Raw genomic sequence first — 57,544 nt, forward strand, 5'->3', positions numbered from 1 at the left:
CGTCCGGGAAGCTGGCCCGGCTCAGCGTCGGCGCGGAGCATCTGCAGGTCGAAAGCGTCAGCGGCAAACATCTGAAGCCCGGGGCGGTGCACGGCGTCCATCTTCACAAAGGCACGATCTCCATCTCCCACCTCGCTCCCGATCTGCTGGATCTGGCCAAAAACGGCGAACGGCGCATCGACGCGGAGCGGCTGGAGCCGAATGCCGTCAGCTCCGTCCACATTAAAGAGCGGACGATTACGGAGGATAAGCTCGCCGACGGCTCGATCACGAACGCCAAGCTGGCGGACGGGAGCGTGTCGAAGGAGAAGCTGCTGCGCGGCGCGGTAACGTCCGACAAGCTGGGGAACGGCAGCGTCGGAACGGAGCAATTGGCCAAGGACTCGGTGACGGAGGACATTCTGGCGGCCGAGAGCGTAACGACCGACAAGCTGGCGGGAGGTTCGGTAACGGCCGACAAGCTGGCTTACGACAGCGTCGGCACGTCGCATTTGCTGCCCGATTCGGTCACTACGGAAATTTTGTCCGCCGGCTCGGTGGCGTCGGATCAACTGCTCGACGGCGCGGTGACGATGGAGAAGCTGGCCTACGGCAGTGTAAATACGGGGCAAATAGCCGTCGGCGCCATTAAGACGGAGCTTCTCGCCGACGGGAGCGTGACGGATCGGAAGCTGACGGACGGCGCGGTAACGGCCGATAAGCTGGCCTATGGCAGCGTAGGAACGAGCAAGCTGGCCGACGGCTCGGTCGTGTCGAATATTCTGGCCGACGGCGCGGTGGCGTCCGACAAGCTGGCCGCCGGATCGGTAACCGGGGAGAAGCTGGCCTATGGCAGCGTCGGCACCTGGCACATGGCCGCAGGCGCGGTCGTAACGGAGAGCTTGGCGGACGGCAGCATTACGACCGACAAGCTGCTCGACGGCATCGTGACGACCGATAAGCTGGCAGGAAGCAGCGTGGGCACCAGTCAGCTGGTGACGAACTCGGTGACGGAGGACGTTCTGGCCGCGGGCAGCGTATCGTCCGCCAAGCTGGCGGATGGCGCGGTAACCTGGAGCAAGCTGGCGTCGGGCAGCGTGGGATCGGAGCAGCTGGCAGCGGCAGCGGTGCGGACGGACGCGTTGGCGGATGAAGCGGTGGGAACCGCCAAGCTGGCGGACGGCGCGGTAACGTCGAGCAAGCTGGCGGAGGGCAGTGTAAGGACGGAGCAGTTGGCGGAGGGAGCGGTGCGGGCGGACGCGTTGGCGGACGAAGCGGTTGTAACCGTCAAGCTGGCGGATGGCGCGGTAACGTCGAGCAAGCTGGCGTCGGGCAGCGTGGGAACGGAGCAATTGGCTCCGGGAGCGGTGCGGACGGATGTGTTGGCGGACGGAGCGGTGGCAACTGCCAAGCTGGCGGATGGCGCGGTAACGTCGGGAAAGCTGGCTCCCGGCAGCGTGGCGTCCATTCATCTGGCAATAGACGCGGTAACGGAAAGCCGGCTGGCCGACGACAGCGTCACGACCGCCAAGCTGGCGGACGGCGCCGTGACGACGGATAAGCTTGCCGGGGGCAGCGTCGGAACCAGTCAATTGGTGGACGGAGCGGTGACGGCCGCGAAGCTGGCGAGAGGCTCGGTCTCCTCCGAGCAATTGGCGGACGGTTCGGTGATCTCGAGCAAGCTGGCTTCGGGCAGCATCGGGACGGAGCAATTGGCTCCGGGAGCGGTGCGGACGGATGTGTTGGCGGATGGCGCGGTGGAAACCGTCAAGCTGGCGGACGGCGCGGTGACGCCGGAGAAGCTGGCTATCGGCAGCGTAGGGACGGAGCAGTTGGCGGAAGGCGCGGTCACGACGCACAAGCTGGGCCGGGGAGCGGTCGGGGTGGAAAATCTCTCGGACCCGCTGTACCATTTCCTGAACTTCGCCGGGGCGGATATTACGGAGGAGCGGATTGCCGACGGCGCGGTAACGTCGAGCAAGCTGGCGGAAGGCGCGGTCGGAACGGAACAGCTCGCGGACGGGGCCGTCGCAAGCGAGAAGCTGCGGGACGGCTGCGTCGGAACGGAGCAGCTGGCTCCCGGAGCGGTCAACGGGGAGAAAATCGCGGTCAAGAGCGTAAGCTCCTCGCACATTATTCCGCGTTCCATTCTCGGTTACCATCTCGGAGAGCAGACGATCATCTCCAGCCACTTCAAGCCGCAATCCGTCACGGACGTTCAGCTGGCCGACGGCAGCGTCGGCGAATCGAAGCTCGCTCCCGAAGTGCGCGAACGGCTCTACGGATTGAAGCAGCCGGACGTTAGCCCGGTCGCGGAGCCGCCAACGCCGCAGGAGCCGGCGCCGGGCAGCGTGAAGGGCGAGCATCTGGCCGACGGCAGCATAAGCGGAGCGAAGCTGGAAGCAGGAGGCGTGAAGAGCGAGCATCTGGCCGACGGCAGCATAAGCGGAGCGAAGCTGGAAGCAGGAGGCGTGAAGAGCGAGCATCTGGCAGACGGCAGCGTAAGCGGAGCGAAGCTGGAAGCGGGAGGCGTAAGGAGCGAGCACCTGGCAGACGGCAGCATAAGCGGAGCGAAGCTGGAAACAGGAAGCGTGAAAGGCGAGCATCTGGCAGACGGCAGCGTAAGCGGAGCGAAGCTGGAAGCAGGAAGCGTGAAGAGCGAGCATCTGGCAGACGGCAGCATAAGCGGAGCGAAGCTGGAAGCAGGAAGCGTGAAAGGCGAGCATCTGGCAGACGGCAGCGTAAGCGGAGCGAAGCTGGAAGCAGGAAGCGTGAAGAGCGAGCATCTGGCGGACGGCAGCGTAAAAGAAGAGAAGCTGGCGTTCTCGCCTGTGGCAAGTCCTTGGCCAGGAGTGGGCGTACTGTTCGGCAATCAAACGTATGCTTTTGAAGGCGGGAATGAAACGATGAAATTAACGATATCGTTCCCGGGAGCTTTTTCCGACAATTCTTATACGTTGGTTGCGATGTCGGATCATCCCGCCTGCAGCTGCATTCTTGCCGAGAAACGTCCTCATGAAGCGGAATTGATCATATATAGAACGCGGTTGGGCCCCGACCCTCAGGGAGTTATTCAATGGATTGCGCTCGGCAGCAGAGCGAATTCATAGTATACGGTACGAAGTCGTTGCGTTTTCATGCATCTAGAGGCTGTCGCCTAAGCAATTCAAGTTGCTGTGAAAGATAATCGATCATAAAGGTGCATGGTGTATATACCTCCCTACGATGCTATACGCCCCTGAAATCTGAATGGGTAAACCCGTGATAGGGTAATTTCAAGAGCGTATGAGGCAGTCTCCGGGAGGGATATACACCTTCTTTATTTATCGATTATCTTCAGCAACTCGGCTTATGGGACAGTCTCTTCGTTTTTTTGTCAGCCGCAAATGTTAAGGAGCTTCGGCTGCCGGCAAAGTATGCTGTCCGCCGCGGCTTATCTGACTCCACTTGATGCGGTTTGCGGGCGACGGCGAAGCCGTTCTGACGAACTTTGTATTCCCCGAACCGTCCTCGTGCAGGATCGAGCTCTATGCGTCCGGGGACGGGAGCGCGGGGGGAAGCGTTCGCCGTCAGCCAGTCTCTTAAACGACCAAAATAAGCGAAAAAAATCGGCAATTTGGTTGCGGGCAATCTCCAAAAACCACGCCTTGATCGCTGCATTCCCCTGAAAGGAGCAACTCCTGCGGAGAACTGCTGCAATACGATACACCCGATGAGATTTATAATCGCCCGCTTAGTCGGAAGGTTGCAGAAATTGTCGGTCATCCTTCCGACGAAGAAATGGCCGAGGGAACGGCAACCGTTAACGGGACGGTCATGTCGATCGAATTGATAGGAAGAGGCGTGCTGCTGAAGGTGAGGGTGGACTCTCAGCATTCGTCATGATCGAGTTCATTGGTTCGATGCCTATTCGGGCCAACACTGGATATGAAAATCAATCTATCAAATAAAAGGTTGTTAGATACATAACGTGGGAGAGAAGCGAAGTTGGCGCTATACGGGGCGCGCATGGTTATTTGTTTCCCGCTCTTTTGATCATTACGGTGTTCTGTCTGTATCCGGTGATCAAGTCGGTTGATCTCGTTTTATATGTGCGCTATGACTATTATCGCAATATTGTTTATGAAAGAGGATTTGATAATTTCGGCTATGTGATCAACGATCCGGAATTTTGGCTGGAGGCGAAGAACACGTGCATTGTGGTCGTACCGGTCGTGCTCCTTTCTATGACTCTATCGCTTGGAATCGCTTATTTCCTGCATGCAGGCGGTGCGGAAGCCCGTGTTATTCAAACCGCGTTTTTTCTGCCGCTGGTCGCTTTATTCGGAGGGAGCCGCGCCGGACTCATGGACCGGGGACTGGCCATCGTCTGGAATTGCTTCTGCTTCAGCCTAAGTTTTATTCGTGATTGTATTTGTTCTAACGGCTATTCAATTAAGGATTAGCGACAAACGCAGCTTTTGGAAAGTGGGCCTTAACGTGCAAGGCAAAATGCTAAATGCGATACTTGTTTTAATCGGAATAGGCATGCTGTTTCCGACTCGATTGGAGCAACTATAGAATCGTTTGGGAAACCTTGCCTGTGGTTCGCTACTTTGGGAACAGCTTGTTAATTGTCGCCGTTAGTACGATCGTCGGAACAGGGATCACCATCTGCGCAGCGCTTGCGTTTTCAACTTTTCAATTCTATGGGAAAAATGTGCTGCTCTCCATTCTGCTAGCGTCGCTTGTGTTTCCTCAAGAGCTGCTGCTTACTTGAAGAATGCCGAGGGGATCGCTCTCGACAAGGCCGTGGTTTCCCCTTCATTCGCTGCCGGAACGGTTCTGACGGTGACGTCGGCAGCAACAATAAAAGTTGGTGATACCGTAACCTTCAAGGTGGATAAGCCCGAAACGGTCAAGAACTGACGATTTCTACGGACGGGCTCGAGGTCGGGAATTATTTATTGCTCGCCTGGATGCGTTCCGGGTCGAGGCTTTTCGCATGAATCGCTGAAGGTACATATGCCGTTGCGCATGGACACGTCACACATACTATGTCTTGTATACCCTTGCCCGAACCTGAGGGGGTGAATGGATTGGCGATTCGCAGCGGGAAACGCGGCTCCCGCGTTCGCAAACCGAAATTCGCGGGTAAAGGACGAAAACGGCCGATCCGGCATTCGGTATTGGAGCAAGCGCCGGCCGAGCATCGGGTTCAGGAGCCAATCGATTTCTGGCAGACGCCGATCGTCTCCGTCATCGTGCCGGTGATGAACGAGCGCAGGACGCTGCGCAGGGTGATCAGGGAAGCGTTCCGCGTTCATCCGCGTACGGAAGTGATCGTTGTCGCCAACGGCTCGACCGACGGATCGCTGGAAATCGCGAGAAAAAGCAGGGCCAGGGTGCTAGTCCACGACCGACCGCTCGGCCACGACGTCGGCCGATCGATCGGCGCGCGGGAAGCGGCGGGGGAAATTCTGTTGTTTATCGACGCGGATATGGTCATTCCCGCCGCGAAGCTTAGAGCATTCGTCGACGCGGTGGCCGGGGGAACGGATGTTGCGCTGAACGATTATTCGGGACCGGTCGATCTCCCCGTCGTTCACGGCGTCGTGCTGGCCAAACACGCCTTGAATACGCTGCTGGGCAGACCGGATCTGGCCGGGGCTTCGATGACGGCCATTCCTCATGCGATCAGCCGACACGCTTTAACGGCTTTAGGCAGCTCGGCACTGTCCGTGCCGCCTCTCGCGCATACGATGGCGATCCGCAAAGCGCTGAAGGTCGAACGAGTCCAACCGGTTAATGTGGGAAGGCTGAATCCGGTGCGTTCCCGAAGAGAACGCACCAACTCTCTGGAGCCGTTGATCGTAGGCGATCACCTGGAGGCGATCCACTGGTGGCTTAAGCAGACGGATTGCAGAGGCGGCTACGAAGACGGCTCCCGCCAACGAGGGAGGGTGAGATAGCGCGATGAAGAAAAAGCCCCGTACGACCAAACGGGCCGTCCGGCCGACCTCCCGAAGGAGACTGGCCCGCCCGTCCAGGCCGCGCAGCAGGAGATCTCGTCCCAAAATCGGCAGCGCAAAGCGGAGAGCCGCGCCCTTGCGTCCGAGCACGGGCGAGCGCGCGGATTACGCTGCAGGGATGAACGAGGGTGCGGCATGGCGCGGAAATCCGTCCGCAGCTCCGGAGAACCTTCGCGAAGCCGTCTTCGAAGGATGGAGACGAAGATTTCGGGAGCCCGGAGGAGGGAAAAGAACGGCGATCTGGCAGCGAACGCTACGGCGAGGCCGGCAATATGCGGAGGGGTTCATGCAAGGGGCCGGAATGCGCGCCGCGATCTGCCCGATCCCTTTGCGGAGGAAAGCGGCGGCCGTCGTGCGCGCGGGGGAGGACGAAGCCGCTCTGTTCCAAACGCTGTCGCGTCTCGAGGCTTTGCCGCTGCAGGAAATCGTGGTCGTGGCGAGTAGCCCGACGGAGCGTCTGTACGCCGCGGCGAGAGGGTTCACCAATGCGGTTGTCGTCGGCTTGCCGGACTCGTTGGACCCCGATATCGGACGGGCTCTGGGCGCAAAACTAACCGCGGCCGACATCATTCTGTTCGCCGACGGGGAGCGGCCGGCCGAATCCGAGCAGCTGGCGCGTTTTTTGTGGGAGTGCGACGGCAAGCTGGACGTCGTGCTGAACGACCTGGGCTCGCGGATGGGGACTTTCCGCCGCCGCGGAGGGATCGAGCGGCTGCAGGAATTTCTGAACGCAAGCTTGAGAAGAGAGGATCTGAAGACCAACTCGCTGTCCGTGCTGCCGTTCGCCTTATCCCGACAGGCGCTTGATGCGCTGGGCGCGAGCGCTCTCACCGTGCCGGTCAAGGCGCATGCCCAAGCGATACTGAAGGGGCTGCGGATCGGAACGGGCGGCTTCGTCAGAGCCGAGCTGCCGGCCAATCCTGCCGGTTCCGGATGGAGGAAGACGGCCGGCGATCATGCCGAGGCGTGGAGCGAAGCGATCGGCGTCAGAGGAAGCCGAATGCATTTTGCGGATTCGACGCGCAAACGGAGTTTATTGGGAGAGTGGGGGACATGACCAAAGCTTCCATCATCATTCCGACCTATAACGGACTGGACCTGCTGCAGAGATGCGTGCAGTCGATCCGTCGCCACACCGAACCGCTCCATGAAATCATCGTCGTGGATAACGGTTCCGGAGACGGAACGGCGTTGTGGTGCTTGCGGGAGAAGCTGACACTCGTGTCCCTGCCGCGCAACGAAGGTTTCCCCGCCGCCTGCAATCGGGGGCTGCTCTTGTCTTCCGGAGATACGATCGTGCTGCTGAACAATGATACGGTCGTTACGCCGAATTGGCTGGGCAACTTGTCTTCGGCGTTATACAGCGATTCGAATATCGGCATCGTCGGTCCCGTCACGAATTATGCCAGCGGCTCGCAGCAGGTTCATTATCCGTTCGAGGATCTGGAGGAGTTTCAAAGGATCGCGGAAGCGGTCAACGTATCGGATCGCGCGAAGTGGAAGCGGGTCGAACGGATCGTCGGACTGTGTTTCGTTTTCCGCAGGGAGCTGATGGAGAAAATCGGCTTGCTGGACGAAAGGTTCTCGCCCGGCCATTACGAGGACGACGACTATTGCCTGCGGGCCAGGCTTCACGGATTCGGCCTGCTTGTCTGCCACGATGCCTTGATCTACCACGAAGGAAGCGCCAGCTTCAAACGGGAAGGCTCCTTGCAGCAGTCGCTGCTCGTCGAAAGAAATTATCGGATGTTTATCGATAAATGGCAGCTTGATCCCCGGGCTTTTGTCTAAAAACGGGCTGTCTGTGCCCCTTATTACGAGGAGGTATTGCTTTTGAAGGCTGTCATCTTGGCGGGCGGCACGGGCACTCGCCTGAAGCCGCTCACCTATTGGACGAATAAACACCTGCTTCCTATCGGAACGTATCCCATGATCTGCCACGGCGTCACGAAGCTGAGAGAAGCCGGCATACGGGATATCGTCGTCGTGACGAACCGCTCCGCGCTCGGCAGCTTTGCGGACATTTTGGGCAGCGGCAGGGATTGGGGCGTGTCGATCGTGTACCGGGTCCAGGAGGAGGCCGGCGGGATCGCGCAGGCTCTGGAGCTGGCGCGGCCGGTGATGACCGGGAACGATAAATTCGCCGTGCTGTTGGGGGACAATTTGTTCGAGGAAAGCCTGCTTCCCTATTGCGAGCAGTATGAGAAACAATCCGAAGGAGCGATGGTGCTGCTGAAAAAAGTCGCGGACCCGCGCAGATACGGCGTTCCGCTGCTGGATGAGGAAAGCGGCCGAATCGTGACGATCGAAGAGAAGCCCGAACAGCCGAAATCGGATTATTGCGTGACCGGCCTTTATTTCTATGATACGGAAGTGTTCAAAATGGTGGACGGAGTCAAGCCTTCCCGGAGAGGCGAACTGGAAATCACCGACGTTAACAACGCCTATGCTTCGGCAGGCAAGCTGACCTATCGGGAGCTGACGGGCTGGTGGACGGATGCGGGGACGTTCGAGTCTTTGGAAGAGGCGGGAAGGAGACTGAAGGGGGCGATCATATGACGGAGCCCAGCTTGCGCAAGCCGGTTAAACTGGCAGCCGTTCCTTCCATTTCCCAAACGCGGAAAACCCGCGCGCCGGCCAAGGCGGCGGTTAAGCCGAAGGGCGTCAAGTCCGCCGCGCCTACGAAGCCGGGAAAGCCGCCGCTCAAGAAAGCTCCGCGCAAAGCTGCGGGAGGAAAAGGAAAGGGCAGAGCCTTCTCTCGAAGAAGGCGCGTCAATGGAAAGCGGAAAATGCCTGTTGCGATGCAGTCCCGCTCCGAGCCGCCGAACGACCTTCCGCAGGATCGCAGACGCAGCTACGAGCAAGGGTTTCAGGAAGGATTGATCGAAGGCGGCGAGCGATTGCTGCAGGAGCATCTGCCTTCGGATATGATTATTCCGGACATTACGGCGAGAGAAGCGATCGCCGCCGGAATCGAAACGCTCAAGGAGCGCGGCATTCCCTTGCTGGACAGCGCCGCGGTCTACGAGGAATTGGAGGCCGCGCTGCGGGAGAAGCGGTCGTACGCCTTTATTCGTCTGGGAGACGGAGAATTGCTGACCCTGGCCCAGGAAAAAGTTCTCTCTCTGGAGGAAGTGCGGCGCGCGGGACAATTTCTTCCTTATGCAGGCGTGACGATTCCGAATCCGGAGGCGCGCGACGAGCTGGCGGAGTGCATTAAGGTGGCTTCGCTGGTCGGGGTGCCGATGTCGCGCCATCCCTATTTTCAACCTTTGCTGTTCGCCGTCCTGCGCGCGCATGGCATCGATTACCGGGAGCTTCGGTATACGACGTCTACGATGAATTACACGATGGCTGAGCAGGGCCTGCTGCTCCGTTTGTTCCATGGACGCAAGATTTTAATCGTCGGGGACGTGGCCGAACAGCTGCGGCAGGCGCTGGCCGACAAAGGGCTGGAAGTGGTCGGAACGGTAACGCCGGTCAACGGCTATTACGACGTTGCGCGCGTCGTGGCCGAGGCGATGCAGTACGATTACGATATCGCTCTCGTTGCCGCGGGCATTCCGGCGATTCCGATCGCGGTTCATCTGGCGGGCATGGGCGGCAAGGTGACGTTCGATTTCGGACATCTGGCCGATCGAATGGCCGGGCTTGCGAGACCGGAAAGGCAATAAGAGGGGAGGTGGGGAAATGGCCGCGACGAGAACGAGGGTCAGGCGAGCAAGACGGCGCCGGGATTTACGCGGAAGGCTTCGGAGGCATCGCGAGGCGCTGCAAATTCGCTATCGCGACGGCTACGGGGACGGGTACAGGGAAGGCGTACAATCCGGACTGCAAAACTATCCGATACGATTCGAAGGAACGAGTATCGTCATTCCGACCTACAATCAGTTAAGCATGATTAAAATGTGCGTCGAAAGCATTTTCGAACATACGAATTTGCCTTACGAGATTATTGTGGTGGACAATGCGTCGACCGACGGCACGGAAGCTTATTTGCGGAAATTGGGCGGGCAGGTTCGTTACCGGGTGCTGGAAAAAAACCTCGGCTTCGCGGGAGCTATAAACGTCGGTATGATGATGGCCAGGGGCAGTACGATTATGCTTCTGAACAACGATACGCTGGCGACGGAACGCTGGCTCGATAATCTGATGAGCTGCTTGAACAGCGACGAGTCGATCGGCATGGTCGGCCCGATGACGAACTATATCAGCGGAGACCAGAAGATCGACGTTCCCTATACGAATATTGCGGATATGCCCGCGTTCGCCAGGGAATATAACCGCTCCAACCCTTCCCGGTGGCAGAGAACGGATCGTCTGACCGGGTTCTGTCTGCTGTTCAGGAGAGAGCTGTTCGAAGCGATCGGGTATTTCGACGAAGGCTTCGAGATCGGCAATTTCGAGGATGACGATTACAACATCCGGGTCCGGCTGCTGGGAAAGAGTCTGGTGATGGCCCAGGATACGTTTATTCATCATTTCGGCAGCGTCAGCATGAAGGCGCTGGGGGACGATCGGTTTCAGGAAGTGAACCATCGCAACCAGCAATATTTCACGGACAAATGGCGCAATCCGAACGAGTGGATTCAATTCGTTCGCCGGAAATCCGCCCTGCTGGAGGGGAGCGCTCCGGATTCGACCGCTTTTTATCCGGAGCGGATCGTCGTGCAGGGCGGCGGGGCGAACATTTATTGGATCGAGCGGGGACAGAGAAGGCTCGTGGATGGCGTGGTTTCTTTTCCCGCGGTCCGGCTGTCCCAGATCGATGTCAAACGCTGGCCTGTCGGAGACCCGATCTCCGTCGGGGAAGCGGAGGAGAAATGGCGGGGACTGGACGGCGAATCGGACTGGGAGTCCGGCGTCGTGCAGCTGCGCGACGGGACGCTGTTCTATGCGCAGAACGGTCAAGCAAGGAGGATTGTCAGCGCATCGGTTATGAGAGCCTGGCAATTGCATCTTAAGCCGGCGCGGACGATCTCTGCGGAGGAGCTGTCGGAAGCGGAGGAAGGGCTGCCGATTATCGCCCCGCCGCTGCTGAAGCAAGGACTATAGCAACGCGCTCGTCAGGGCTTGTTGTCGGCTACCTTCGCGTAGCTGGCGATAGGCCCTGACTTCGTTTTGTCGCCGAAGGCGATGCGCAATGTAGGCGATTGCTCCTGTGGCAAGCGCTGATTGACGGCATATGCTGTATGGAACTAGACTCGCCGCTCGATGTACGATAAAGCATTTTCGCTTAAGGGAGGGCATGGCTGGCATGCAAGAGTTGTTGACCGAAATCGTCGTCCACCTCTCCAGATCCCATCAGCAAATGGCCAGAATTCTGGATGCCAAACGGCAAGTGGCCGTACGAATGGCTCATCTCGTTCAGGCGCTGCCGGATGAGCATCCGCAACTGAACGGCTTAAACGGGCTGCTGGATAGTTCGTCCAACGTGACGAAAAACGTTATTTCTTACTTGAACAGCCTCGCGGATTTGCAGGAAGCCGTCGCCGAGAGCATGACCAGCGTAGTCAAGGCGGCCGGAGGTTCCAACGACGAGGAGTAATTGGCGGCGCCAGAAAGGAGGGGGATGAGATGAACCGGGAGGAAGCTTACCATCTCACGCTCGACGCCATAGCGAAAATGCAGTGGAACGTTGCCATGATTTTGGAGGCAAAGGCGGCGGAGGCGGAAAAGGTTCGCAATTGGCTCTGTACGCATATTACGAACGATACGTACGAAGCGCATAACGATCAGCTCTCGACTTGCTTGCAGTGGAACGAGCAGAACATCGAGGTTCTGGACGGGTTGACGAAGCTGTGCAACGGACTAAGCCGCAATATGAAGGTGATCCTCAATCCGGATACGGAAGAGTCTGACGGCATGGGCTCCATGTTCGAGGGCTTCGATATGGGAGAACGCGACAGATGAACCGGCCGGATCGGGAATGGGAAATCAAGCTGCAGTTGATGGGCGCGATCTCCAGAAGCCAAGAGGCGTTAGCGAAAATATTGGAAAACGTAGCGGACGTGACAGATCATGTCGGCGTCTCCCCCGCGACCTTGCGGGAGCACCTGCGCGTGCTCAACGGAATGCAGGGGGCGCTGCTGAGGACGGTGACCGGGCAGAGCTGGCGTCCGCCTGTCATCGGAACGCCGGCCGCGCCCTGGTTATCCGAAGCGGTCAGACGCAAGTAACCAAGCGACTGGAGGTGTCCCGGATTGAAGGGGAAATCGCGTTCCGCCCACGGCGGCGGAAGAAGGAAATCCGCGTCCGGCAAAGGCGGCAAGAAGGCGGTCAAAGCCGTTCGCAGAGGCAGGATCGGATCGGGAAAAGGCAAAGGCAAGAGCAGGAGCAAGCTTCGTCCCCGCAAAGGTACGCTTAAGCGCAATCTTCGGAGAAGCCGGGCGGGCAGAGCGCGGACCGGTAACGGCGGCGGAGGCTCTTCGTATCAGGCGGGCTTTAATCAGGCATACAACGAAGGCTATAACATCGGCTTCGCCAAAGGCTTCGAGGACGGCCATCAATTGGCGTACGAGCAGCAGGTTTGATCGGATAAAGGACTAATGAAGCGCGATTTTTCAAATTTTTGCAAAGTTGGCTTGACAGAAATGTAGGTAATGTAATAAATTAGCTAAAAACAGGATAATTTGACGCGAGGAAGCACCACGCCGACTGGGGAGACATCCCTTTGTTTGCTGGTGTTTTTTTATCGCCGTTTGTTCGCAATCTGTGAGGCAGGGGAGGATCGTTGATGAGAATAATAGGTGTCTTGCTAGTCGGGCTTCTAATGGTTGCCGGCGGGATGCCGGGGAAGGCGGGCGCCGCCGCTTCGGAGACGCCGTTCAAGGACATTTCCAAGCGGCATTGGGCGAGGGGGCAGATTGAAAACGCCGCTTCGCGAGGCTATGTCGAAGGATATCCGGACGGGACGTTTAATGCCAAAGCCTCCGTTACCCGCGCGGAGTTCGTCAAAATGACGGTCGAAGCGCTTCGTCTTCCGCATTCGCAGGGCGGATTTCCCTGGTATCAGGGCTACATATCGGCCGCACTGGAGTTCGGCGTGCTGGACGAAACGGATTCTGCCGATTACGAGAAGCCGATCAAGAGGATAGAGATGATGCGCATCATCGCCCGCGCTTTGGCGGCGGAGACCGTCTACGGCGAATATCTGGCAAGCTTCCAGTCGCTCAAGAAAGGGGATATGCCGTTTGAAGACCGGCAGCAGTTCCAGAACCGGGATGTGCCGTATATCGCTTTGGCATACGGCTCCGGCATCGTCAACGGCTTCCCTGATCGGACGATGCGGATCCATAGCACCGCTACGCGGGCGGAGGCGATTGTTTTGATGGAGAGCTTCCTGGAGGTCCGCAAGCTTGATCCGCTCTCGCGGGAGCGGCTGCTAACGTTCAGCTCGACCGGCAATACATTCGAAGCAACGAAAATCGAACCTATGCAGGAGGAACAGTCATGAAAAAAATTATTGCAATTAACAAAAACAAATATAGTGTCTCTAGAGGAATAATGAAAGAAAAGATTTTGGCTGTATTGCTCATGTCGCTGTTAATTATCGGATCTTTGTCTTCTGTTGCCGCATTCGCGGCAGGAAAAAATTCACAGATTCCCAAAGTTGCTAATCAAGAAATTGAAGTTCTAGTTAATGCACGTAAAGTGAAGTTTCCTGATCAGAAGCCTAAGATGGAGAACAATCAGGTACTTGTACCGATTCGCTTCGTTTCGGACAAGCTGGGGGGAAAGCTCGATCTGAAGGGCAAGGAAATCACGATCGTCAAAGGCGATCGGACAGTAAAATTGGTCATCGGCGCGAAGACGGCGACGGCAAACGGTAAGGAGCTTACACTGGGCATCGCAGCCAAGGCAGTTAACGGACGGACGTATGTGCCGCTTCGCTTCATTTCCGAAGCATTGGGTGAAAAAGTGGAATGGGACAAAGCGACACGATTTGTATGGATTGGAAGCAAGGATATTCCGGAACTTAGTGATCTGATAAAGCCTGTGAGCATTAATCCTTACAAGAAGTATTTTAAGGATAAAGAATTTTTGATGGACCTTTGCTATGGAGGTTGCAAACCCGCAACTCAGGCATACGTGGTTACGGCGGACGATCTTCCATTTGCCGTCAAGGGAGAAGCGTATTTTCGATTTAATGTGTTCACCGACCATCTTGGGACGTGGATTCGGGCGACGACAACGGATAAAGGTGTCATGCCCAATGGTCTGGTTTACTTAAATCCCAAACGAGAAGCTATTAAAGCAAACGGTAGCTATTTCGACGAAGAGAATCAGGGAGATTTCCGTTTTATGTATTATTACGTGTCGAGTCCGGATGATGCTGAAAGAAAGGATTACACGATCCAACAAGCTGATTATCTCTCGATAAGGGCCGATTATCCGGGCTACATTTTGATCGAAAACCCCTTGAAGTAAGAAGTGCGAGTGTAGGAGGCTGAGGTATGCACCAGGGAATGCGTAGAAGAATCCTAAGCATTTTGCTTATCATTTCTTTTTTGGTACCCCTTATACCGCTTGTGCCTCAAGAAGCGGAAGCTGCGATTCTCGGAGGAAATAGCTGGATTCAGCCCAAAGGGTATCCACCGGAGAATCCGGCCGATACAAAGCGCTATGCCGTAGCGTTCATGTACACCGAAATTTGGAGTAAGAATGATGGCACATGGGATTATGAGAAGAAGGTATATAACAATTATTACGGCGAGAAAAACGTAGAAATGGTTCACCCTTACACCTTTAATTTCCCGGGTAGAAAAGTAAAAGACGTCAAAGTTAGAGGCTTCGGCCAAAGTTCCTTAGATGAGGAATACTTTAACAATTCTCGTCCGACAGGAGAAAATTTCATAGAGTACAGGGACCATATTAGCAAGAATATTAATAGCATCAATGTATCTAATAAATCAGGAACGGGAACGAGCGACATTAGTTTTAAAGTTACGGTTCGGGCAGACATGGAGTCTAACGAACAGTATATTGTAACTGAGCAGCGGGATAATCCTTACCCTACGGTCGTACGTCCAATGAAAGTCGTCCGTGTGTTCGTGCCTATCGTCCTTGAATTTGAACTAGAAGCAAATCTTAAGATTACTCACTTTACGACTAGCGGCCAGAATATCGACTCACTATTTAAGAATCTATCACAAAGTATGACCGTTGGGCAGAACTATACGATTGTTCCGGAAACTGTACCGAACTATAAATATGTTGGCTACAAGAAAAGTACGGTCAGTTTGCCTAGCGGTGGGACGATGACGAGCGGACCGCCGGCAACCTTTACGTATGATGGAAAATACGATACGTACTATCTAAATTTATACTACGAACCACAGACCGACGATGGCACGATCAATATTCGGCACATGGTTAAATCCGGAACCGGGGCTTATAGCGAGAAGGGGAAAGAAACTCAAGCGATTAATCCGTTGCCGGCCAATCGAACGGTAAGTCCCAAACCATCATACGGTACGGTTGTGGGAAGCAGCGTTTCGTATGGGACCACTTACTCAGATACGATTAACTCAGCGAAAAATGCGTCGGTAAGTCTCACGGATAAACAGAAAATTGCTTATGTCTCGTTTTTCTATGAGAATGCGGTAACGGGGAACTTTGATATTCTACCCTCTCAAACCATTAAGTGGAGAGAGAACTTTTCCCTGAAGCCGAAGGATTTCGTCATTCCCGCAGCATGTAAATACCTGTATCACGAATATTATTTTCAGAAAGACGGCGCAACGTGGATTAGCAAGAAAGTAACCAGTCAAACGGAAACGACGGCATTTTCTTATTCATCGTATCCGGGAATTTTGGGTGTAGGTACGAACTTCATTTCTATCCGCGTTACGGCGGATTGCGGCAACTCCGGTTGGGTGAACGAGAAGCCGTTGGAGATTACAAGCCCTGCAGACAATCGGCCGCCGGTCTTCTCGGTGGGATTTTTCCAGGAATCGAACCGTACGGGAACGATACCGGATCACCAAGTCGTGATCAATCGCCCGGTTAACCTTAGAGTTATTTATAACAATATGACCAATCCGGCGGAGCCCTATGATCCGGACGGAGATCCGATTACTTATAACTTTTTGTTCGGCAGCAGTACCAGTTCGTGGATTCGCAGTCTGCCTGAACAGTATGGATTATGGGAGCACGACGAGGCATTTTACATGTTGAAAGCGACGGAGCTTGGCTCCCATTCGATTACGGTCATCGCCCGGGATTCGTTCGGCGCCGAGTCCAGAAGAACCACGTCCATTCATGTCATTCCCGAAAATCCGATCCCCGTGATCACGGGGCCGACGAAGGTAAAAGAGATGCGGCCGCTGCCGTCACCTTTTAGCGGAGAGAAAAGCTACAGTCCGATAGGACGCTCGATTTCAGAGTACATTTGGCAAAACAAAAAGGACATTTATACAACGCCCGGCATAGAAACTATTCGTTTGGAAGTCGTAGACAGCGCGGGATTGAAGTCGGAGTACGCGGCTTCGCACCAGCTGACCGTGCTTCCGGACGATCCTCCGATTGGCGTGCTCGAAGTGCCGCCGCTCGGAATAAGGCCAAGCGATTTCAATATATACAACAAATCGTTTAGTCCCGACGGCGACAAAGTCGTCAGTATCCAGTATCGCTACAAATACGACGCGAATAACGACGGCGTATTTGACGAACCGTGGAACGCAATGCCGGGCGGGGATTTGACGAAGGTCGTATTAAGACCGCAAAAGGTAGGGAAATTTCTGCTGGACGCGCGGGTGTGCGAAGACTGGGGAAAATGCGCCTGGGCATCCGACACGCAGCCGGAAAGCGCACGGATCATCGATGTGGTCAATCTTGCGCCGAGCGTCTCCTTCCTGGTCGAGGGCGAGAACGAGATTCCGAAGCCGCCGACGGATGACGGAATTCCGGTCGCGCAGATTTTAAAGTGGGACCTGTACGATACCAATTCTACGTCCAAAATCGTTAACAGCCCGTTTATGTGGCAAAAAGACGGAAAAGCGCTGTTGGCGGGACTGGGCAGAGGCATGGAAACGCAAGTACGAACTTCGGCCTCTGTGGGATTTGGCGGCGGATGGGACGCGCAGTCAGGCTTCTCGTCGCACAGCGATAATGGCCTGGGGCCCAATGGGTTGTCCGCCTATCATACAATAGCAGCCCGAGATTCAAGATCTCAGCCCGTTTTAATTCCGACGAGAGGCAGCAGCACTTTTACAACGGGCGAGGATTACACATCACTTCAGCCGGCAACCTTTAATTCCAAAGTAAGAACCAACAAAACGTATCTCTATTTTGATTATAATCGGCATATTTTTGCACTGAATAAAAGTAAAATACCGGCCTACCATAAGGAACTTGTGATGACTTGCGGCGGTTCTATCGATATGAGCAATTGTAACGGGTATAACTGGGAGCAGAACTTGACGCATTTCTGGGATGGAGAAAATCCCTATGATTTCATTTTGAGTATCGACAAACTGCCCGCCAACCAGTATATGGTGCCTTACTATACGGAGAGCGATCAAAAGAATAGCAATTGGTCGACCAAGGCTCGTAACGGCGATTTTTCCGGTTCGTCGCGCATGGTGGCCAACGGTGCAACGCCGCGCATGTACGAGATCGCCGGAAGCAGAATCTATGTCGTGTATGCACGTACGTTATATGCGTATTACTACAGAACGGATGAAGGAAGCAGGACCAATTACACCAGCGCGAATTACTTGGATGTGCATGTATACGATGCCTATACAGGTGAATTCATCGCTTCATCCTATGACAATGGCGAGCGGATTCCATTAAGCGGTACTTATGCGGATGTTCTCGGCGATGACTTGATCCTTTCGACAAGCGCCGGTATCGGTCAAGTGCTGCAATACAACCGCCAAGGCAAAAATGTGATGAATAAAACCGTCAGTTTGCCGACAACCGTCGAAACCATCGAACGAAACGTTCGTTCCTGGAACGGAGCGATTTATGCTGAACCGGCTGCCGATTTCACTTGCGGTTGGTCGAACAGTGCGTTCTCATTTAAGGATGCGGAGGGCAATAAATACGCGTATGCTATGAATTCATGCAGTAAAGTGGGGCAGACAGGAGTGACGATCGATCCCGCGCTTAATCCGGAATCTTCTGCCGGGTATTATTTAGTTCAGCTAAAGCCGGATTTTACGTTCGGAATCAAAGCGAGGCTTCAGGGAACTTATTACGCCAACGGATGGCCGGGCCCTTATGATCTCAACTTGGAGACGAGCGCGGTTTTGGCGATCAATAATGTCACGAAACAAGCCGTAACCAGGACGGCGGCAGCGGTTCAAGGGTCGATGGGCAACTATTATTACAGTCAGCTGGTCGATTTGACAACCGGAGAGGTAAGTCCTTGGACGATGGGGAGGCCCGCGTCTTCTCAACAAAACTTTAGTTCGCCTTTTTACATCACGTATACAGGAGAATATAAAACGGGCTGGTTATCCCAAAACGTGGATGGCGGAGGATCGAAGCTGAACAGCTGGGCGGGTTTTGAGTATCTCAAGAGAGCCTATAATCCGATCGTTACCGTTAACAGCGCGAGGTACCTGCGTTATGGCGAATACATGGGGGACGGAATCTATCTGTCCATGTACGATACCGATTATCAAATGAGCATGGCCGGAGGCGGACCGGCCGCTACGGCGCATATGTTCCTGGATGTCGGTACGCCTGTGACCACTACTTTGTATAAAGGGTTCCGCTTGGGGCAATTCGTTTCCCCGGATGCGTATGAGGACGCGGAATATACGTTCTCGATGAGGATGGATTCGCCAAAGGAAGACTCGGCTTTGGCCGGATTCTCGTTCCGAATGACGAATCCGAAGTACCGTTATGCGGTAGAGACGGACGGGACCAAGCTATTCCTATCCAAATACGTGAACGGTACGCGAACGGTGCTGGACAGTATCGCTTACCCGTTCCAAGCCCGGACAACCTACAGCTTCAAGATTCTCACGCAGAACAATAAAATCGAAGTGTTCCTGGACGGCGTTCCATATTTCGAAGTGACGGATGACACCTACCAATCCGGTAAGTTCGGCCCGTTCTCGGACAAGTCCTATGTATCGTTTGCCGGCATTGAACAGAAGGATCTCACCAATCCGGACGTCGAATGGATGGCCAGCTACGCCATTTGGGATGAGGGGAAAGCGACGGCCACAGTTCGCTACAGCAACATCACGTATACGGACCCGGAGGATGACCCAGCGGCACGGAATAACCTGTGGACGATTGTGCATACGCCGAAATTTCTGAACAACCAAGGGCTGTCCGCCCTGGACGGACAGACGCTGACAAGCCCGGCCCTGGAGTTCGACAAAGTGGGAAACTACCGCGTGGCGCTGAAGGCCCAAGACGACCCGCATCCGGAGTATCTCTATCCGGATATGACGTTCGGAAGCTATCGGAAGTGGTCAAACGAGTTTTGGCAGATGATTACCGTGCACCGCAGACCGGTCGCGAAATTTACGGTGTCGGTCCATCCGACGGATAAAACGGTGGTATGGCACGATGAGAGCTACGACCCCGATCGTTGGCTCGGTCCGACGAACTTCAGCACGGAGAATACGGGAATCGATTATCAGGCGACAAGAGGCGTGCTGGAATGGCGTTATTATTACGTGACGCCGGACGGCGATATTGTGAATCAGAAGCTCGTTACGCCGCAGGCTGCCGGCAGATATCGCGTCGGCATGCAGGTGAAGGACGAATACAGCGCATGGAGCTACTGGACGGAGCAGACAATCGATATCGAAACGCCGGTGCTTCCGGACGAGCCGCCGATACCGGGATTTACGATTACCCCGTCCACGAGCTATGCGAACGAGCCGTTTACGATTAAGTCCACGGCATGGGACAAGGAGGACGGGCCGGCTGCCAATTTGAAGCACGCCTACTATGTGCGCAATGTGACGGAGAACGGCATGGAGTCGATTCGCTCCGCTGACAGGGGAACGTGGACGACAAAGTTCAGTTCTCTGGGGATCATCGAGATCCGTCAAGTCGTCACCGACTCCAAGGGACAATCCGCGCAGGCCGTGCAGCGCATAACCGTCATTAACCGCAAGCCGGTCGCGGATTTCGATTGGCTGCCGAAGCCGGCGTACGAAGGGGATATCCTGCAATTATTTGACCGATCCGTCGATCCGGACGGCGATCCGCTGTCCTACGTATGGAAAATCACCGCCCCCGACGGCTTCGCCTTGACCGGATTCGCGAGGGAGATGACGATTCCCGGCAATCTGACGGAGAATCGGACCGGCGTATTCACGGTCACCTTAAGCGTCACCGATAACCATGGCGCGGAAGATGCCATTACGAAGCAGATTCCGGTGCTGCCGCTGTCGATCTCAGGACAGGTCGCGCATACGCCCGAATGGGAGAGAAATCGCTTGACCTGGAACGCGAAATATCCGACGAAGTTCAGAGAGAGCAATGTGTTCTGGGCCGGGGAGGCGTTTGTCCTCTCCGCCGTCGTGACGGATACCGGAAGCTCCGCCACGAAGGCGGCGTCCGTGACGGCCCAGGCGACGCCCGATCTGGTCAAGAGTCTGACGGAATCTCCGCCCGGCTCCGCCTCCTGGACAGGGCTGCTCCGCAAAGCGGATACGTCCATCCGGTTCGAAGACATCCCGGACGGGACCTACTCGTTCGTATTTACGGTCGTATACAGTAACGGCGTCGTCAAGACGTCCGCCGTTCCGATCGAAATTCGCGGCATCGTCGATCAGTATGTCAAGGTGCACCGCATCCAGTAGATTTACGCAATCCGCAAGACGGCATAAGCCCGTTTTCTCGCTGCCGGCGAGAGAACGGGCTTTTTTTGCCCGCCTAATTTTGTCCCATGGACGGGTAAGTATCCAAGATCAACCCAACCTGGACGCATATATTGATTGCGGGTGATGAGGATGCGGAGTTCATCTCGAATGAGAAATTATAACCGCGGCCGCAGGGACGGCCATGCAAACGGCAAGCTGGACGGTTGGAGGCTGGGCGCGTGCAGCGGCATCGATGAAGCGATACGGCACGAAGAGTTCCCGCCAAGCCGCGCGCGCATCCTCTATGTTCCGCAAGGCTTCGAGGCGATCGATCAAGGCGTCGTTGCCGCGCTGCAGAGCGAGGTTGCCGAGGTGACGGTCGTCTCCGCGGCGGAGATGCGCCTGCAGGCCGAGCGTTATCGCCCGGACGCGGTGCTCGTCATGAACGGGCTGCATGTGTTTCCGCCCGATCATCTGGAACAGATCGACGCGATTCGCGGCATGGACATTCGAACGGTTATCTGGTTTGTCGACGATCCGTACGTGACCGACGAGACGGTAAAGATCGCTCCGCACTACGATTACGTGTTTACGCACGAAAGATCGTGCCTGGAGCTGTACCGCGCGCGGGGCTGTCAGCAGGTGCATCATCTGCCGTTGGCCGCGTATTCCGAATGGTTTAAGCCGATGGCGGTGCCGTCGGAATACCGGACGGACATTTGCTTTATCGGAATGGCTTTCTGGAACCGCGTCGAGCTGTTCGACGCGATTGCCTCCTATTTGCAGAACAAAAGAGTGCTGATCGGAGGAAAGCTGTGGGAGCGCATGAGCAGCTACCCGCGGCTGTCGAAGTTTGTGCGGGACGGCTGGATCGAGGTGCCGGAAACGGTCAAATATTACAACGGCGCCAAAATCGTCATCAATCTTCATCGTACGACGGAGGCGGGCAAAGACAATCTGAACGGAATCAACTGGCCGGCGGAATCGATTAATCCCCGTACGTTCGAGATGGCCTCCTGCGGCGTGATGCAGTTGACGGACGTGCGCCAGGAGCTGCCGGAGCATTTTGCCATCGGGTCGGAAATCGGGGCGTTCCGCGACGCCAATCATCTCGTTGAACAGCTGGATTACTATTTGACCCATGAAGAAGAGCGGCAGTGGGTGGCTGCCAGAGGGTATAAGCGGGTGAAAAAGGACCATACGTTCCGCGAGCGAATTCGCAGGCTGATCGGCACGGTTGGGCTGGCATAAATCAAGCTCGATCGCTCGCCGGCGAAAACGATGACCAGGAGGGATGAGGCTTGGCTAAGATGAAGGAACTTCCCGCGATCCGGCTCCGCGACGCGGCTTACCGCAGGGGCAGAGCCGCAGGCTTCGCGTTGGGAAATGCCGACGGACATTGGCAGGGGCTGTGCGAATATATCGTGCGTTCGGCGACGCCCGTTCCGGCGAAACGCCCCATCCATGTGCTGTACATCACTTCGGGCAAAGGCTTCCCGTATTCCCCTCTGGACGAGGGCATTATCGCGACGCTGCAGGAGATCGTCGGGCGGGTAACCGTCGCCGTTCCCCACGACGACATCGCCGCTATCGCCGCCAGAGAACGGCCCGATCTGCTGCTTGCGCTCGACGGCATGCATCTGGCGCTGGAGAAGGTTCATGCGGTAAACGATCTGGGCATCCGCACGGCCATCTGGTTTACGGACGACCCGTATTATACGGACATTACGAGCGGCATCGCCCACAACTATTATCACGTGTTTACGCTGGAGCGCAACTGCGTTCCGTTCTATGCGGAGAGAGGCTGCGCGCGCGTCTCCTATCTGCCTTTGGGCGTCTACCAGGAGGCGTATCGTCCGCGCAATACGGACCGTTCGATCCGGGGAGAAATTTGTTTTATTGGCACGGCCTACTGGAACCGGGTTTCCCTGTTTAACCAGCTTATGCCGTTAATCGCGCATAGGCGCTTGTACGTTTCCGGAATGTGGTGGGATCGGCTCGCCGATTACGGACGGTGGAAGCATTTCATCGATCTGGGTAAATGGATGGAGCCGCTGCCGACCTCGGAAAGGTACAACGCCCACAAAATCGTCATCAATTCGCACAGAGCCCACGACGACGACACGTTTAACCAGAACAGCGCGATGATCACGGCCGTATCGCCGAACCCGCGCACGTTCGAGATTTCGGCGTCCGCCACGCTGCAGCTGACCGATTGCCGCGACGACATCGTCCAGCATTACGAGCCCGGCCGGGAGATCGTCACCTATGATTCCGCGGAAGATTTGGCGGCCAAGGCCGAGTACTATCTGGAGCACGAGGAAGAACGGAAGGATATCGCGCTGAGAGGACTCTACCGGACGCTTAGAGACCATACGTACGTGTCCAGGCTGAATCAACTGATAGATTTGACGATGAATGGTTAATCGCCGCGCCGGGAATGCTGCCCGCCCCATACATTGTACAACTCGGCAAATGAAAGTTCCCAAAGTCCGGTTTTCAGCACCGAGGCCGGTCGTTCGCCTTACGGCGAACTGCCCGCCTATGCATCCCGGAAGGTTGAAGGAGGTGACGGACATACCCGTGAGCATGAACAGGTATGCAGAATCGTGAACGGCGCGAAGCCGAAGCTGATGATCTTCTCGCATATTTGCAGCCAGGCTTTCGTCACGGGAGCGGAGAAGCTGCTATGGCTGTTCACCCGCGAGATGGTCCGTCGTTTTCAATGCGTGATGGTCGTTCCGCAGCTCGGCGCGATCGCGGAGCGGGCCGGAGAGCTGGGCGTCAAAATTGTCGTTCAGGATATCCCGCTCTGTATTTCCTTATATACTTCGGCTCCGACGATAATGCAGGAAATCGCGGAAATGCAAAAGCATCCGTCGTGGGGAAGGATTCACTCCCTGCTGGCGGAGGAAAGGCCGGATTGCGTACTGGTCAACACAAGCGTCCATCCGCTGCCCGCTTTGGCGGCCAAAGCGATGGGGATTCCTACGTTATGGGTGCTTATGGAGACGGTCATGGACCGGCCTTCCAAGCCTTTGGCGGTCGAGCTCATTACGTCCAACAGCGACATTGTCGTAGGCATTTCCCATTCGACGCTGCAGCCGATTCGGGAGCTTGCTCCCCATGCGCACACGTTTATGCTGCCGCCTTACCTGATCCGGGAGGAACTGCTGCCCGGAAGCTGGGACTACCACCGCAGAAGGCTGCGCCAGCAATACGGTTGGGGCGAGCATCATCGCGTGGCGGGCTTTATGGCGGCAACGATCTATGCCAACAAAGGGCTGGAGCAGTTCGTGAACGCGATGCTGCCGATCGCGGCGTCGGACGGCTGGGCGCGGTTTCTGATTTTGGGCAAATCCGCCGATGACGCGTATTATCGCCATTGCCAGAAGCGCGCCTGGGATTCCGGCTATGCGGACCGGTTTCTGTTCCTGCCGTTCGCGGATCAGATTCAGCACGCTTTTCCCGTTATGGACGTCGTTGTCGTGCCGAGTCTGATCGCCGAGGGCTTCGGAATGACCGCCCTGGAAGGGCTGATGTTCGGCCGGGGCGTCGTCGCGTCGTCCTCCGGCGGATTAACGGAGATCATGAACGCGACGGGCAACCAGGAGTACCTTGTGCCGCCGGGGGATGTCGGTCAATTAACCGCGCGCGTGAACGCGCTGCTCGGCAACGGGGCGCTGCTTCGCGCCGTTGGGGAACGCAATATGCAGGTCTCGCAGCAGGTGTTCGGGGTGGGCGCTTTCCGCCAGCGGCTGGCGGATTTGATCGCCCAGCTGCCGCAGACGCCGGTGCTCGTGCGAGGTCCGCTCTGGCGGGGCAGCGCGCCGACCGTGTTTCTCGTCGAGAACGGCGTGAAGCGGCCGTTCGCCTCCGAGGGAGCTTTCCTGCAAATGGGATTCCGGTTCGAAGACGTGACGGAGGTTCCGGACGAGGACCTGCAGAGGCTACCGACCGGCCCCACGATATTCGAACAGCGGCGGCAAGCTCCGGGCAGGGCCGGAACACGACGCAGAGGCAGAAAGCGGGGCGGCCGCCGGAGAAAACGCAGTTCGGCCAGACGGAGGAAGGTCCGCCTGGCCAGAAAGAAGCGGACGGGCGGCAGAGCCCGCCGCAGAAGAAGGTGAACCGATGCGCATCGTGACGATATTGGGAACCCGTCCGGAAATCATTCGCCTCAGCCTGCTGCTTGGCAAGCTGGACCGGTTGGCGGAACGCCATGTGCTCGTGCATACGGGGCAAAATTTTACGTCCAGCTTAAGCGGAGTTTTTTTCGAGCAGATGGGTCTGCGCGCGCCCGACCTGCTGCTAGACGACCGTAAAGAGACGGTCGGCGGCCAGCTTGCGTCGACGTTCGGCGCCGTGGAGCGGCTGCTTGGCAAGGAGCGGCCCGACCGGGTGCTCGTGCTCGGCGATACGAACAGCGCCTTGTGCGCGCTCGTCGCGGAGAGGATGGGCATTCCGGTCGTTCATATGGAAGCGGGCAACCGGTGCTTCGACCTGAACGTGCCGGAGGAGAAAAACCGCCGGGTTATCGACGCGGTGTCCACCTACAACCTGCCCTATACCGAAAACAGCAAGCACAATCTGCTGCGGGAGGGATTTCCCGTCGACCGTATTTTTCGCTCGGGAAATCCGATTTACGAGGTGCTGCGCCATTACGGGGAGCAGATCGACGCCAGCTCCGTTCTCGGAGAGCTCGGACTGACGGCCGGACAATATTTGCTGGCGACGATCCACCGGGCGGAAAACGTCGATTCCCCGGAGACGCTGCGCGGAATTATGCAAGGCTTGAGCCGTACGGCCGAGGAGCATGGGCTTCCGCTCGTCTGCAGCCTCCATCCCCGGACGAGATCCAGACTGTCCGAGGAGCTGCTCGCTTCCGTTCATCCGCTTGTCGTTTTTCACGAGCCTTTCGGCTTTTTCGATTTCGTTCATTTGGAGAAAAACGCGCTTCTCGTCCTTACGGACAGCGGAACCGTTCAGGAGGAATGCTGCATTTTCGGAGTGCCGACCGTGACCGTCCGCCGGACGACGGAGAGACCGGAGACGGTAGACTGCGGAAGCAACGTCGTGGCGGGGCTGCATCCCGACGCCATCCGCTCGGCGGCCCGGGTCATGCTCCATCTGCGCGATGCCTGGCAGTGCCCCGAAGGTTACCTGGATACGAACGTCTCGGACAAAGTGGCAAAATTTGTGCTTGGAGGGAAAAGGGATGTTTAAAGATCGGCGTATCCTGGTCACCGGAGGAACCGGTTCCTGGGGGTACGAATTGATAAGGCAGCTGCTGCCGATGGAGCCGGCGGAAGTGATCGTGTACTCGCGCAGCGAATCGAGCCAGGTGGCGATGAGCCGGGCGTTCGAGGATCCGCGGCTGACGTTCCGGATCGGGGACGTGCGCGATCGGGAGGCGCTCTCCAACGCCTGCAAGGGCGTGGATCTGTTGTTTCATCTGGCCGCGCTCAAGCATGTGCCGGTATGCGAGGACCAGCCTTACGAGGCGTTGAAGACTAACGTACTCGGCACGCAGAACGTTATCGAGGCGGCCATCGAGAACAAGGTGGAACGGGTGATCAACATTTCCACCGACAAGGCGGCCAATCCGTCGAACTTCTACGGCATGACGAAAGCGATCGGAGAGAAGCTGATCGTCTACGCCAACCTGCTGCGCAGCGACACGAAATTCGTCTGCGTCCGCGGCGGCAACGTGCTCGGCACGAACGGCAGCGTCGTCCACCTGTTTATGGACCAGATCAAGCACAAGGGCCAGCTCCGTCTGACGGATCGTAAAATGACGCGGTTTTTCATGACGCTGGAAGACGCGATCCGGCTGCTGTTCAAGGCGACGGCGAAGAGCATCGGCGGGGAAATTTTCGTGATGACGATGCCGACCTGCCGGATTATCGATTTGGCGGAGGTGCTGATGGACGCGCTCGGGCGGAAGGTGGAAATGGTGGAATCCGGCATTCGTCCCGGCGAGAAAATCCACGAGATTTTGCTGACGGAATACGAAAGCTTGAATACGGTCGTCTACGACGATCAGTATCTCGTTATTTTGCCGACGCTGGACATTCCCGGGCTCCGGGCGCATTACGAGGCCTGCGATCCGGTCGATTTCGACAGCTTCTCTTCGAGTCAATCGCTTATGGATAAGCAGCAAATTCGCGAGATGCTGCAGCGGGGAGGTTTTCTCTCGTGAAAATCCTGCTTCTGGGCGGGTACGGAATGGCGGGTCATATGGTCGCTTCCTATTTGAAGACCGGGACGGACGCCGATGTGGTCGTCGCGGTCAGAAGCCGGTCTGTCTCGAATCGAACCTTGAAGGCGCTGGACGGCCTTCAGGTTCGGGAGCTCGATGTCCGCTCCTTCGAAGCGGTGGAAGATTTGGTCCGCGCATGCGGACCGGATATCATCGTGAACGCCGTCGGAATTTTGAACCATCATGCGGAGGACCGTCCGTTGGACGCCTACAGAGTGAACGGATTGCTGCCGCACTGGCTGCGCCATCTGGGCGATCGGTACGGAGCCAGACTGGTGCATATCAGCTCGGATTGCGTGTTCTCCGGGGAGCGCGGGCGGTACGCGGAGACGGACGAACCGGACGGGACAACCGTCTACGCGAGAAGCAAGGCGCTGGGAGAGGTGCGGGATCGAAGCCACGTCACGATTCGCACGTCCATTATCGGTCCGGACGACAAGCCTTCGGGCATCGGTCTGATGAAATGGTTTTTGTCGTGCGAAGGAGAAGTGAGAGGCTACCGCAGCGTGCTGTGGAACGGGGTGACGACGCTGGAGCTGGCCAAGGCGATCGCGTGGCTGATCCGAAGGCCCGAAGTCGGCGGTCTGGTGCATCTGACGGCTCCCGAAACGGTATCCAAGCACGAGCTGCTGCTTCTGATGCAGGAGCGGTTCGACAAGAGGAACGTGACGGTCGTCCCCGCGGACGAACCGGTGATTGACCGGACGCTTGCGGCGACGAGGAGCGATTTCGACTATCGTCCGCCCCGTTACGCGGAGATGCTGGAGGAGCTTCACAGTTGGATGTCTTCGCCATGACGACCGGCAGAATACTTATTACCGGAGCGGCGGGGTTTACGGGCCGCCATGCCTGTCGCAGGTTCGCCGCCTCCGGGTGGGAGGTCGCCGCCGCGGTATCTCCCCGCAGCGCGAAGGCGGCCGGCCTTGAGCCGGCGCGCACGGAGTGCTGCGAGCTGACGGACGGGGATGCGGTCGCCGCGATGATGCGGCGGTTGAAGCCGGATGCGGTGCTGCATCTGGCGGGACGCAACGCGGTCGACTTCTCCTGGAAATCGCCGTCCGCGACGCTGGCCGCCAATCTGATGTCGACCGCGTACGTGCTGGACGGAGCGCTGGCGCTCGGAGGCTGCCGGGTGCTGGTCGCCGGATCGATGCTGCGGACGGACGAAGCGGCACTGTCGGAAGCCGCGCATCCTTACGGCTTCAGCAAGACGCTTCAGACGGCCGCCGCCAAGGCGTGGCATCGCTGGTACGGGCTGCCGGTCATGATCGCCGAGCCCTCCAATCTGATCGGTCCGGGCAGCAGCGGCGGACTGTGCGGGAAGATCGTCCGCTGGGCGGTCTCCGCGGAGGAAGCCGGCGGCGCGGCGGAGCCGTTCCGGCTGTCGTCGCTTCGCGAAGCGCGGGATTTTATGGACGTTCGGGATGCGGTGGAGGCATACGAACGGGTGCTGAACGAAGGCGAGCCGGGCAGGAGCTATGCGATCGAGTCGGGCCGCTTCCTGACGCTGGCCGAGGTCAAGAGCGCGTTCGACGAGTTGGCGGGGACGGAGCTGGCGTGGGAGATCGGAGACAAGGCCGCGGCGCCGTCTCCGCAGCCGAGGGACTGTTCGCCGATCCGCGCGCTGGGCTGGCGTCCGCGGCGGACGTTCCGTCAATCGATCCTTGACGCGCTGGAGGGAGAACGGGAGCAGAGACGCCGGGAAAGGGGAGGGACCCCATTCGCCAGTCCGTGAATCCGCTCGTTACGATTGTCATTCCTTTTTATAACGATCCGTATCTTCAAGAGGCGATAGAGAGCGCGCTTTCGCAAACCTATCGTCCGCTTGAAGTTATTGTCGTGAACGACGGCTCCAAGCGGGAGACGGAGGAGCTGTACCGGCTCGAGAGGACCGGACGCGCGCGAGTCGTTCATCAGCCGAACCGGGGAACGGCCGGCGCGCTGAATGCGGGCTTCCGCCTGGCCGCGGGACAATACGCGGCATGGCTAAGCTCGGATGATCGTTTTCATCCGGAGAAGGTGGAGAAGCAGGTTCGCTTTATGCTGCAAAGCGGCTGCTCGATCAGCCATACGGCGTTCCGGCGCATGAACGGGGAGGGAATCGCCGAGAAGAACCCCGTCGTGCTTCCGGCCGGGTCGATGCTGCAGTTTTACCGGTCGCTGCTGCTCAGCAATACGGTGAACGGCTGCACGGTGATGATGACCCGGACGCTGTTTGACCGGATGGGAGGCTTTAACGAGCGCCTTCCCTATACGCACGACTATGAGCTGTGGTTCAGAATCGTTCTCTCCGGCTATCCGATCGGCTATCTGCCCGAGCCGCTGACGGATTATCGCGTACATGCCGCGATGGGCACCGTCAAGCACGGTCCGGCGATCGAGCGGGAGCTGGAGAGCTTGCGGAGGCTGTATGTACCCAGGCTTCAGAGCATGCTCGCGACGCTGGAAAGGGGAACGTAAGCGAAGGGGCTGTCCCGCAAGTAAGGTCGTACAAGATGATCGATTAAGAAAAAAGTGCATGTATCTTCTGGAGACTGCCTCATACGGTCCTGTAATCACCGCTTAACGGGTTTACCTTTTCAGATTTCAGGATCGTATAGCATCGTAAGAAGATACATGCACGACAACATTCTCTATCGATTATCGTTTTGTACGACTCTTTTTACTTATGGGACAGCCCCTCTTGCGAACTTAATGAAGCGGAAATCCGACCGGCGCGCGGTGGAACAGTTCGGGAGCAATGAATACGGCCCGGTCCTTGTTCCAGCCGAAACGGGCCAGCGTCTCCTCCCAAACGAGTGGGCGCAATCGCTGGCCTTCGCTGTAGTACAGGCCGCCGTTCGGTCCGCGGTAGAGGACGTAGTCGTGCAATTCAAAGTTTTCCCAGACGTTCCCCCGCAGCGGCCAGCCGTCCCCAAAGCTCCAGATCAGTTCGTAGCCGAGCGGGATGGCGTCCTCCGGCCGCAGGCCGATCGCGACCATCGCGGCTTCGCTCTCGATCGGGTAGCGGATTCCGTGGCAGACGCTGTACAGTCCGCCTCCCGGGTCCCGCGCGACAAACACGTCGGGATAGCCGTGAGGGAAGCTGCCGGCGTCGAGCGGATGACCGGTCGGCAAGCCGGCCAGCAGCTCGGAGCCGCATCGCCCGACACGGTCGTAGCTGAGATTGAACCGGCAGAACGTGTCGTAAGCGTGGATCGGCCGCTTATGCCCGCGTTCGATGCGATAGACGCAGCCGTCCTCGCCCATGCCGTACCAGCCGCTCGGCACCTCCGGCGCTTGCGGGGCGTGATGGGGATGGGGCGAAGCGTAACGGTCGGGCAGGAACGCGGGATCGTGGACGAGGATCAGCCTTTCCGGATTAAAGCCCCACTTGCGAATGAACAGGCGGCGGTTGATCGCGGCCACGCCGTACATATCGATGGCATTGGAATTGAAGCTGCGGTTGCCTTCGTGGTAGACGAACGCATCACCGGCAAGGCGCAGGAACAATCCCGCCTTCAGCGTCCGGTAGCCGAGATCGATATCCTCGTAGCCTCCGACGCCGAACGCCTCGTCGAAGCCCCCGAGACGCTCCCAGGTGCTCCGCCTCAGCAGCATGCAGAAGCCGCTGAGCGCGGCCAGATCCTGCCACAGGGCCGGATTATGCCGGTTATAGCTTTGCGCGAACAGATGGTACTGTCCTTCGCTGCCGACGTCCGCCGGAATTTTCTGCAGGGGGAGGACGAAATTCGACTTCGGCCCGACGATGCCGACCCGCTCGTCGGCGTGCAGGCATTGCAGCAGAACGGTCAGCCAGTTGTGGGAGACGATCGTATCGTTGTTCAGCAGTAAAATATGATCCCCTCCGGACGCCGCCGCCCCCTGGTTGCAGGCGGCGGCGAACCCCCGGTTCGCGCCGTTGGCGATCAGCTTGACGTCGGGCTGCTGCGCCAGCCAGGCCGTCGTCCCGTCGGTCGAGCCGTTGTCGACGAAGATCAGCTCGTAAGGGCTGTTCGTAAAGACCCGAATGCTGTGCAGACAGCGCATCGTCTGGTCGAGATTGTTTAACGTCAGAATCACGATGCTCGTCAGCATGGTCTCGCACCGACGGCCGAGAGCATGCCTGAAAATTGTGCCGCGTATTTTTCCATCGAAAATTCACTCCGAACATGTTTTTTTCCCGCTTCGGCGAGAGATTTTCTCAGCTTGCGGTCCGTCATCAGCCGAATGACACGATCGGCCGCTCCGTTGATATCCCCGTGGGAGTAATACAAACCCGTCGCTCCATCCAGAATCGCCGAGCTTACGCCGTCGGAATTGGAGGTGACGACCGGACAGCCGGAGCTTAGAGCCTCCAGCGCCACGTAGGGAGCGCCCTCGGATTTGGAGGTCATGCAGACGACGCCTCCCGAAGAGGCGATCAGATCGTAGTAATAGGGCATTTGCGCGTTCGGGACTTTAGAGTGATGGAGGATATGGCGGCCGAGTCCGAGCCTGAGCGTCCACTGCGCCAATTGATCGGCTTCGCCGGGTTCGGCCAAATCCGGATCGCTGAACATCCACAGCCGAACGCCCGGCATTCGCTTGATCGTTTCGGCTCCGACGAGCAGGAAGTCGCGCCAGTTTTTGTTGTCCTCCAGCCTGCCGATCCACGCTAGCGGCGGATAATTCAGAGGAGCGGCCGGAGGATAAGCGAAAAGGCTTCTGTCGTAGAGACGGGGATCGAACGGATTCGCGAACGAAAATCGGGGGATGCGGGGATAAAGCTCCCCCAGCAGCGAACCGATCGCCGGAGTGCCCGGATATAAAACGGCGTCGGCGTATTCGTTCACGTAAGGACGCGCTTCCGTCAAGTTGCGCCTGGCGTGCTCTGGCGTTCCGAAGCCCTGGATTTCATAAATAACCGGCTTCCGGAAGCCGATCTGGCGGAAAAGCGCCAACTGCAGGAAAAAAGAAGTGACGACGATGAAATCGAACGAGTAGAACTCCAGAATATGTTGGATGGCGGGCGGCTCCGAAGCGTAGAATACGGGCGTTCCGGGAGCGAAGTCGGAGGAGCCGCTGCCTTCCCGGAAGTATAGGAAATGGCTGTAAATCCCCGCAGGAAGCAGGGCTCGATACCTTAACCGATTCAAGGTGTTTACCCCGCCGCTGGGCACGATAAATACGAACAGAACCTTCAAAGCCGCTTCCCTCCCCGCAGGTTGAATACCGTCGGAAGCTCCGTTACAGCACGTTCAGCAGCGCATGCAGCTGCGGCGCATACTGGTCGCGCACGGAATTGAATTCGTAATCGACGATGGCCTTTTTCTGCACCGATCCCATGCCTTCATGCCATCGATACAAAGTAAGCACCTCGTTGATAAAATAAAAGTCGATTCTGGCCAGATGAACCCTCAGCCAGTATTCATAGTCCTGCGTGCATGCGAGCGCCTCGTTAAAATAACCGATTCTCTCGGGAATGGAACGATGCATCATGACGGTCGAGCCGTTGATCGGACAGAAGGTGAACAGCGCTTCGATCAGCTTCTTGAGACTGGGAAATTTGACGGCGAGCGCGCTCATCGTAATCTCGTTGTACTCGTTGATGAGATGGAAGTCGGTGCAGCTGATCGGAGCTTGATGCTCCTCCATAAACGCGACCTGGCGGGCGATTTTGTGCGGGTACATGAGATCGTCGGAGCTCTGCCAGGCGATATATTTGCCGGTAGCGGCGCGAAGGCCGTAATTCAGCGCGCTGCCCGTGCCCCCGTTGGCTTTGCCGACATAACGGATGCGGGAACGAAACGGGTCGAGCTTGTGCTGGTGCAGCGTCGATCCGTCGTCGATCACGATAATCTCGATGTTGGGATACGTCTGGTTCAGTACGCTCGCGACCGACTGGTCGATGTACGGGCAATTGTAGAACGGAATAACGACGCTCACGAGCGGAAAAGGATCGTACGTCATGGCAGCCTCCATCCTTCACGCGTGATAAGCAAAGCGGATGCTCTATCGTATGTGGACAGGGCGTCCGCCGTCACGACGCTTGAACCGTGTCCGTGCGCCTATTTTCCTGCGGCTGTCCAAGCGGGGGACGGGTTGTCTACATAAAATGGAGGAAAAAGGCAAAGGACTGAAACCGATGCGTATCGTCGTGACTGGAGGAGCGGGATTTATCGGGAGTCGTCTGGTCCGCGCGCTATTGGAACGGGGGGACGAAGCGATCGTGATCGACGATCTGAGCACCGGCGACGCGGGGAGGCTGCCCGCCGGGGTCGAGATTCATCGGCTTCGCGCGGAAGACGCCGGAACGGCCGAGCTGATTGCGAGCGTCCGGCCCCGAGTCGTTTTTCATCTGGCGGCGCAGGTCGGAATGGGCAGCTCCGTCAAGTTCCCGGCCGACGATGGACGAAGCAACATCGTCGGTACGCTGCGGGTGCTGGAGGGCTGCAGGGAGGCGGGAAGCAAGCTGGTGTTCTCGTCGACGTCGGGCGTGTACGGGGACTCTTCCCGCAGCCGGCCGCTCGGGGAGTCGAGCCCGAAGAGACCGAGCGCGCCCTACGGGCTCTCGAAGTGGGTCGCCGAGCAGTATATCGGCTTCGCCGAAAAATGGTGGGGGATCCCCTATACGATTTTGCGCTACGCCAATGTATACGGTCCGGGACAAGCAGCCCGCGGCGAAGGCGGAGTCGTCGCATGCTTCATGGAGAGAATTGCCAACGGGCTGCCCTTGGTCGTGCATGGCGACGGCGAGCAAAGCCGGGATTTCGTTCATGTGGACGACGTGGTCAAGGCGAATCTCGCCGCGATTGACCGGGGAGACGGGGAGGCGTTTAATATCGGAACGGGAATCGCCACCTCGATCAACGGGCTGGCGGACCGCTGCGAACGGTTGGCCGCCGCTTCGTGCGGCCGGATCTACGAGCCGGCGCGAAGCGGCGACGTCAGGTGCAGCAGGCTGTCGTCCCGCAAAGCGGAAGCGGCGCTGGCTTGGAGGCCGTCGATATCGTTGGACGAAGGATTGTCCCGCTTATTCGGCGGAAGCTGAAGAAGGTACCTGGGCCGCTCCGTTCGCCATGCGCGGCGGCATCAGATCGTCCATCTGAGCAGCAGGCCCGATTGGGTCAGGCCGGAGCCGAAGCCGTACAGCGCCGCGAGCTGCCCCGATTGGAGCTTGCCTTCCTTGTAGGCGGCGTCGAGCGCCAGCGGAATCGTGGCGGCCGACGTGTTGCCGTTATGGACGACGCTTTGCAGCGCCTTGTCTTCGGGCAGTCCCAGCCTTTCGCAAATCGCTTCGATCATGCGCAGGTTGGCGCTGTGCGGGACAAACCAATCCAGCTCTCCGACGGTCATACCGGCTTGGCCGAGAAGATGGCGTACGCCGTCCGGGACGGTCGATAATGCCCACTTGTATACCTCTCGTCCGTTTTGGACGATTTTTTCGTTCGGAATGCAATACACCTGCATGCCGCCCGAGCCGTCCGTTGACGCGTTGGAGGCCAGGAAAGCTCCCGAATCGCTCGCTTCCACGAGCACCGCTCCCGCGCCGTCGCCGAACAGAATACACGTGGAGCGGTCCGTGTAGTCGGTAATTTTCGTCAGCGTCTCGGCTCCGATGACGAGGACGGAGCGATAGGCGCCGCTCAGAATAAGGCCGTTGGCCATCTGCAGAGCGGATACGAAGCCGGCGCATGCGGCGCTGACGTCGACCGCAAGACAGCGCGCCGCGCCGACGGCTTGCTGAACCTTGGAAGCGACGGAAGGAAAGGGCATTTCGGGCGTCGTCGTGGCGACGATAATGCCGTCGATCCGCGACGCGTCAACCGCGGGGAAGCGGCTGAGCAGGTCGCGGGCCGCGGCGATGGCCAGATCGCTTGTCGTCTGCTCGGGCGCGGCCTGATGACGCAGCTCGATCCCTGTTCTTCTGACGATCCACTCGTTGTCCGTGACCACCATTTTTTCCAAATCGGCATTCGTTATTTTTCCGTCAGGCACATAGCTTCCGATCGCCGAAAGGCGGGCTCTTGACTGAAACGGCTGTTTCGTTGCGGAAATCATCGGCTCATTCCTCCGCTTCTATTTTGGTATTAAGTATTAGCACCAGGTATTAATAAAATCATCTTACTTTTGATATTACCCGTTGTCAAGGGAGGAAACCGGATGAGCGGCGGAATAATTGCATAATCCCGGGCGCATCCTATGATTTGGCTGAACGCTTAGCGTTCGATCAAGAAGAAGGAGGCCAGATTGTCATGCGTAAAGGGATTATGCTCGCAACGACCGTATTATTTTCATCCGCAATCGCGCTGTCGGGATGCATGAACAAAACCGGCGACTTGGGCAATAAAAACATTCGCAACAACGCCGTCCGCCAAAACAACGTCGCCCGCGGCTACGGCGCCGACGAATACGGCATGCGTCCGCCGATGAGGCGTTTTGCGAACGATGAAGCCAACGAACAGAACCGCTTCAACGGCCATCAGCGCATGAACAACAATGTCGTCGGCCTGCACGGCAATACGCGTATGGAGACGAGCGACCGGATCGCCAACAAAATTTCGGCCATGCCGGGAATCGATTCGGCCTACGTGATGCTGACGGATAAGAATGCCTATGTAGCGGTGAAGGAAGACGACCGCGCGAACACCGGACATACGGCGCTGAACGACGCTGTGAAAGACAAAATCGCGGACCAGGTCAAGTCGCTCTCCCCTGCGGTGGAGAACGTCTACGTATCCGCCAACCCCGATTTTATCGGCCGTATGGAGGGCTACGCCAACGACGTCAAAGCCGGTCATCCGATCCAAGGCTTCGTGACCGAATTCAACGCCCTCGTCGACCGGATTTTCCCGGAACGGTCCGGTACTCGGTCGCGTTAATCCCGCCCGTTGGCGATGGGGCTGTCCCACAAGCGATTCCAGTTGCTTTTTTTCGAGCAATTGGCTTGCGGGAGGGCCCCTTTTTTCTTTTCCATAGATCCTCTTGCGCACCTTACTTAGGGGGCATTCTCTTTAGAGGTCAGTCTCTTTGCGCTTGCAAATGTTCAGAAACCCTATTTCAAATGTAATGGGTTTTGAAGCACACTCGGTTTATCCCTTGCGGCGCTGCAACTTTTGGCGTCCTCTCGCAGCAGGTCTGGCCGCTTCTGCCTACGCAAGCGGAACGGCCTTTGTTATAATAAGGATGATTGATATAACGAACGAGGACAAGCAGCGAGAGTTGTACGTTGTGCATACATCCCGCGATCTTTTGGATATTGAGACGACGGCATGGACGGGAGTTCGGGCGGCGAAGAGTTCCTCTACGAGAAGAAGATCCACAGTTTGAAATTAGGTGACGTCTTCATGCCGCAGTTCACGATTCAAATTGGCGCGATGGACTATGGTATGGACATGAACGGCATTCTCGGTACGGACTTTCTGGTGGCAAATGGAGCAATCATCGATATGAAAAAGCTTGAAATTGCTATCGCCGATTGAGACACTCAAATTCGGATACGGCAGAAGGAGCATGGATGCCTAAAATACTGATTGTGGACGATGAAGCGGATCTTCGAAAGCTGCTGACCGATTATTTTGAAATCAACGGGCATGCCGTCATAACGGCAGGGGACAGCCGGGAGGCGCTGCGGAAAGTGGAACAACAACCCGATCTCGTTTTGCTGGATATCAACATGCCCGAGCAGAACGGCCTTCAATTATGCGAGAAAATCCGGGACTTCGTTTCTTGTCCGATCTTGTTTTTAACGGCTCGAATCGAAGATGCCGACAAAATAGCCGGATTTCGGGCCGGAGGCGATGACTATATCCTGAAACCTTTCAGCATTCGCGAGCTGGGGGCCAGGGTCGAAGCGCATTTGCGCAGGGAACGGCGAATCCAAACCAAATCCTCGGTGAGGTTTAACGATGATCTGGTCATTGACTATACGGCCCGGGAGCTTTACTACCGGGATAAGCGAATTCCATTGGCCAAAAAAGAGTTCGACATTATCGAATTGTTATCCGCGCATCCCGGCATGGTGTTCGAAAAGGAACGCATGTACGAAAATATTTGGGGCTTGGAGGATGAAGGCGACAGCAGCGTGATCGCGGAGCATATCCGGCGAATTCGTTCCAAATTAAAGGAATACGGCTGCGATAATCGAATCGAGACCGTCTGGGGAGTCGGATACAAATGGCCAAGCTCCTAAATGGGCTGCTGCTGAAGCGGTTTACCTTACTGCAATCTTTTATTCTGTTATGCGTAATTACGCTCATTGCCGTGCTGGCCGTCATAACCGTGGAGTTCGCCTGGGCGGAGAACCTGCGGCAGCGTTTCGGAGAAACGAATTGGGTGCTGCCCTCCCTTGTCGCGGCGGTGCTGCTGACCGTGGCCGCTGGAATTGTCATCATGGCCGTTCTATTTTACAGATGGAAACTAAAACGTCCGCTGGAGCTATTAAAGCGAGCATCCGAGAACATTTCGGCCAACGATCTGGGCTTCCGCCTCACCTACGACAGCCGGGACGAGATGGGGGAGCTGGTCGCGGCATTTGAAAACATGCGCTCGCAATTGGAGAAAAACATAAAGACGCTCTGGCGATCGGTTGAGGAGCGCAAGCAGCTCAATGCGATTTTCGCCCACGATCTGAGAACGCCGCTGTCGGTGTTGAAAGGAAACGCCGAGCTTCTCGCCGCCTATCTGCCCGAGAAAAAATTGTCGGAAGAAAAGGTGCTGGACCTGGTTCATACCATGAGCCTTCATATCGTTCGTCTGGAGAGCTATGCGGATGCCATGAACTCGATTCAGAAGCTGGAGGATGTCCCGGTGCGTCGCCAGTCGATGGACGCGATCTCGTTGACGGCTGTGCTGAACGACAGTGCCGAGCAAATCGCAAGGCAGTTTGGCAAACGCTTCGACTCTTCCCTGGAATATGATAATACCGCAATAAACGTTGATCCTCATATCGTCATTCAAATTTTCGAGAACGTGGTGGCCAACGGGATGCGATACGCAGCCAGCCAAGTGAACGCTCGTTATGACATTCGGGAAGGAGTTATGAACATTACCGTCTCGGACGACGGGCCCGGCTTCTCGGATGAAGCCCTGCGCAAGGCCGTGCTTCCTTTTTACCGCGGCGAGGTGTGGGATGCGACCGAACATCGCGGGCTTGGCCTCTACATTTGCAAGGTGTTTTGCGAAAAGCATGGAGGGAGCCTACTGATCGAAAACGCGCCACGCGGCGGCGGAAGCGTGACGACAAGTTTTGGGACGCAAGTTGATAAATAGTTGAAAATGATCTGATAGCATTTCCTTATCTTGAATTCAAGGAGTGCTATGATGCTAATCGGAAAAAAAGAATGTATATCGCAATCGGCTGCTTACTGTTGTTATGTTCCGTATGGACGACCCCCGGGTCCGCCGCGGAAGCCCGAGACAAGACCGAAGTTCTGCGGGATATCGACGAATATATGAATCGGAGCATGAAGGCCAATCACATCAAGGCTGCGTCGCTGGCAATTGTCAATAAAGAGGAGGTCTTCTACGCCAAAGGCTACGGAACATTCGCAGATGGCCAAAGCGTTAGGGGCAACACCCCTTTTCCCATTGCTTCATTAAGCAAGTCCTTTACCGCATTGGCCGTTCTGCAACTGGCGGATAACGGCAGGATTGATCTGGATGCGGCTTACGCTTCCTATTTTCCCGAGCTTGCTCCACGGGACTCCCGCGTTCGTGATATCACGGTCCGTCATTTATTAAATCAGACCAGCGGTCTCAATGACAAAATAAATCCCGATATGACGAGGACTCCTCAATTCCAATCCCTGCATGAAACGAATCGGTTGTTAACCGAGGCGCAGCTTGCCCATCGTCCCGGAACGGCCTACAGCTACCATAATCCCAATTACGCGCTGCTGGCGAACCTCGTGGAAAGCGTCAGCGGAGAGCGCTTTTCAGATTACCTGAATCGCCATATTTTCGAACCGCTAGGAATGAACCATACTTTCAGTGTCAGCACGACGCAGCAAATCGACGAAAATGAAACGATTCCGCTGGGACATTACTTGAGTTTGGGACGTCCCGTAGGCCGATCGGAACCGCTGTGGTTCATTGACGGTCCCGCCGGCATAATTTCAACCGCGGAGGACATGTCCTTGTGGATGCTTGCCCAGTATGACGATCGGCTCCTTTCTCCCGAGCTGTTAAAGCAATATCATGCAGCCGGAGCCATCGGTCCGTACGGCATGGGCTGGCTGGCAGAGCAAGACGAATCCGGCGGCCGAACGATTTCCCACGGCGGCATTTTCTGGACGTACAAGTCGGAAGAAACGGTTTATTTGGACGAGCGGATGGGTATCGCGGTGATGTTTAATTCCGGTTTAAACGCTTTTGTGAATTACTCGGCTTTTATTGATGGAATCGCGGCTATTATGAGGGGGGAGAAGCCCGAAACCTCTTTTCTTAACGGCCGAAACCTGGAAACGATCATGATTGCGCTGATCCTCGCTACGCTCGTGTGGGGCGTGTATGCCTATTTTCGCATCCGTCGGAGAAGCAAAAGCCTGACGATCGGCAAATTGATTCTGATAACGGTCGCAAGGCTGATCCCGATCCTGATTCTTCTGTCCCTGTCCCCGTTGGTGACTTTTGTCGGCGGAGGACGCGTGCTGCCTTGGTTCGGCATCTGGACGACCCTGTCATCCGCAATCATTTGGCTTGTCGTATGGTCGCTTGTCAATCTCGTTCATTTGGCTTGCCATTATTCAACACGATTTTCCGAATAGCCATTAAATCAAAAAGCCCTCTCCTCCGTTCCCAAGGGAACGGAAAAGAAGGCCCGCGCCGATCGATCAGCGGCAATGAAAGGTGCACCTGCTGCTTTAAATCTTTAGCTCCCCGAGCTTAATAAGCTCGACAACCGCTTGCGAACGACCTTTGACATTCAGCTTCTGCATAACATTGGAGATGTGTTTTGAAACACACCCGAAGATTTAGTTAATACTCTCCTGAATGAATCTTGATAAATCAGCAAAAGTGATTACTGGGTAAGGCAAATCAGATTCAAGTTGAGCAGCCGAGAAAGAATCAATAACAAAAAGACCCTGCGGTTCATGCTTGGCTACAGTGTTTGGATCAGTGACTCCAAGATAATTCATCACCGATTCCCAATTATCAATAATGTCTTGTATTTTATTTTTAAGTTTGTATTGATAAGACCCTTTACTTACTTTACGAAATTTGTTTAGCTCATTACCAACTGCCTTCGCATTATACTTAAATGGATTGTCTTTGCATTCTACAACAAATAATTTCCCGTGAATAAATGCAAGTACATCAATTTGACCTGACAATACCACGTATCCTTTACCAATAAGTAATGGGATTTCGTTCTCTTTTTTTATATTGTTTTTAATAACTGCTCCTTCAAAGGTTTCTCGCAATAATTGAGCGATATCAGTTTCAAACTGTTCATGAATCTGAGATGTAATTTTAAACAAATCACGTTTAAATGGCGAGTCAGGCAGAGAATTATCAATAATATCCAAATAAAAAGCCATAGATGAATATGAAAACAGACTTACTGGACAAGCAATGATATCATCTCTTATTAAGATGAGACATTTTCTTAGCAGTCGATATTCTCTATCAGCAGTAGAAATTGCAAAATCGATCTTATCGTGTTCATTCAAAAAAACAGATAGTAATCGTTCGGCATTCTCGTCTGATATACTCAACAAATCCACTATTAGCATCTTGAAAAAGGAAATACTTCCAATGAGAAATTCATTTGAATTTGTATATGATTTTATTACTAAATCAGCGAGTTTAGGAAAATCATCAAATTCCACCCCTACGTAAGTTTGACAAACTTTATTAAACTGTACAGCTATCGAGTCAACAACTGCTGAAGTTCTTCTATTAACCAATGTTTCGACATAGGAATTAGAAAATGAATCATGATCAATTTTATGATTCACCCCTAGGAATCCATCAGCGTCAATAAATAATTTCTTGTCGCTTAAAATACCATCACACGCTATATCTCGCATGTGTAATATATGAAAAATTGCTCGAATAGTAGCAATAAGTTGCCCAAATTTAATCGGATTTATAGGAGCATTAGAATCAGGAACTTTCTTCGAGTAGTAATTTATTATTTCAATGCCATATTGAAATGCTTGTTTATCAAAAGCCAGAACATTTTCCCATTCTTTATATATACTATTGAACTTAACACCGATCATCTTCTGTAAACTTAAACTGCGAACAACCATTCGACTAAATTCATCAGCAATATCTTCAATATTAAATAATCCTTCGCCATGATTGAGCCAACCAACGGCAGACATAGTAATATGCATGTTATATTGCATTCATTATTGACAATAAATATCCCTTAGGATTACTACTGATTAATTCTTTAACATTATCTAGTAGATGACCCATCAATGAGTTACAGACCGTTGTAATCTCTATACTGTTTGTATATTGTGTATCGTTTAAACTTAGCGAACTCGTTAGTCCCTTTATAATTGCTTCTTCATCATATCCACTTAAATCTATCTTAGAAGGGTTTGCAGCGATTAGGTTATCACCATCAAACACAGGACATATTCCAAGAAATTTTTTATACAGATCTTCTAGGTACAGAAGATGCGATTTCGGAACAAAGTGTTCAATCAGTTTTTTTATTAATGAACAATTAACACACACGTGTTTATCGGAGTCCGATATTAAAGACTCTTTTGCATAAGAAACTTTACAATTTATACAAGCCAACTGATCTCAGTCCCATCATCTTATTTATTAAATATTTCTTTCCCTAGTTCACTTAATAATGAATGGCAAGTGGATTCAATCATTCTAAAAAGTTTTATTTTAACTCTCAATATAAACCTAAATGATACAACAACTCGAACATCTGAATAAGGAATTTTGAGTAATCGAACGCTAGTCCACCTTTTAAGTCCTTAATCATTTGTTGAATGTTGTGCCATTTCGTTTGCATTTGAGGACTATTAAGTTTAACCTCATTTTCCCGTATTTGCTTTAATTGATCCAAGTGCCTGGATAGTACGATTTCGTATGTAATCTTCTCAGGCGATTCAATCGGGGAACCAGATGCGTGACGCGGCATTGATGCCACCTTAAATCGTTGTTCTCTTATTCGTGCTAATCTAGCCATTTCCTGTTCTCTTCGTCTGCGCTGTAACTCTTGCTTAAATTGCTGCTCGATTTTATCCAATTGTTTGGTGGACAGAGGAAGTCCGACCTCAATCTGTTGCGTAATAAACTCGGGTAGAGGAAGAATGTCATAATGCTCAGGCATCGCCCACCCACGCTCAAACTTCAACAGAATATTATCGCGTTCAAGATCAATGGTATGGAATCCGTTCGTAATGTCCTTGATGAGATCGGGAGATAGCATCGTATAATTTGTTAAGCAGGTCTCACCCAGTCTGTAGGTTTTATTCTCCTGACGATGATGAACAACGTAACAGAAACGAAGCGGCATACCACATTCACATCGATACGGACGTTCTCCATATCCACCATCTAGAATCTCTTTTAGCTCCCAATCATTTATTTTGCTCCATATATCAGTCGTAGACATATTATCCTGAAGTACAATGCCCTTTTTCCGAGCTAACTGCTCCAACCATCGGCTTTTCTTGCTTTGTTTCACATAGTCTTCAAGAAAGGTGCGTTTTCTATCATCTAATAGTTTAGTTAATCGGTTGACTTCATTCTCGGTTAAAGGCTTTGGCATCAGGACACCTCCGACATTAAAGGTATACATCGCCCAAATTGTACCATATACTTGTAATCCCCACACTCGCTACCACCATATCAAAACCAGTATGTTATAATAGGAAGACCACAATTCAAGCGAGGTGAAGCCGATGAAATGGGGAGAGATTACCGAACTGCATCCGAGTCGTTTCGTATTAGTTGAGGCGATAAAGGCAAGCTCTAATGACCATTTGCGGCAATTGGAGGATATGGCGGTTATACAGGATTACGACAATCCGCAAGAGGCATGGAGCGGATACAAGCATTTTCACAAACTGCATCCAGCACGCGAACTTTATGTATTTCATACAAGCCGTAGCGATGTAGAGGTGGTTGAAGAGTTCTTTTCAGGCGTGCGGCACCACTCATGAAGATAAATATCCAGCATGGATTGCCGATTGTATCTTTGACCTTAACTCACAACAATCATTCCATTGTTTTACCAAATGTCCTGTTCGATACTGGCTGTGCCGCAACAGTTTTTGATACTGATGGGCTTGCTCAGATTGGCATTTACATTGATTTCATCAATGGCAGAGCCAGGCGAATGTATGGAGTAGGAGGAACAAGTGAAATTTGCTATGAACAGACGATTCCCGAACTACAAATTGAAAATAGGACTTTGAACGATTTTCCTATCCAGCTCGGTTCCATACAAGAGTCTTATGGCTTTCACGGGATACTGGGGATTGATTTTATGGTTAAGGCCAAATGCAAAGTCGACTTTGAGACAATGAAAATCAAGCTTGCCGATTAAAACAAGCAGTGCTCGCAACCGCGCTGCTTGTTTTTGTTATTTGTGGGGTGTTTCTTTTGGTTCTGGCTTTGACAGCATCGTTTGCGCACATCAAAAAGCCCTCTCTTCCGTTCCCATGGGAACGGAAAAGAAGGCCCGCGCCGATCGATCAGCGGCAATGAAAGGTGCACCTGCTGCTTTAAATCTTTAGCTCCCCGAGCTTAATAAGCTCGACAACCGCTTGCGAACGACCTTTGACATTCAGCTTCTGCATAACATTCGAGATATGGTTTCTGACCGTTTTCTCGCTGATAAACAACTGCTGCGCAATGTCGCGGGTCGTCTTGTCCTGTACCAGCAGTTCGAAGACTTCGCGTTCCCGATTGGTGAGTAGGAATTTGCTTTTATGGTCGCTGCTCTTCAACGTTTGTCACCCCTCCTTGCCCGGGAATGTTGTGAATACAAGGTATAGGGATACAGTCAACTTTATCATATGAAAGGGGTTTTCCTCTGGTGCGGAGGTCGGGCAAAATGGGCGCTTGAGGGTCGGTTCGATCTTCGCTCCCGCCCCGGCGGCTCCGCATCGGCCGTCTCTGCGAACCGCCAAGTCGATTCGTACAAGCATTGCTCGTCCTTCTTCATATATTGAGGGAGAAGGAGGTGACGACCATGGCAAACACGGTGAATCCCTTGCAGACGTACCCGAGGCTGACCGTCTATACGGACGAGAATTATCGGGGACGCAGCGCGATCTACCGCGGGAATCTGGGCATTGTCGACCTGGACAGGCGGCTGGGCGGCATCGAAAGCTTGAGGTTTTTCTCCACGAGCGCCAACGCGACGCTGGTCTTGTTTACCCGTCCGAATTTCCGGGGGACGTTCCGGGTATTCCGCGGCAACACGAACATCCGGGACTTGGACGACATTATCGGAGACAACGACGCGGAGTCGCTGATTTCCACGAATCAACGCCTGACTCTGGCGCAAATCCGTGCGATCCGCGACAGCGGCAACCTGCCGCAGGGCTACCGGAGACTCTGACCGCCGGTTGTGTCAATATTGTTACGCTGTGACACAAATCACATTCGACCGCTCCCTTCCGGTATTATGATGAGCTTGTAAAAGAGACGTTACCGTCGAAGGGAGCCATACGATTATGAAAAAATGGGTATCTTTAAGCGCGTTGTTGTTGGCCGCGATGTTGGTCGCATCCGGCTGCGGCGGAGGAGACAAGAAGGAGTCGAGCCCGTCCCCGGCCGCTGCGCAATCCGGGGCAGCCGGCGGCGAAGCGAAGGCGATTACGATCGAAGCGTCGAACTTCAAGTTCGATCCGGGCGAGATCACCGTGAAGCAAGGCGACGAGGTCAGCATCACGCTGAAGAACAGCCAAGGCAACCACGCCTTGAAAATCGAGGGCTACGACAAGGAAGTCAAAGGCAACGCCACCGTAACCTTCGTGGCCGACAAAGCCGGGGAATTTAAAATTGTTTGCTCGATCTTTTGCGGCAAGGGCCACGACGACATGGTCGGCAAGCTGATCGTGCAATAACGCCTCTTGAAGGGCCGATCCGTTCGGCGGCCGGGACTCCGGCCGCGCTGGACCGGCCTTTTTTCATGCGCGAAAACGGTAACAAATCGTCCACAATACCTGGGGTTCCAGTGACAATTATCACAGTTCGATATGCCGGAAGTCCTTAAAATGAAGACAACTTGAAATCGGGAGGAATCGGGATGCGCGATGATCAATCGGTATCGAAGCCGCAGGAAGGCCATGCGGAGCCGGAGCGGAAAGAGCAGTCGCTTAAGGGAGCTTTCGCCTCCGTCATGCTTCTGGGAGCGTTCTTGGCCATTACCTGGGTCGGAGTATTCATTCTGTTCGTCGCACGCGACTAGAAGGGGGAAGAAAACAATATGCACATGCATCGGCTGGAGAAAATTTGGCTGACCGTCGGGGTGTCCATGCTGGTCGTATTTCTGCTCGTGCTGGGAATTATGACCTTCGGACGAGGCATCGCCCCGCCCAACGAGCACATTCACCGCATCGATCCGACGAAGGTGAGCGAGACGCCGCCGTTCGACAAGCCGCAAATTACGAAAATCGGGGATAACGTGTACAAGGCGGTCATGGTCGCTTACGCCTTCGGCTACGATCCGATCCCGCTCGAGGTTCCGGTCGGAGCGACCGTTCATTTCGAGATTACGTCGTCCGACGTCGTTCACGGCTTCGAAATTCCCGGAACGAACGTTAACGTCATGGTGACGCCCGGAGAAGTCAGCCACGTGTCCCATACATTCGACAAGCCCGGCGAATACTTGATTCTCTGCAACGAGTATTGCGGGATTGCCCACGAAATGATGAAAACCACCCTAGTGGTGAAATAGGAGGCCGCGCCCATGACTGAATCCAAACTTTCGACCTTCGACCGCCAGGACGGCCGGCTGGTGATCGCCCACGTGCTGTTCGCGTTCGGGGCCCTGTTGATCGGCGGCATCGCCGGCATGCTGCAGGGGATGGTGAAGGGCGGTACGATCACCCTTCCGGCGAATATCGGCTATTACGAGCTTCTGACGGCTCACGGCGTGCTGATGGCGCTGATTTTCACGACCTACTTTATCGTCGGATTTCTCTACTCCGGCATCTCGCAGACGCTGGGAGGCCGGCTGCTGCCGCTGACGCGCAAGCTCGGCTGGATCGGTTACCTGCTTATGTCCGTCGGTACGCTGATCGGCGTCGTCGTCATCTTGCTGGGCAAGGCGAGCGTCCTGTATACGTTCTACGCGCCGATGAAAGCTTCTCCGTGGTTCTACATCGCGCTTGCGCTCGTCGTCATCGGCAGCTGGCTGAGCGGGTTCGGTATTTTCTATCAATACGTAAAATGGAAAAAGACGAACCAGGGCAAGCTGTCCCCGCTGTTCGCCTACATGTCCGTCATTACGATGCTGCTCTGGCAGATCGCGACGCTCGGCGTTGCGGCCGAGGTCGTCGTGCAGCTCATTCCCTGGTCGTTCGGCTGGGTGGAGACGATCAACGTTGTGCTGAGCAGAACGCTGTTCTGGTTTTTCGGCCATCCGCTGGTTTACTTCTGGCTGCTCCCAGCTTACATGTGCTGGTACGTCATCATTCCGAAGATCATCGGCGGAAAAATATTCAGCGACGCGCTGGCCCGCATGTCGTTCGTGCTGTTTCTGCTGTTCTCGATTCCGGTCGGCTTCCACCATCAGCTCATGGAGCCGGGGATCAGCCACTTCTGGAAGTATCTCCAGGTCGTGCTGACGTTTATGGTCGTCATTCCGTCGCTCATGACCGCGTTCTCGCTGTTCGCCACCTTCGAGCTGAACGGACGGTCCAAGGGCACGAAAGGGCTGTTCGGCTGGGTGAAGGTGCTGCCGTGGAAAGACGTGCGCTTCTTCGCGCCGTTCATGGGCATGCTGGTCTTCATTCCGGCCGGCGCGGGCGGATTGATTAACGCGAGCAACCAGATGAACGCCGTCGTCCATAATACGCTGTGGGTAACCGGACACTTCCATCTGACCGTCGCCACCAGCGTCGCGCTCACCTTCTTCGGCATCGTCTACTGGCTTATTCCGGTCGTTACGGGCCGCGTGCTCACGCCCCGTCTGAACAAGCTGGGCATCATCCAGACGATCACCTGGTGCGTCGGCATGCTCTTCATGTCGGGCTCGATGCACACCGTCGGCCTGCTGGGTTCGCCGAGAAGGACCGCCTATAATACGTACGACGATCATCCGGATGCCATTCTGTGGATGCCGTATCACGTGGCGATGGCCATCGGGGGCATCATTCTGTTCGTCGCCGTGCTGCTCATCATCTACAACATTGTCGCACTCATGCGCGCGCCGAAAGGGCAGACCGAGTATCCGCTCGGCGAAGTGTCGGATACCTCGGAGCCGACTCCGCGCTTCCTGGAAAACTGGAAGCTCTGGATCGCGCTCACCGTCATTCTGATCGTGGTCGCCTATACGATTCCGATCATCGACCAGATCAGCAACCCGACTCCGGGCTCTCCGGGATACGTGACCTGGTAATCCGGCTTCGATTCGGCAAGCAGTCCGTCTCCGGGCGTCTCCAACGACGCTCCGGGGCGGGCTTGTTTTCGTTGGCCGCGGTTCGCGAACGCGGATTAAGAGGATTTTCGGAGTTGCTGTCGAATAGGAATTCGGGAAGGCAAAATATTCCTGACTTGTTCCGAGGAGGAAAATTCGACATGTCCGACACGCATTCGAATCAACCCGATTTGCATAAGAAGGAAGCGCACGAAGAGGTGGAAAGCCAAACCGCGGCAGCAGCCGCAACCGATGCCGCCGCGTCTGCCGCCCCCGGTCCGGCTTCTCCGCTGGCCGCGATGGACCCTAAGAAGCTGGCGGAACTGCTTAAAAATCCGACCGCGTCGCTGCAGCTTCAGCCGCAGACGGACTGGATCTACGGGGCGTTGGGGGCCGCCGCGGGCGTCGTCGGCTTCGTGCTCTGGAATTGGCTGTTCCAGGAAGCGATCAAAACGAAGCTCGGCATTTTCGGCGCGTGGGGCGGCCTGGCTATAGGCAACCTGTTCGGTGTGAGCGTGCCGGCCAAATTTCTGCTGCTCGGGCTGTTCTCCATCGTGCTGCTGGCCGGCTCGTTGACGCTGATCGGCAACTGGCGCGGTGCGCGCAAGCGCGACTGGCGGGAAGCCGCCGCCTATCTGGGCGGCACGCAGTGGCTGTTCGGAGCGGCGTGGATCGTCTCCGGGCTGCTGGCCTTTGTCTCGCTGCAGCTGTCGATGCTGCTCGGCCTCTTCCTGCTGCTCGTTAATCTCGTGCTGCTCGTCGGGCTGGCGCAGGACTTGCATGAGGTGGGCCGCGAGCGCAAATTTCTGTACATTACGTATTCCCTGGCCGCTTATTCGCTGCTGTTTTACCTCATTACGTCCATTCTGGCGTAAGCGGCAAGGAGACCGGCCCCGTTCACGGCGAGGGCTCCGGTCTCTTTTCCTTTTTCCGGGGCAGCCGGATCCGCACGCTTGTCGTTTCGTCCTCCGCACGGTAACCGATGCTCAGCTCGCCTTGATAGAATTTTACGCGCTCCTGGACGATCGCCAGCCCGAGACCCGAATGCTCGGTCTCCTTGGTCGTATAGCCGGGCATCGTCATCATTTTCAACTGTTCGTCGGTCAGCGCCCGTCCGCGGTTGCTGATCTCGATGGCGAGCGCCGCGCCTTCGCCGCGAATCGCCAGCCTCACGTCTCTGTCGCCGGGAGGAAGCGTCTCGCTCTCCTCGAAGGCGTTGTCGATGAGATTGCCGATGATTTTCACGAGGTCGATCATCCGGATCGCCGATTCGAGCTCCAGATTGGCCGGAATGTCGCAGGAGAACGGAATGCTCTTCGTTTTCGCCTGCTCGGTCTTGCCGGTCGTAAAGGCCGCCAGCGCGGGAGGGACGTGGCCGGAGATCGGAGCGAAGGCGTGCGCCTCTTTCGCCAAATCCTCCATATAGCGTTTGAGCTGTTCGAGCTTGCCCATCTGCAGCATGGAGGACATGACCTGCATATGGTTCAGGAAGTCGTGCCGATGCCCGCGAATGACGGTGAACATCTTCCCGATCTCCTCCGCGTACACGTCCTGCGTCTGCACGATCGCCTCCTCGCGAATGCGAACGATCAGCCGAAGCGTAAAGTAGATCGAACAGAAGGCGAGCAGCACCAGCGCATAGATCGTCCAGTTGTACGAGGCCGAGGCGAAACCGCGATTGCGGCTTTCCATGCCGAACGAGAACAGCAGGCCGAGCAGGAAAATCTGGGAGATCGCCAGCAGCGTGGCTTCTTTCATCCGCGACTGTTTGATATTCATTAAATATTGATATAATCGATGGAGGAGAGGGAAGCTTCTCTTCTCCAGATAGATCGCGAGCAGGATCAGCGCCGCTCCGAGCGGAACGTACACCGATTGGAAGGCAAGCGGATGATGGGCGATGACGTCCTTGCGGTCCGTCAGGCCGTATAGCAGCTGGATCAGCATTTCCCCGATCATGTCCGCCAGAAAGCTGGCTGCGGTATACGCGACGAACAGAATGATCACGCTTCGCCCTCCGAGCTGCCGGAACAAAAGGTACAAGGCGGCCAGCGCGACGAGGGTCGAGGTTACGGCATGGACCGGTACCGGCGCGAACCAATAGTCCAGCTCGCCGATCAACGAGCTGGCGACGGCGAACAGGACGAGCTTGCCCGCGTGGCGCGTCGGTCCAAGCCCGGCCGCGGCGAAGACGAGCCAGATGCGGACGAGAGCGTGGGGGATGGACAGACTGATGACGAGCTGGATGTAGGAATGCAGCATGTCCGCGGCCATCCTCCTTATATTTGTCGAACGAAGTCGTTTGGTGTCGGTATGCCTATTGTACTACTTTGCGGCCTATTGGCAAGCGCTGGAAGCGACTTCTAGCAAAATGAACCGCCTGCAACAGGGAAGCGAAGGGAGCAGAAAAATGCCGGGCAACGACAATCATCCGAACGAGCCGACCAAGCATGAACGGCTTCTCCAATATATTCGCGAGCTGCCGATCGGCACGAAAATCCCGGTTCGGCGGATGGCCAAGGAGCGGGGAGTGTCGGAGGGCACCGCCTACCGGGCGCTGAAGGAAGCCGAGCAGCTCGGACTCGTCAGCACGAAGGAAAGGATCGGCACCGTTCGCGTGGATAAGAAGAGACGCGGCAATCCCGAGCAGCTTACGTTCGCGGAGGTGCTGGAGATCGTTCAGGGGAGCCTGCTCGGCGGAGAGGAAGGCCTGGAGAAGACGCTCCATAAATTCGTCATCGGCGCGATGGAGATCGGCGAGATGGCCGGTTACATCGACGCGGGCAGCCTGCTGATCGTCGGCAACCGCGAGAACGCCCATCGGCTCGCGCTGCAGCACGGGGCCGGCGTGCTGGTGACCGGGGGCTTCGGGACGAGCGAGGAAGTGCGGAGACTGGCCAACGAGCGGAAGCTGCCGATCCTCACCTGCCGGCACGATACGTTCACCGTCGCCTCGATGATCAACCGGGCGATGTACGACCGGCTGATCAAGCGCAAAATTATGATCATCGCCGACATGATGGAGCCCACGGCCAGGCTCGGGGCGCTTAAGCAGTCGTCCACCGTCGCCGACTTCGTCAAGCTGAGCGAGCAGACGGGGAGCAGCCGGTTCCCCGTCACGGACGAGTGGAACCGCGTCGTCGGCATGATTACGTTCAAGGACGTGTCCGGCTCGCCGACGAACCAGACGCTGGACAAGCTGATGACGAGGCGGCCGATGACGGTTACGCTGAACACGCCGGTCGCGTCCGCCGCCCATCGCATGGTGTCGGAAGGCATCGAGCTGCTGCCGGTCGTCGACAGGCAGAGGAAGCTGGTCGGCGCGATCAACCGGGGGGAGGTGCTGCGGGCGATGCAGTTCGCCAACCGCCCGGCCCATCTGGGCGAGACGTTCGACGCGCTTATGTGGGGCGGCTTCTCGGAGCAGCGGGACGCGGAGAACGGACTTCAGTATACGGGGCTGGCCACGCCGCAGATGTCGGGGCCGATCGGCACGATCTCCGAAGGGGTGCTGACGTCGCTCATGCAGCAGGCGGCCAGCCGGGCCATAGAGGAGCTGCGGAGAAAAGAGCACGTTCTGGACAATATGACGACGTACTTCCTGCGCACGGTGCCGGTGGACGCGAGCATCTCGATCGTTCCGCATATCATTGAGACGAGCAGAAGGTACGTGAAGGTAGAGGTGGAGGCGGTGCTGGACGGCGAGGTCGCCGCCAAGGCGATGCTGACCGCCCAGACGATCGATCCTTCCTGATCGGGCGCCTACTGGCGCATCAGCCGGGTGAAGTGGGAGTGGTTGCGCAGGCCGGCGAACAGGTTGAACAGGCCGAGCAGGAGGAAGACCGCGCCGACCGCGACCCGGATGGAAGAGCCCGGGAACATGAACATCTGGATGATGGCGATGAAGATCAGCATCAGTCCCATGCTGATGTTCATTCGCGAAGCGTACAGTCCGCGAAGGCGTCCGTCGCGCGCGCGGCGGGAACGGATGCTGTACAGCGCGGAGAACAGGACGGTTACGACGACCAGGATGCTGAAAAACCATTGAAGCGCGTTGACCATGTCGAAAAAAGCAGCTCCTTTTGAAACGTTGATGATGCTTCATATTGTACCATAAAACAGGCGCGGCTTCCGACAATGCCCGGCTTCGGGCGGGGACAACGGAAGCCGCGCTTATTTGCTGATCAAATGCTTTTTCGCCTCCACCCACACCTGCAGCACGCCGTCGACGACGAGCATCGTGCGAATGGTCACGTCGTAGTCCTGGCCCTCGATCTGATCGTACACCTTCGTGTTCAGCAGCTTCCGGGCGAACGAGGAGTCGGTGTTGATCATATAGATGCTGCGGCCGATGAAGATGTCCAGATCCTCCTTTAACCGCTTCTTCAGCTCCTTCTCCGTCAAAATGTCGATCCCTTCCGTCTCCGTCTGCTCGTGGATGAAGATGGTCACGATGCTGCGAATGACGTTTTCCTTCCGGACCTGATGGGCCATCTCCAAATCTTTTTTCAGCGAGTCCACCTGATCCTTCAGCTCGTAGTTTTGCAGAATGATCTGATCGACGATATTGCTCTTGAGCGCGCTGTAGACGGCGCTGCCTACGATCATGCCGCAGACGAAGAACGCCGTAACCTGCATGAACTTCTGGAACCGGTCGAACGAAGGGACTCGCACGGCGAACGTCACCCCCCGTTGTTATGCAGCCATTGGATCAGCTCGACGCCCATGTGCGCGCCGAGGAAAGCGAACAGGATGTACCCGATCTGCTGCATGGCGGGAGAGAGATACCCGACCAGCACATGCGACTCGATGACCCGGATCGGATCGATCGTGCCTCCCACGGCGGCGACAAGCGCCCATATTTTCAGGTTGCTGGCAACCTGCAGCATCTTTTCCTTGGGCGGAGTGAACAGGAATACCGATCCCATTCCCGCCAGCAGCGCCCCTCCGAGCACGACGCCGAACGCGATGAAGAAGCTGAAAGCCGCTTTTGTGAAAAACTCGTCCATGTCCATCCCCCTAAACGCTTCCGCCCGACGGCGGCCGCCGATGATTCTTCTCTATCATATCTATGGGACTGGCCGGGGCGCTTATGATACAATAATAAACGGGAAGGTTCGAACGTGTGTTTGGGAGAGAGCGACTTCGGAAAAGAGGGGGATCGTCATGTGCGATTTCGTCCACCTTCACGTTCACAGCGAATACAGTCTGCTGGACGGCGCCGCGCGGATCAAGGAGATGGCGGCCAAGGCGGCGGAGCTCGGCATGAGCTCGCTGGCTCTGACGGATCACGGCGTCATGTACGGCGCCGTTCCATTCTATAAGGCGTGCCTGGAGCACGGCGTCAAGCCGATCATCGGCATGGAGGCTTACATCACGGCCGGGTCCAGGCACGACAAGCAGTCGCGCAAGGAGCAGCCGACGTATCATCTGACGCTGCTGGCCAAGAACCAGACGGGCTACCGCAACCTGATGAAGCTGACGACGATCGGCCATCTGGAAGGCTTCTATTATCGGCCGCGCATCGATTTCGAGGCGCTGTCGGCCCATGCCGAGGGCATCGTCTGCCTGAGCGGCTGCATGAGCAGCGAGCTGTCCAAGCGGCTTGCGGAAGACGATTACGGCGCGGCGCGGGAGCTTGCGCTCCGTTACCGGGCCTTGTTCGGAGAAGATTATTATTTGGAAATTCAGGATCACGGCCTGCTCGAGCAGAAGAAGATTACCGCCGGCGTCATCCAACTGTCGGAGGAGCTGGGCATTCCGCTGGTCGCGACCAACGACTCGCACTATATTTGCGAAGAGGATCATTCCTTGCAGGACGTGCTGATGTGCATCGGCACGGGCAAGACGATGGACGATCCCGATCGCTTCAGAATCGCCACCGACCAGCTGTATATGAAAAGCGGCGAGGAGATGGCGGCGCTGTTCCGGCATGTGCCGGAGGCGGTCGCCAACTCGGTCAGAATCGCCGACAGCTGCACGCTGGAGCTGGAGTTCGGCCGGCATATTCTGCCGGAATTCGCTCCGCTCCCGGAAGGCAAGACGGCGGAACGGTATTTGTCCGAGCTGTGCGATGCCGGGTTGCGGGCGCGTTACGAGGGGACGTCCGAATGGGCGGACGCGGCTTTCCGCGCCGCGGCGGAGGAGCGGCTCGCCTACGAGCTGCGCGTTATCGGGGAGATGGGGTTCGACGACTATTTCCTGGTCGTCTGGGATTTCATCCGTTTCGCGCACGAGAACGGCATCGTGACCGGCCCCGGGCGCGGCTCGGCGGCGGGCAGCCTCGTCGCGTACGCGCTGAAGATTACCGACGTCGATCCGCTTAAGCACAAGCTGCTGTTCGAGCGGTTTCTGAACCCCGAGCGGGTGACGATGCCCGATATCGACATCGATTTCAGCGACGAGCGGCGCGACGAGGTCATCCGTTACGTGGTCGGGAAGTACGGGGCGGAGCACGTCGCGCAGATCATTACGTTCGGGACGCTGGCGGCGCGGGCGGCGGTCCGCGACGTCGGACGCGTCATGAACCTGCCGTACGGGGACGTCGACAAGGCGGCCAAGCTTATCCCCGGCATGCCGGGGATGTCGATCGAGCGGGCGATGCAGGGCAGCCCGGAGTTCAAGGCGCTGGCGGAAGGGGACGGCGAGGCGAGCCGGCTGATCGCGATGGCGCGCCGCGTGGAGGGCATGCCCCGCCACGCTTCCACGCACGCGGCGGGAGTCGTCATCTCCTCCGCTCCGCTGACGGATTACGTGCCGCTGCAGGAGGGCACGGACGGCGTGCCGCTGACGCAGTATTCGATGGAGCATCTCGAGGCGGTCGGCCTGCTGAAGATGGACTTCCTCGGCCTGCGGACGCTGTCCATCATCGAGAGAACGCTCGCGTCGGTGCGCGAGCGGACCGGCCGGGAGCTGCGCTGGCAGGACGTCTCCTACGACGATCCCGCCACCTACGAGCTGATGGGCCGCGGCGAGACGACGGGCATCTTCCAGCTCGAGTCCACGGGCATGCGGCGGGTGCTCAAGGAGATGAAGCCGTCCTCGTTCGAGGACATCGTGTCCGCGGTCGCGCTCTACCGGCCCGGTCCGATGGAGTTCATCCCGCAGTTTATCCGCGCCAAGCACGGCCTGGTGCAGGTGGAATACCCGCACCGGAATTTGCGGGAAATTCTCGCCGATACCTACGGCATTATCGTCTATCAGGAACAGATCATGCAGATCGCCTCGGTTATGGCCGGCTTCTCGTTGGGCCAGGCGGACTTGCTGCGGCGCGCCGTCGGCAAGAAGAAGCGCGAGGTGCTGGACGAGCAGCGCCAATATTTCGTCGCGGGCAGCTTGAAGCAAGGGTATGACGAGCGGGAGGCCAACGGCGTATACGACCTGATCGTGCGGTTCGCGGACTACGGCTTCTGCCGCGCGCACGCCGCCGCTTATGCGGTGCTGGCCTTCCAGACGGCGTATCTGAAGGCGCACCATCCGGTCGCCTTCATGGCTTCGATGCTGACGGCGGTCGTCGGCAACCAGCGCAAGACGGCGGAATACGTGGACGAGTGCCGGAGGATGGGCATCGCCGTGCTCAAGCCCGACGTGAACGAGAGCGGCGTGCTGTTCACCCCGGTGTCGACCGCCGAGGGCGGCGGAGCGATCCGCTTCGGGCTCGCGGGCGTCAAGAACGTCGGCACGCAGGCGATCGAGAGCATTATGCGGGAGCGGGCCGAGCGGCCTTACGAGAGCTTGAGCGACTTCTGCCGCCGCGTCGATCCGCGCGCGTGCAACAAGCGCGTCATCGAGTCGCTCGTGCAGGCGGGGGCGCTGGAGTCGATGCCGGGCCACCGCGCCCAGCAGCTCGCCGCGCTCGAGCCGACGGTCGCGGCCGCGGCGCAGTGGCGCAAGGAGCGGGAGGAGCTGCAGATCGAACTGTTCGACTTCGAGGAGACGCCGAACTGGAACGTGGAGCTGCCGTCCGTTCCGCCCTATACGCAGACGCAAATGCTGGAGCTGGAAAGAGATCTGATGGGGCTGTATTTGACCGGCCACCCGCTGGACGCGTACGACGGGCTGATGGAGGAGCTGCGGGTCGAGCGGCTTGTCGATCTCGCCGAGCTGCCGGACGGGGCGACGGCGTTCACGGCGGGCATGATCGTGGCGATGAAGCCGTTCGTGACGCGCAAGGGCCAGGCGATGGCGTTTCTGGAAATCGAGGACCGGATCATGGGGACGGAGCTGGTCGCCTTCCCGTCCGCCTGGGCCAAGGCGTCCTCCTTCGTCAAGAAAGGCTCGCTTGTCTTCGTGCGGGCGAAGGTGCAGCACGGGGACGAGGATTACAAGCTGCTGGCGGACGATATTTTGCCGCTTGACGCGGCCGATTTGAAGGAGCAGGCGGAGCGGCTGCGGCGGCTGGGCCAGCGCTTCGGCGGCGGAGGCGGCAGAGATGGCAGAGGCGCTGGCGGGACGGGAGGCGGCGGCTACGGCGGCAGAGGCGGCCAAGGCGGCGACCGGGCGGCGAGCACGGCCGAGGGGGCGGTCCCGAGGAAGCCGGTGGCGGCCGGGGCCGCCGGGGGAGCCCGCGGGGGAGCGGGAGCCTCCGGAGGGACTCGCGCCGCCGGGAACGCCCGCACCGCCGCCGGAAGCGCGCGGCCCCTCGCGGGAGACGCGTCGGACGCCGCCTCGGCGGAAGCTTCGGGGCAGCAGCTCGTCTACATTTTGATCGACGCCGAGCACGAGAAGCCGGCGACGCTGATCCGGCTCAAGCTGCTGCTGAAGGCGCATCCCGGCGCGCTTCCGACGATCCTTCGCTACGAGAAGGGACGGCGCGCCGTAGCCTTGAGCGGCGAATACAACGTCGATCCGACGCCCGAGCTGGCCGCGGAGCTGGACCAACTGCTCGGCCCGGGCTCCATGCGGGTCAAGTGAACGGCAAAATTCAACATGAGCGAGGGAGAATCATCAGATGGCGCTGCTTCAATGCAGTTTTAATTCGGAAGCCTTGGGAATTTCCGCTTCCATGAACGTGATTTTGCCGCAAGGCGAGCGGCGCAGGCCGCTTAAGACGCTTTATTTGCTGCACGGCTTGTCCGATGATCACACCATTTGGTGCCGGAGGACGTCGATCGAGCGTTACGCGGACGCGTACGGGATCGCCGTCGTCATGCCGGCCGTCAATCGCAGCTTCTACGCGGACATGGCGCGCGGGGCCAACTATTGGACGTTCGTCAGCGAGGAGCTTCCACGCCTGGCCCGTTCGTTCTTCCCGTTGTCGGAGCGCAGGGAGGACAATTTCGCGGCCGGGCTGTCGATGGGCGGCTACGGCGCGTTTAAGCTCGGTCTTTCCCACCCGGACCGCTACGCGGCCGTGGCCAGCCTGTCCGGGGCCGTGGATCTGAACCGCCTTTTCGCGGACCGCTTCAGCGAAGACCTTTTCGACATCGTCGAAGATCCGGCTTCCGTGCCGGGCTCCTCGCTCGACCTGTTCGCCTTGGCGGAGCGGGTCGCGGGACGGCCGGGCGCGCCGCTTCTTTACCAATGCTGCGGGACCGAGGATTTCCTGTACGAGGACAACGTCCGCTTCCGCGAGCATTGCCGCAAGCTCGGACTGCCGCTCACGTACGAGGAGGAGCCGGGGACCCACGATTGGGGCTACTGGGACGACAAAATCCAAAGCGTGCTTGCGTGGCTGCCGCTGCGGGACGAATAAGCGGCTGACGGTTTTTCGGACGGTCCCGGCGGGAACCGGGGCCGCGTCGGGCGGGCCGTCCGGGGCGGTTTTTTCGCGCGCGAGCCGCGCGGCCGCCCCGCAACCGCGGCTTCTCGGTTGCTAGTCTTGCGGAATCTGTGCTATGATTTCCATATTGCCTGTCTCGCATTTCAGCGAATGAATCAAGAAATTGGGGGTACCGCATCATGTGGACGGTCATCTACATCGCACCGACCGCTAAGATCGCCGACAGAATTCAGAAGCGACTTACCGATG

At 56.6% G+C, this 57,544-nt stretch carries 54 protein-coding genes and 1 pseudogene (2 of these 55 cut by a window edge); 43 read left to right on the forward strand and 12 right to left on the reverse strand.

Translation table 11 applies throughout. The features are described 5' to 3' along the window. The 25 genes from ACFFT4_RS23500 to ACFFT4_RS23620 form a co-directional block, all read left to right on the forward strand. Positions 1-3,089, forward strand: the 3' portion of a protein-coding gene (locus tag ACFFT4_RS23500) for a WIAG-tail domain (RefSeq protein ID WP_378051333.1). Its footprint begins 2,755 nt before the window's first position; the window shows 3,089 of its 5,844 coding nt (coding positions 2,756-5,844); the start codon falls outside the window, past its left edge; it ends in the stop codon at positions 3,087-3,089. A 340-nt stretch (positions 3,090-3,429) separates the two neighbouring features. Further along, on the forward strand, positions 3,430-3,564 hold the full coding sequence (locus ACFFT4_RS23505; protein WP_378051627.1) for a GH32 C-terminal domain-containing protein: 135 nt from the start codon (positions 3,430-3,432) through the stop codon (positions 3,562-3,564). Between the two features lie 431 nt (positions 3,565-3,995). Continuing rightward, positions 3,996-4,424 carry an ABC transporter permease family protein gene (locus tag ACFFT4_RS23510; protein ID WP_378051334.1) on the forward strand — a complete coding sequence of 143 codons (429 nt, stop codon included), beginning with the start codon at positions 3,996-3,998 and terminating at the stop codon, positions 4,422-4,424. Positions 4,425-4,734: 310 nt separating this feature from the next. Continuing rightward, positions 4,735-4,887, forward strand: coding sequence for a hypothetical protein (locus ACFFT4_RS23515; RefSeq protein ID WP_378051335.1), 153 nt, complete (start codon positions 4,735-4,737; stop codon positions 4,885-4,887). Positions 4,888-5,057: 170 nt separating this feature from the next. Then, positions 5,058-5,930: a glycosyltransferase family 2 protein gene (locus ACFFT4_RS23520; RefSeq protein ID WP_378108124.1), complete on the forward strand. Its 873-nt coding sequence runs from the start codon at positions 5,058-5,060 to the stop codon at positions 5,928-5,930. A 4-nt stretch (positions 5,931-5,934) separates the two neighbouring features. Further along, on the forward strand, positions 5,935-7,047 hold the full coding sequence (locus ACFFT4_RS23525; protein WP_378051337.1) for a glycosyltransferase family protein: 1,113 nt from the start codon (positions 5,935-5,937) through the stop codon (positions 7,045-7,047). Beyond that, the gene (locus ACFFT4_RS23530; protein ID WP_378051338.1) at positions 7,044-7,781 is read left to right on the forward strand and encodes a glycosyltransferase family 2 protein; all 738 of its coding nucleotides are present in this window, start codon (positions 7,044-7,046) and stop codon (positions 7,779-7,781) included. Before ACFFT4_RS23525 ends, ACFFT4_RS23530 begins: the two co-directional genes overlap by 4 nt. A gap of 42 nt (positions 7,782-7,823) precedes the next feature. Beyond that, entirely contained in the window at positions 7,824-8,549 is a 726-nt protein-coding gene (locus ACFFT4_RS23535; protein ID WP_378051339.1) for a sugar phosphate nucleotidyltransferase, read from the forward strand. Continuing rightward, a complete protein-coding gene (locus tag ACFFT4_RS23540; protein ID WP_378051340.1) occupies positions 8,546-9,664 on the forward strand; it encodes a GT-D fold domain-containing protein in 1,119 nt (372 codons plus the stop codon). Before ACFFT4_RS23535 ends, ACFFT4_RS23540 begins: the two co-directional genes overlap by 4 nt. Positions 9,665-9,680: 16 nt before the next feature. Beyond that, a complete protein-coding gene (locus ACFFT4_RS23545) occupies positions 9,681-11,045 on the forward strand; it encodes a glycosyltransferase family 2 protein (protein ID WP_378051341.1) in 1,365 nt (454 codons plus the stop codon). A 202-nt stretch (positions 11,046-11,247) separates the two neighbouring features. Beyond that, the gene (locus ACFFT4_RS23550) at positions 11,248-11,538 is read left to right on the forward strand and encodes a nucleoside-diphosphate sugar epimerase (RefSeq protein ID WP_378051342.1); all 291 of its coding nucleotides are present in this window, start codon (positions 11,248-11,250) and stop codon (positions 11,536-11,538) included. Between the two features lie 29 nt (positions 11,539-11,567). Beyond that, positions 11,568-11,903, forward strand: a complete 336-nt coding sequence (locus tag ACFFT4_RS23555; RefSeq protein ID WP_378051343.1) for an alpha-helical endospore appendage domain-containing protein — start codon at positions 11,568-11,570, stop codon at positions 11,901-11,903. Then, complete coding sequence (locus ACFFT4_RS23560) at positions 11,900-12,169, forward strand: hypothetical protein (RefSeq protein WP_378051345.1); 270 nt, start codon at positions 11,900-11,902, stop codon at positions 12,167-12,169. Before ACFFT4_RS23555 ends, ACFFT4_RS23560 begins: the two co-directional genes overlap by 4 nt. 24 nt (positions 12,170-12,193) lie before the next feature. After that, a complete protein-coding gene (locus ACFFT4_RS23565) occupies positions 12,194-12,523 on the forward strand; it encodes a hypothetical protein (RefSeq protein WP_378051346.1) in 330 nt (109 codons plus the stop codon). Positions 12,524-12,726: 203 nt separating this feature from the next. Next, the gene (locus tag ACFFT4_RS23570; protein WP_378051347.1) at positions 12,727-13,446 is read left to right on the forward strand and encodes an S-layer homology domain-containing protein; all 720 of its coding nucleotides are present in this window, start codon (positions 12,727-12,729) and stop codon (positions 13,444-13,446) included. Beyond that, positions 13,443-14,420: a stalk domain-containing protein gene (locus ACFFT4_RS23575; RefSeq protein ID WP_378051349.1), complete on the forward strand. Its 978-nt coding sequence runs from the start codon at positions 13,443-13,445 to the stop codon at positions 14,418-14,420. The genes ACFFT4_RS23570 and ACFFT4_RS23575 overlap by 4 nt, the downstream gene beginning before the upstream one ends. Before the next feature lie 1,463 nt (positions 14,421-15,883). Continuing rightward, a complete protein-coding gene (locus ACFFT4_RS23580) occupies positions 15,884-20,773 on the forward strand; it encodes a hypothetical protein (protein ID WP_378051350.1) in 4,890 nt (1,629 codons plus the stop codon). A gap of 168 nt (positions 20,774-20,941) precedes the next feature. Then, positions 20,942-22,024 (forward strand): CgeB family protein, encoded by a 1,083-nt coding sequence (locus ACFFT4_RS23585; protein WP_378051351.1) that lies wholly within the window; start codon positions 20,942-20,944, stop codon positions 22,022-22,024. Between the two features lie 59 nt (positions 22,025-22,083). Further along, a complete protein-coding gene (locus ACFFT4_RS23590; protein ID WP_378051629.1) occupies positions 22,084-23,199 on the forward strand; it encodes a CgeB family protein in 1,116 nt (371 codons plus the stop codon). 183 nt (positions 23,200-23,382) lie between these two features. Continuing rightward, positions 23,383-24,903, forward strand: coding sequence for a glycosyltransferase family 4 protein (locus tag ACFFT4_RS23595; RefSeq protein ID WP_378051352.1), 1,521 nt, complete (start codon positions 23,383-23,385; stop codon positions 24,901-24,903). Between the two features lie 4 nt (positions 24,904-24,907). Continuing rightward, a complete protein-coding gene (gene wecB / locus ACFFT4_RS23600; protein WP_378051353.1) occupies positions 24,908-25,999 on the forward strand; it encodes a non-hydrolyzing UDP-N-acetylglucosamine 2-epimerase in 1,092 nt (363 codons plus the stop codon). Further along, positions 25,992-26,975, forward strand: a complete 984-nt coding sequence (locus ACFFT4_RS23605) for a polysaccharide biosynthesis protein (RefSeq protein WP_378051354.1) — start codon at positions 25,992-25,994, stop codon at positions 26,973-26,975. The genes wecB and ACFFT4_RS23605 overlap by 8 nt, the downstream gene beginning before the upstream one ends. After that, entirely contained in the window at positions 26,972-27,832 is an 861-nt protein-coding gene (locus ACFFT4_RS23610; protein WP_378051356.1) for a dTDP-4-dehydrorhamnose reductase family protein, read from the forward strand. The genes ACFFT4_RS23605 and ACFFT4_RS23610 overlap by 4 nt, the downstream gene beginning before the upstream one ends. Further along, positions 27,814-28,770 carry an NAD-dependent epimerase/dehydratase family protein gene (locus tag ACFFT4_RS23615; protein ID WP_378051357.1) on the forward strand — a complete coding sequence of 319 codons (957 nt, stop codon included), beginning with the start codon at positions 27,814-27,816 and terminating at the stop codon, positions 28,768-28,770. The genes ACFFT4_RS23610 and ACFFT4_RS23615 overlap by 19 nt, the downstream gene beginning before the upstream one ends. Continuing rightward, positions 28,767-29,495, forward strand: a complete 729-nt coding sequence (locus tag ACFFT4_RS23620; protein ID WP_378051358.1) for a glycosyltransferase family 2 protein — start codon at positions 28,767-28,769, stop codon at positions 29,493-29,495. The genes ACFFT4_RS23615 and ACFFT4_RS23620 overlap by 4 nt, the downstream gene beginning before the upstream one ends. Before the next feature lie 231 nt (positions 29,496-29,726). Here ACFFT4_RS23620 and ACFFT4_RS23625 read toward each other — a convergent pair whose 3' ends face one another. From ACFFT4_RS23625 to ACFFT4_RS23635, 3 genes are read right to left on the reverse strand one after another with little or no spacing between them, the layout of a single operon-like run. Then, positions 29,727-31,112 carry a glycosyltransferase family 2 protein gene (locus tag ACFFT4_RS23625; RefSeq protein ID WP_378051359.1) on the reverse strand — a complete coding sequence of 462 codons (1,386 nt, stop codon included), beginning with the start codon at positions 31,110-31,112 and terminating at the stop codon, positions 29,727-29,729. Next, a complete protein-coding gene (locus ACFFT4_RS23630) occupies positions 31,106-32,200 on the reverse strand; it encodes a glycosyltransferase family 4 protein (RefSeq protein ID WP_378051360.1) in 1,095 nt (364 codons plus the stop codon). The genes ACFFT4_RS23625 and ACFFT4_RS23630 overlap by 7 nt, the downstream gene beginning before the upstream one ends. A gap of 43 nt (positions 32,201-32,243) precedes the next feature. After that, entirely contained in the window at positions 32,244-32,966 is a 723-nt protein-coding gene (locus tag ACFFT4_RS23635) for a glycosyltransferase family 2 protein (protein WP_378051361.1), read from the reverse strand. Between the two features lie 145 nt (positions 32,967-33,111). On the opposite strand from ACFFT4_RS23635, the gene ACFFT4_RS23640 reads away from it, so the two are divergent. Next, entirely contained in the window at positions 33,112-34,047 is a 936-nt protein-coding gene (locus ACFFT4_RS23640; protein ID WP_378051363.1) for an NAD-dependent epimerase/dehydratase family protein, read from the forward strand. Positions 34,048-34,088: 41 nt separating this feature from the next. Here the strand turns inward: ACFFT4_RS23640 and ACFFT4_RS23645 are convergent, their stop codons facing one another. Further along, entirely contained in the window at positions 34,089-35,057 is a 969-nt protein-coding gene (locus tag ACFFT4_RS23645) for a ketoacyl-ACP synthase III (RefSeq protein ID WP_378051364.1), read from the reverse strand. A gap of 194 nt (positions 35,058-35,251) precedes the next feature. Between ACFFT4_RS23645 and ACFFT4_RS23650 the strand changes: the two genes are divergently transcribed. The 5 genes from ACFFT4_RS23650 to ACFFT4_RS23670 all read left to right on the forward strand — a co-directional run bounded on the left by ACFFT4_RS23650 (position 35,252) and on the right by ACFFT4_RS23670 (position 39,763). Further along, on the forward strand, positions 35,252-35,878 hold the full coding sequence (locus ACFFT4_RS23650) for a YhcN/YlaJ family sporulation lipoprotein (protein ID WP_378051365.1): 627 nt from the start codon (positions 35,252-35,254) through the stop codon (positions 35,876-35,878). A 390-nt stretch (positions 35,879-36,268) separates the two neighbouring features. Next, the gene (locus ACFFT4_RS23655) at positions 36,269-36,478 is read left to right on the forward strand and encodes a hypothetical protein (RefSeq protein WP_378051366.1); all 210 of its coding nucleotides are present in this window, start codon (positions 36,269-36,271) and stop codon (positions 36,476-36,478) included. 35 nt (positions 36,479-36,513) lie between these two features. Then, positions 36,514-37,188: a response regulator transcription factor gene (locus tag ACFFT4_RS23660; protein WP_378051368.1), complete on the forward strand. Its 675-nt coding sequence runs from the start codon at positions 36,514-36,516 to the stop codon at positions 37,186-37,188. After that, positions 37,173-38,267 (forward strand): HAMP domain-containing sensor histidine kinase, encoded by a 1,095-nt coding sequence (locus tag ACFFT4_RS23665; protein ID WP_378051369.1) that lies wholly within the window; start codon positions 37,173-37,175, stop codon positions 38,265-38,267. The genes ACFFT4_RS23660 and ACFFT4_RS23665 overlap by 16 nt, the downstream gene beginning before the upstream one ends. 71 nt (positions 38,268-38,338) lie before the next feature. Beyond that, complete coding sequence (locus tag ACFFT4_RS23670) at positions 38,339-39,763, forward strand: serine hydrolase domain-containing protein (RefSeq protein ID WP_378051370.1); 1,425 nt, start codon at positions 38,339-38,341, stop codon at positions 39,761-39,763. A 96-nt stretch (positions 39,764-39,859) separates the two neighbouring features. Here ACFFT4_RS23670 and ACFFT4_RS23675 read toward each other — a convergent pair. The 3 genes and pseudogenes from ACFFT4_RS23675 to ACFFT4_RS23685 form a co-directional block, all read right to left on the reverse strand. After that, positions 39,860-39,958 (reverse strand): annotated as a pseudogene (locus tag ACFFT4_RS23675) (LuxR C-terminal-related transcriptional regulator); the annotation flags it as partial. A 12-nt stretch (positions 39,959-39,970) separates the two neighbouring features. Continuing rightward, positions 39,971-41,341: a hypothetical protein gene (locus ACFFT4_RS23680; RefSeq protein ID WP_378051371.1), complete on the reverse strand. Its 1,371-nt coding sequence runs from the start codon at positions 41,339-41,341 to the stop codon at positions 39,971-39,973. Positions 41,342-41,865: 524 nt separating this feature from the next. Next, positions 41,866-42,750, reverse strand: coding sequence for a hypothetical protein (locus ACFFT4_RS23685; protein ID WP_378051372.1), 885 nt, complete (start codon positions 42,748-42,750; stop codon positions 41,866-41,868). Positions 42,751-42,883: 133 nt separating this feature from the next. Between ACFFT4_RS23685 and ACFFT4_RS23690 the strand changes: the two genes are divergently transcribed. Beyond that, entirely contained in the window at positions 42,884-43,144 is a 261-nt protein-coding gene (locus ACFFT4_RS23690) for a hypothetical protein (RefSeq protein ID WP_378051373.1), read from the forward strand. Beyond that, positions 43,141-43,530, forward strand: coding sequence for an aspartyl protease family protein (locus tag ACFFT4_RS23695; protein ID WP_378051374.1), 390 nt, complete (start codon positions 43,141-43,143; stop codon positions 43,528-43,530). Before ACFFT4_RS23690 ends, ACFFT4_RS23695 begins: the two co-directional genes overlap by 4 nt. A 178-nt stretch (positions 43,531-43,708) precedes the next feature. On the opposite strand, the gene ACFFT4_RS23700 is transcribed toward ACFFT4_RS23695, so the two are convergent. After that, a complete protein-coding gene (locus ACFFT4_RS23700) occupies positions 43,709-43,933 on the reverse strand; it encodes a helix-turn-helix domain-containing protein (protein ID WP_378051375.1) in 225 nt (74 codons plus the stop codon). Positions 43,934-44,178: 245 nt separating this feature from the next. Here ACFFT4_RS23700 and ACFFT4_RS23705 point away from each other — a divergent pair, with 245 nt between their 5' ends. From ACFFT4_RS23705 to ACFFT4_RS23730, 6 genes are all read left to right on the forward strand, one after another. Then, positions 44,179-44,550: a hypothetical protein gene (locus ACFFT4_RS23705; RefSeq protein WP_378051376.1), complete on the forward strand. Its 372-nt coding sequence runs from the start codon at positions 44,179-44,181 to the stop codon at positions 44,548-44,550. A gap of 115 nt (positions 44,551-44,665) precedes the next feature. Further along, positions 44,666-45,058 (forward strand): cupredoxin domain-containing protein, encoded by a 393-nt coding sequence (locus tag ACFFT4_RS23710; protein ID WP_378051377.1) that lies wholly within the window; start codon positions 44,666-44,668, stop codon positions 45,056-45,058. 182 nt (positions 45,059-45,240) lie between these two features. Beyond that, positions 45,241-45,402: a cytochrome c oxidase subunit 2A gene (locus ACFFT4_RS23715; RefSeq protein ID WP_378051378.1), complete on the forward strand. Its 162-nt coding sequence runs from the start codon at positions 45,241-45,243 to the stop codon at positions 45,400-45,402. An 18-nt stretch (positions 45,403-45,420) separates the two neighbouring features. After that, positions 45,421-45,891, forward strand: a complete 471-nt coding sequence (locus tag ACFFT4_RS23720) for a cytochrome c oxidase subunit II (protein WP_378051379.1) — start codon at positions 45,421-45,423, stop codon at positions 45,889-45,891. Between the two features lie 12 nt (positions 45,892-45,903). Then, the gene (locus ACFFT4_RS23725; RefSeq protein WP_378051380.1) at positions 45,904-47,556 is read left to right on the forward strand and encodes a b(o/a)3-type cytochrome-c oxidase subunit 1; all 1,653 of its coding nucleotides are present in this window, start codon (positions 45,904-45,906) and stop codon (positions 47,554-47,556) included. Positions 47,557-47,735: 179 nt separating this feature from the next. Next, positions 47,736-48,449 (forward strand): hypothetical protein, encoded by a 714-nt coding sequence (locus ACFFT4_RS23730; protein ID WP_378051381.1) that lies wholly within the window; start codon positions 47,736-47,738, stop codon positions 48,447-48,449. 22 nt (positions 48,450-48,471) lie between these two features. On the opposite strand, the gene ACFFT4_RS23735 is transcribed toward ACFFT4_RS23730, so the two are convergent. Beyond that, on the reverse strand, positions 48,472-49,836 hold the full coding sequence (locus ACFFT4_RS23735; protein WP_378051382.1) for a sensor histidine kinase: 1,365 nt from the start codon (positions 49,834-49,836) through the stop codon (positions 48,472-48,474). 148 nt (positions 49,837-49,984) lie between these two features. On the opposite strand from ACFFT4_RS23735, the gene ACFFT4_RS23740 reads away from it, so the two are divergent. Further along, positions 49,985-51,328, forward strand: coding sequence for a DRTGG domain-containing protein (locus ACFFT4_RS23740; RefSeq protein WP_378051384.1), 1,344 nt, complete (start codon positions 49,985-49,987; stop codon positions 51,326-51,328). A gap of 8 nt (positions 51,329-51,336) precedes the next feature. Here the strand turns inward: ACFFT4_RS23740 and ACFFT4_RS23745 are convergent, their stop codons facing one another. The 3 genes from ACFFT4_RS23745 to ACFFT4_RS23755 all read right to left on the reverse strand — a co-directional run bounded on the left by ACFFT4_RS23745 (position 51,337) and on the right by ACFFT4_RS23755 (position 52,583). Next, positions 51,337-51,636 (reverse strand): YtpI family protein, encoded by a 300-nt coding sequence (locus ACFFT4_RS23745; protein ID WP_378051385.1) that lies wholly within the window; start codon positions 51,634-51,636, stop codon positions 51,337-51,339. A gap of 111 nt (positions 51,637-51,747) precedes the next feature. Continuing rightward, on the reverse strand, positions 51,748-52,248 hold the full coding sequence (locus ACFFT4_RS23750) for a sporulation membrane protein YtrI (RefSeq protein ID WP_378051386.1): 501 nt from the start codon (positions 52,246-52,248) through the stop codon (positions 51,748-51,750). 8 nt (positions 52,249-52,256) lie between these two features. Beyond that, a complete protein-coding gene (locus tag ACFFT4_RS23755) occupies positions 52,257-52,583 on the reverse strand; it encodes a YtrH family sporulation protein (protein WP_094050316.1) in 327 nt (108 codons plus the stop codon). Positions 52,584-52,740: 157 nt separating this feature from the next. On the opposite strand from ACFFT4_RS23755, the gene ACFFT4_RS23760 reads away from it, so the two are divergent. The 3 genes from ACFFT4_RS23760 to ACFFT4_RS23770 all read left to right on the forward strand — a co-directional run. Then, positions 52,741-56,487 carry a DNA polymerase III subunit alpha gene (locus ACFFT4_RS23760; protein WP_378051387.1) on the forward strand — a complete coding sequence of 1,249 codons (3,747 nt, stop codon included), beginning with the start codon at positions 52,741-52,743 and terminating at the stop codon, positions 56,485-56,487. 37 nt (positions 56,488-56,524) lie between these two features. Beyond that, entirely contained in the window at positions 56,525-57,268 is a 744-nt protein-coding gene (locus tag ACFFT4_RS23765) for an alpha/beta hydrolase (protein WP_378051388.1), read from the forward strand. A gap of 206 nt (positions 57,269-57,474) precedes the next feature. Further along, on the forward strand, positions 57,475-57,544 hold the beginning of the coding sequence (locus ACFFT4_RS23770) for a glutamate decarboxylase (protein ID WP_094050319.1). 119 nt of this gene lie beyond the right edge of the window; only the first 70 of its 189 coding nucleotides appear in the window; its start codon is at positions 57,475-57,477; the stop codon falls past the right edge of the window.

The sequence above is a fragment of the Cohnella cellulosilytica genome, from assembly GCF_042431195.1.
Taxonomy (GTDB): domain Bacteria; phylum Bacillota; class Bacilli; order Paenibacillales; family Paenibacillaceae; genus Cohnella; species Cohnella cellulosilytica.

What these genes read in the sequence shown, in the direction of transcription:
- ACFFT4_RS23505 (WP_378051627.1), top strand. Translation starts at nt 3,430, where the DNA reads ATGCGGTTTGCGGGCGACGGCGAAGCCGTTCTGACGAACTTTGTATTC.
- ACFFT4_RS23525 (WP_378051337.1), top strand. Translation starts at nt 5,935, where the DNA reads ATGAAGAAAAAGCCCCGTACGACCAAACGGGCCGTCCGGCCGACCTCC.
- ACFFT4_RS23530 (WP_378051338.1), top strand. Translation starts at nt 7,044, where the DNA reads ATGACCAAAGCTTCCATCATCATTCCGACCTATAACGGACTGGACCTG.
- ACFFT4_RS23540 (WP_378051340.1), top strand. Translation starts at nt 8,546, where the DNA reads ATGACGGAGCCCAGCTTGCGCAAGCCGGTTAAACTGGCAGCCGTTCCT.
- ACFFT4_RS23545 (WP_378051341.1), top strand. Translation starts at nt 9,681, where the DNA reads ATGGCCGCGACGAGAACGAGGGTCAGGCGAGCAAGACGGCGCCGGGAT.
- ACFFT4_RS23550 (WP_378051342.1), top strand. Translation starts at nt 11,248, where the DNA reads ATGCAAGAGTTGTTGACCGAAATCGTCGTCCACCTCTCCAGATCCCAT.
- ACFFT4_RS23555 (WP_378051343.1), top strand. Translation starts at nt 11,568, where the DNA reads ATGAACCGGGAGGAAGCTTACCATCTCACGCTCGACGCCATAGCGAAA.
- ACFFT4_RS23560 (WP_378051345.1), top strand. Translation starts at nt 11,900, where the DNA reads ATGAACCGGCCGGATCGGGAATGGGAAATCAAGCTGCAGTTGATGGGC.
- ACFFT4_RS23570 (WP_378051347.1), top strand. Translation starts at nt 12,727, where the DNA reads ATGAGAATAATAGGTGTCTTGCTAGTCGGGCTTCTAATGGTTGCCGGC.
- ACFFT4_RS23575 (WP_378051349.1), top strand. Translation starts at nt 13,443, where the DNA reads ATGAAAAAAATTATTGCAATTAACAAAAACAAATATAGTGTCTCTAGA.
- ACFFT4_RS23585 (WP_378051351.1), top strand. Translation starts at nt 20,942, where the DNA reads ATGAGAAATTATAACCGCGGCCGCAGGGACGGCCATGCAAACGGCAAG.
- ACFFT4_RS23590 (WP_378051629.1), top strand. Translation starts at nt 22,084, where the DNA reads ATGAAGGAACTTCCCGCGATCCGGCTCCGCGACGCGGCTTACCGCAGG.
- wecB (WP_378051353.1), top strand. Translation starts at nt 24,908, where the DNA reads ATGCGCATCGTGACGATATTGGGAACCCGTCCGGAAATCATTCGCCTC.
- ACFFT4_RS23605 (WP_378051354.1), top strand. Translation starts at nt 25,992, where the DNA reads ATGTTTAAAGATCGGCGTATCCTGGTCACCGGAGGAACCGGTTCCTGG.
- ACFFT4_RS23625 (WP_378051359.1), bottom strand. Translation starts at nt 31,112, where the DNA reads ATGCTGACGAGCATCGTGATTCTGACGTTAAACAATCTCGACCAGACG.
- ACFFT4_RS23635 (WP_378051361.1), bottom strand. Translation starts at nt 32,966, where the DNA reads ATGACGTACGATCCTTTTCCGCTCGTGAGCGTCGTTATTCCGTTCTAC.
- ACFFT4_RS23640 (WP_378051363.1), top strand. Translation starts at nt 33,112, where the DNA reads ATGGAGGAAAAAGGCAAAGGACTGAAACCGATGCGTATCGTCGTGACT.
- ACFFT4_RS23645 (WP_378051364.1), bottom strand. Translation starts at nt 35,057, where the DNA reads ATGATTTCCGCAACGAAACAGCCGTTTCAGTCAAGAGCCCGCCTTTCG.
- ACFFT4_RS23650 (WP_378051365.1), top strand. Translation starts at nt 35,252, where the DNA reads ATGCGTAAAGGGATTATGCTCGCAACGACCGTATTATTTTCATCCGCA.
- ACFFT4_RS23655 (WP_378051366.1), top strand. Translation starts at nt 36,269, where the DNA reads ATGGACGGGAGTTCGGGCGGCGAAGAGTTCCTCTACGAGAAGAAGATC.
- ACFFT4_RS23660 (WP_378051368.1), top strand. Translation starts at nt 36,514, where the DNA reads ATGCCTAAAATACTGATTGTGGACGATGAAGCGGATCTTCGAAAGCTG.
- ACFFT4_RS23665 (WP_378051369.1), top strand. Translation starts at nt 37,173, where the DNA reads ATGGCCAAGCTCCTAAATGGGCTGCTGCTGAAGCGGTTTACCTTACTG.
- ACFFT4_RS23670 (WP_378051370.1), top strand. Translation starts at nt 38,339, where the DNA reads ATGTATATCGCAATCGGCTGCTTACTGTTGTTATGTTCCGTATGGACG.
- ACFFT4_RS23680 (WP_378051371.1), bottom strand. Translation starts at nt 41,341, where the DNA reads ATGCATATTACTATGTCTGCCGTTGGTTGGCTCAATCATGGCGAAGGA.
- ACFFT4_RS23685 (WP_378051372.1), bottom strand. Translation starts at nt 42,750, where the DNA reads ATGCCAAAGCCTTTAACCGAGAATGAAGTCAACCGATTAACTAAACTA.
- ACFFT4_RS23690 (WP_378051373.1), top strand. Translation starts at nt 42,884, where the DNA reads ATGAAATGGGGAGAGATTACCGAACTGCATCCGAGTCGTTTCGTATTA.
- ACFFT4_RS23695 (WP_378051374.1), top strand. Translation starts at nt 43,141, where the DNA reads ATGAAGATAAATATCCAGCATGGATTGCCGATTGTATCTTTGACCTTA.
- ACFFT4_RS23705 (WP_378051376.1), top strand. Translation starts at nt 44,179, where the DNA reads ATGGCAAACACGGTGAATCCCTTGCAGACGTACCCGAGGCTGACCGTC.
- ACFFT4_RS23710 (WP_378051377.1), top strand. Translation starts at nt 44,666, where the DNA reads ATGAAAAAATGGGTATCTTTAAGCGCGTTGTTGTTGGCCGCGATGTTG.
- ACFFT4_RS23715 (WP_378051378.1), top strand. Translation starts at nt 45,241, where the DNA reads ATGCGCGATGATCAATCGGTATCGAAGCCGCAGGAAGGCCATGCGGAG.
- ACFFT4_RS23720 (WP_378051379.1), top strand. Translation starts at nt 45,421, where the DNA reads ATGCACATGCATCGGCTGGAGAAAATTTGGCTGACCGTCGGGGTGTCC.
- ACFFT4_RS23725 (WP_378051380.1), top strand. Translation starts at nt 45,904, where the DNA reads ATGACTGAATCCAAACTTTCGACCTTCGACCGCCAGGACGGCCGGCTG.
- ACFFT4_RS23730 (WP_378051381.1), top strand. Translation starts at nt 47,736, where the DNA reads ATGTCCGACACGCATTCGAATCAACCCGATTTGCATAAGAAGGAAGCG.
- ACFFT4_RS23735 (WP_378051382.1), bottom strand. Translation starts at nt 49,836, where the DNA reads ATGCTGCATTCCTACATCCAGCTCGTCATCAGTCTGTCCATCCCCCAC.
- ACFFT4_RS23740 (WP_378051384.1), top strand. Translation starts at nt 49,985, where the DNA reads ATGCCGGGCAACGACAATCATCCGAACGAGCCGACCAAGCATGAACGG.
- ACFFT4_RS23745 (WP_378051385.1), bottom strand. Translation starts at nt 51,636, where the DNA reads ATGGTCAACGCGCTTCAATGGTTTTTCAGCATCCTGGTCGTCGTAACC.
- ACFFT4_RS23755 (WP_094050316.1), bottom strand. Translation starts at nt 52,583, where the DNA reads ATGGACGAGTTTTTCACAAAAGCGGCTTTCAGCTTCTTCATCGCGTTC.
- ACFFT4_RS23760 (WP_378051387.1), top strand. Translation starts at nt 52,741, where the DNA reads ATGTGCGATTTCGTCCACCTTCACGTTCACAGCGAATACAGTCTGCTG.
- ACFFT4_RS23765 (WP_378051388.1), top strand. Translation starts at nt 56,525, where the DNA reads ATGGCGCTGCTTCAATGCAGTTTTAATTCGGAAGCCTTGGGAATTTCC.